At 69.4% G+C, this 57,671-nt stretch carries 44 protein-coding genes (2 of these 44 only partly in view); 17 read left to right on the top strand and 27 right to left on the bottom strand.

The genetic code is table 11. The annotated features are described in order from the left end of the window. The 8 genes from JJ691_RS15370 to JJ691_RS15335 all read right to left on the bottom strand — a co-directional run. Positions 1-669: the 5' end (the start) of a B12-binding domain-containing radical SAM protein gene (locus JJ691_RS15370; RefSeq protein WP_211769445.1), read on the bottom strand. The gene continues 1,095 nt to the left of window position 1, outside the view; only the first 669 of its 1,764 coding nucleotides appear in the window; its start codon is at positions 667-669; its stop codon lies beyond the left edge, outside the window. Positions 670-778: 109 nt separating this feature from the next. Next, positions 779-1,723, bottom strand: coding sequence for a glycosyltransferase family A protein (locus JJ691_RS15365; protein WP_256449432.1), 945 nt, complete (start codon positions 1,721-1,723; stop codon positions 779-781). A 29-nt stretch (positions 1,724-1,752) separates the two neighbouring features. After that, a complete protein-coding gene (locus JJ691_RS15360; RefSeq protein WP_211769443.1) occupies positions 1,753-2,760 on the bottom strand; it encodes a thymidylate synthase in 1,008 nt (335 codons plus the stop codon). Positions 2,761-2,919: 159 nt separating this feature from the next. Then, entirely contained in the window at positions 2,920-4,230 is a 1,311-nt protein-coding gene (locus JJ691_RS15355; protein WP_211769442.1) for a class I SAM-dependent methyltransferase, read from the bottom strand. Positions 4,231-4,233: 3 nt separating this feature from the next. Next, positions 4,234-4,806, bottom strand: coding sequence for a hypothetical protein (locus JJ691_RS15350; protein WP_211769441.1), 573 nt, complete (start codon positions 4,804-4,806; stop codon positions 4,234-4,236). Beyond that, positions 4,803-5,696, bottom strand: coding sequence for an FkbM family methyltransferase (locus tag JJ691_RS15345; protein WP_211769440.1), 894 nt, complete (start codon positions 5,694-5,696; stop codon positions 4,803-4,805). The genes JJ691_RS15350 and JJ691_RS15345 overlap by 4 nt, the downstream gene beginning before the upstream one ends. Next, positions 5,686-6,351, bottom strand: a complete 666-nt coding sequence (locus tag JJ691_RS15340; protein ID WP_211769439.1) for a hypothetical protein — start codon at positions 6,349-6,351, stop codon at positions 5,686-5,688. The genes JJ691_RS15345 and JJ691_RS15340 overlap by 11 nt, the downstream gene beginning before the upstream one ends. Before the next feature lie 9 nt (positions 6,352-6,360). Next, on the bottom strand, positions 6,361-7,275 hold the full coding sequence (locus JJ691_RS15335) for a phytanoyl-CoA dioxygenase family protein (protein ID WP_211769438.1): 915 nt from the start codon (positions 7,273-7,275) through the stop codon (positions 6,361-6,363). A 358-nt stretch (positions 7,276-7,633) separates the two neighbouring features. Between JJ691_RS15335 and JJ691_RS15330 the strand changes: the two genes are divergently transcribed. Continuing rightward, positions 7,634-8,644, top strand: a complete 1,011-nt coding sequence (locus tag JJ691_RS15330; RefSeq protein WP_249227944.1) for a ParB/RepB/Spo0J family partition protein — start codon at positions 7,634-7,636, stop codon at positions 8,642-8,644. An 85-nt stretch (positions 8,645-8,729) separates the two neighbouring features. Here the strand turns inward: JJ691_RS15330 and JJ691_RS15325 are convergent, their stop codons facing one another. Beyond that, on the bottom strand, positions 8,730-11,012 hold the full coding sequence (locus tag JJ691_RS15325) for an ATP-binding protein (protein ID WP_211769437.1): 2,283 nt from the start codon (positions 11,010-11,012) through the stop codon (positions 8,730-8,732). 432 nt (positions 11,013-11,444) lie between these two features. Further along, positions 11,445-11,675, bottom strand: coding sequence for a hypothetical protein (locus JJ691_RS15320; protein ID WP_211769436.1), 231 nt, complete (start codon positions 11,673-11,675; stop codon positions 11,445-11,447). 373 nt (positions 11,676-12,048) lie between these two features. On the opposite strand from JJ691_RS15320, the gene JJ691_RS15315 reads away from it, so the two are divergent. Continuing rightward, on the top strand, positions 12,049-12,726 hold the full coding sequence (locus JJ691_RS15315) for an integrase core domain-containing protein (protein WP_249227943.1): 678 nt from the start codon (positions 12,049-12,051) through the stop codon (positions 12,724-12,726). Positions 12,727-13,026: 300 nt separating this feature from the next. On the opposite strand, the gene JJ691_RS15310 is transcribed toward JJ691_RS15315, so the two are convergent. Beyond that, a complete protein-coding gene (locus JJ691_RS15310) occupies positions 13,027-13,584 on the bottom strand; it encodes a TetR/AcrR family transcriptional regulator (protein WP_211769435.1) in 558 nt (185 codons plus the stop codon). Between the two features lie 258 nt (positions 13,585-13,842). Between JJ691_RS15310 and JJ691_RS15305 the strand changes: the two genes are divergently transcribed. The 4 genes from JJ691_RS15305 to JJ691_RS53355 all read left to right on the top strand — a co-directional run bounded on the left by JJ691_RS15305 (position 13,843) and on the right by JJ691_RS53355 (position 16,999). Then, a complete protein-coding gene (locus tag JJ691_RS15305; RefSeq protein ID WP_211769434.1) occupies positions 13,843-15,027 on the top strand; it encodes a cytochrome P450 in 1,185 nt (394 codons plus the stop codon). A gap of 239 nt (positions 15,028-15,266) precedes the next feature. Continuing rightward, complete coding sequence (locus tag JJ691_RS15300; protein WP_211769433.1) at positions 15,267-15,938, top strand: VOC family protein; 672 nt, start codon at positions 15,267-15,269, stop codon at positions 15,936-15,938. A gap of 305 nt (positions 15,939-16,243) precedes the next feature. Further along, positions 16,244-16,528 carry a DUF4342 domain-containing protein gene (locus JJ691_RS15295; RefSeq protein ID WP_211769432.1) on the top strand — a complete coding sequence of 95 codons (285 nt, stop codon included), beginning with the start codon at positions 16,244-16,246 and terminating at the stop codon, positions 16,526-16,528. Positions 16,529-16,669: 141 nt separating this feature from the next. Beyond that, complete coding sequence (locus JJ691_RS53355) at positions 16,670-16,999, top strand: FAD-dependent monooxygenase (protein WP_211769431.1); 330 nt, start codon at positions 16,670-16,672, stop codon at positions 16,997-16,999. Between the two features lie 203 nt (positions 17,000-17,202). On the opposite strand, the gene JJ691_RS15285 is transcribed toward JJ691_RS53355, so the two are convergent. After that, positions 17,203-19,428, bottom strand: coding sequence for a hypothetical protein (locus JJ691_RS15285; RefSeq protein ID WP_211769430.1), 2,226 nt, complete (start codon positions 19,426-19,428; stop codon positions 17,203-17,205). Positions 19,429-19,548: 120 nt separating this feature from the next. Beyond that, on the bottom strand, positions 19,549-20,592 hold the full coding sequence (locus JJ691_RS15280) for a LacI family DNA-binding transcriptional regulator (protein ID WP_211769429.1): 1,044 nt from the start codon (positions 20,590-20,592) through the stop codon (positions 19,549-19,551). Positions 20,593-20,680: 88 nt separating this feature from the next. Between JJ691_RS15280 and JJ691_RS15275 the strand changes: the two genes are divergently transcribed. Continuing rightward, on the top strand, positions 20,681-21,355 hold the full coding sequence (locus JJ691_RS15275) for a DUF1963 domain-containing protein (protein WP_211769428.1): 675 nt from the start codon (positions 20,681-20,683) through the stop codon (positions 21,353-21,355). Here JJ691_RS15275 and JJ691_RS15270 read toward each other — a convergent pair. Together JJ691_RS15270 and JJ691_RS15265 are read right to left on the bottom strand one after the other, a co-directional pair. After that, the gene (locus JJ691_RS15270) at positions 21,291-22,820 is read right to left on the bottom strand and encodes an alpha/beta hydrolase (protein ID WP_249227942.1); all 1,530 of its coding nucleotides are present in this window, start codon (positions 22,818-22,820) and stop codon (positions 21,291-21,293) included. The two genes, JJ691_RS15275 and JJ691_RS15270, sit on opposite strands and share 65 nt — an antisense overlap. 220 nt (positions 22,821-23,040) lie before the next feature. Then, on the bottom strand, positions 23,041-23,214 hold the full coding sequence (locus JJ691_RS15265; RefSeq protein WP_211769427.1) for a hypothetical protein: 174 nt from the start codon (positions 23,212-23,214) through the stop codon (positions 23,041-23,043). 428 nt (positions 23,215-23,642) lie between these two features. On the opposite strand from JJ691_RS15265, the gene JJ691_RS52290 reads away from it, so the two are divergent. Both JJ691_RS52290 and JJ691_RS15260 read left to right on the top strand, forming a co-directional pair. Continuing rightward, positions 23,643-23,810, top strand: coding sequence for a hypothetical protein (locus JJ691_RS52290; protein ID WP_249227941.1), 168 nt, complete (start codon positions 23,643-23,645; stop codon positions 23,808-23,810). 3 nt (positions 23,811-23,813) lie between these two features. Then, positions 23,814-24,722, top strand: coding sequence for a S1 family peptidase (locus tag JJ691_RS15260; protein WP_256449393.1), 909 nt, complete (start codon positions 23,814-23,816; stop codon positions 24,720-24,722). On the opposite strand, the gene JJ691_RS15255 is transcribed toward JJ691_RS15260, so the two are convergent. Further along, complete coding sequence (locus JJ691_RS15255) at positions 24,605-25,522, bottom strand: SDR family oxidoreductase (RefSeq protein ID WP_211769426.1); 918 nt, start codon at positions 25,520-25,522, stop codon at positions 24,605-24,607. The two genes, JJ691_RS15260 and JJ691_RS15255, sit on opposite strands and share 118 nt — an antisense overlap. Positions 25,523-25,618: 96 nt before the next feature. Here JJ691_RS15255 and JJ691_RS15250 point away from each other — a divergent pair, with 96 nt between their 5' ends. Continuing rightward, positions 25,619-26,278 carry a winged helix-turn-helix transcriptional regulator gene (locus tag JJ691_RS15250; RefSeq protein WP_249227939.1) on the top strand — a complete coding sequence of 220 codons (660 nt, stop codon included), beginning with the start codon at positions 25,619-25,621 and terminating at the stop codon, positions 26,276-26,278. 65 nt (positions 26,279-26,343) lie between these two features. Further along, the gene (locus JJ691_RS15245; RefSeq protein WP_211769425.1) at positions 26,344-26,958 is read left to right on the top strand and encodes a GNAT family N-acetyltransferase; all 615 of its coding nucleotides are present in this window, start codon (positions 26,344-26,346) and stop codon (positions 26,956-26,958) included. Positions 26,959-27,227: 269 nt separating this feature from the next. On the opposite strand, the gene JJ691_RS15240 is transcribed toward JJ691_RS15245, so the two are convergent. The 3 genes from JJ691_RS15240 to JJ691_RS15230 form a co-directional block, all read right to left on the bottom strand. Continuing rightward, positions 27,228-27,992 (bottom strand): integrase core domain-containing protein, encoded by a 765-nt coding sequence (locus JJ691_RS15240; RefSeq protein WP_211769424.1) that lies wholly within the window; start codon positions 27,990-27,992, stop codon positions 27,228-27,230. Positions 27,993-28,204: 212 nt separating this feature from the next. Further along, the gene (locus tag JJ691_RS15235) at positions 28,205-28,597 is read right to left on the bottom strand and encodes a hypothetical protein (RefSeq protein WP_211769423.1); all 393 of its coding nucleotides are present in this window, start codon (positions 28,595-28,597) and stop codon (positions 28,205-28,207) included. A 389-nt stretch (positions 28,598-28,986) separates the two neighbouring features. Continuing rightward, entirely contained in the window at positions 28,987-32,331 is a 3,345-nt protein-coding gene (locus JJ691_RS15230) for a GH92 family glycosyl hydrolase (protein ID WP_211769422.1), read from the bottom strand. Between JJ691_RS15230 and JJ691_RS15225 the strand changes: the two genes are divergently transcribed. Beyond that, on the top strand, positions 32,324-32,617 hold the full coding sequence (locus JJ691_RS15225; protein ID WP_211769421.1) for a hypothetical protein: 294 nt from the start codon (positions 32,324-32,326) through the stop codon (positions 32,615-32,617). The two genes, JJ691_RS15230 and JJ691_RS15225, sit on opposite strands and share 8 nt — an antisense overlap. A gap of 870 nt (positions 32,618-33,487) precedes the next feature. Here the strand turns inward: JJ691_RS15225 and JJ691_RS15220 are convergent. From JJ691_RS15220 to dpgA, 7 genes are read right to left on the bottom strand one after another with little or no spacing between them, the layout of a single operon-like run. Next, positions 33,488-34,819 (bottom strand): cation:proton antiporter, encoded by a 1,332-nt coding sequence (locus tag JJ691_RS15220; protein ID WP_211769420.1) that lies wholly within the window; start codon positions 34,817-34,819, stop codon positions 33,488-33,490. 21 nt (positions 34,820-34,840) lie between these two features. Next, positions 34,841-35,683 (bottom strand): enoyl-CoA-hydratase DpgD, encoded by an 843-nt coding sequence (gene dpgD, locus JJ691_RS15215; protein WP_249227938.1) that lies wholly within the window; start codon positions 35,681-35,683, stop codon positions 34,841-34,843. Continuing rightward, positions 35,641-37,092 carry an aldehyde dehydrogenase family protein gene (locus JJ691_RS15210; protein WP_211769419.1) on the bottom strand — a complete coding sequence of 484 codons (1,452 nt, stop codon included), beginning with the start codon at positions 37,090-37,092 and terminating at the stop codon, positions 35,641-35,643. The genes dpgD and JJ691_RS15210 overlap by 43 nt, the downstream gene beginning before the upstream one ends. Then, a complete protein-coding gene (locus tag JJ691_RS15205; protein ID WP_211769418.1) occupies positions 37,089-38,744 on the bottom strand; it encodes a thiamine pyrophosphate-binding protein in 1,656 nt (551 codons plus the stop codon). The genes JJ691_RS15210 and JJ691_RS15205 overlap by 4 nt, the downstream gene beginning before the upstream one ends. Next, a complete protein-coding gene (dpgC, locus tag JJ691_RS15200; RefSeq protein ID WP_249227937.1) occupies positions 38,741-40,090 on the bottom strand; it encodes a (3,5-dihydroxyphenyl)acetyl-CoA 1,2-dioxygenase DpgC in 1,350 nt (449 codons plus the stop codon). Before dpgC ends, JJ691_RS15205 begins: the two co-directional genes overlap by 4 nt. A 1-nt stretch (position 40,091) precedes the next feature. Next, complete coding sequence (gene dpgB / locus JJ691_RS15195) at positions 40,092-40,814, bottom strand: enoyl-CoA-hydratase DpgB (protein WP_249227936.1); 723 nt, start codon at positions 40,812-40,814, stop codon at positions 40,092-40,094. A gap of 31 nt (positions 40,815-40,845) precedes the next feature. After that, positions 40,846-41,889: a 3,5-dihydroxyphenylacetyl-CoA synthase DpgA gene (gene dpgA, locus JJ691_RS15190; protein WP_211769417.1), complete on the bottom strand. Its 1,044-nt coding sequence runs from the start codon at positions 41,887-41,889 to the stop codon at positions 40,846-40,848. Positions 41,890-42,273: 384 nt separating this feature from the next. On the opposite strand from dpgA, the gene JJ691_RS15185 reads away from it, so the two are divergent. The 4 genes from JJ691_RS15185 to JJ691_RS15170 are packed head-to-tail and all read left to right on the top strand — an operon-like array spanning position 42,274 to position 53,918. Continuing rightward, positions 42,274-50,370, top strand: a complete 8,097-nt coding sequence (locus JJ691_RS15185) for a type I polyketide synthase (protein WP_211769416.1) — start codon at positions 42,274-42,276, stop codon at positions 50,368-50,370. Positions 50,371-50,387: 17 nt separating this feature from the next. Continuing rightward, positions 50,388-51,068, top strand: coding sequence for a class I SAM-dependent methyltransferase (locus JJ691_RS15180; RefSeq protein ID WP_211769415.1), 681 nt, complete (start codon positions 50,388-50,390; stop codon positions 51,066-51,068). Positions 51,069-51,092: 24 nt separating this feature from the next. After that, positions 51,093-52,442, top strand: coding sequence for an MFS transporter (locus tag JJ691_RS15175; RefSeq protein WP_211769414.1), 1,350 nt, complete (start codon positions 51,093-51,095; stop codon positions 52,440-52,442). A gap of 51 nt (positions 52,443-52,493) precedes the next feature. Then, complete coding sequence (locus tag JJ691_RS15170) at positions 52,494-53,918, top strand: tryptophan 7-halogenase (protein ID WP_211771489.1); 1,425 nt, start codon at positions 52,494-52,496, stop codon at positions 53,916-53,918. A 70-nt stretch (positions 53,919-53,988) separates the two neighbouring features. Here JJ691_RS15170 and JJ691_RS15165 read toward each other — a convergent pair whose 3' ends face one another. Next, on the bottom strand, positions 53,989-56,769 hold the full coding sequence (locus JJ691_RS15165) for a helix-turn-helix transcriptional regulator (protein ID WP_211769413.1): 2,781 nt from the start codon (positions 56,767-56,769) through the stop codon (positions 53,989-53,991). 673 nt (positions 56,770-57,442) lie between these two features. Here JJ691_RS15165 and JJ691_RS15160 point away from each other — a divergent pair. Next, positions 57,443-57,671 carry the 5' portion of a BTAD domain-containing putative transcriptional regulator gene (locus JJ691_RS15160; RefSeq protein WP_211769412.1) on the top strand. It continues 1,133 nt past the right edge of the window, so the window shows 229 of its 1,362 coding nt (coding positions 1-229); it begins with the start codon at positions 57,443-57,445; its stop codon lies beyond the right edge, outside the window.

Genomic DNA, 57,671 nt, shown 5'->3' with positions numbered 1-57,671 from the left:
GGCCAGGTCCCGCAGGCGCTCGGCGACGTCGTCGTGCCGCGCCCACCCGGTGTCCCGATCAAGGGACAGTGCGACGGCGGTCATGAGGACGTCGAGCAGGTGGTCGCCGTCGCCAGCTACGACGGCGTCGACCTCGTCCCCGATCCGGCCGGTGTCGCGCAGCCGCAAGGTCGCGCTCGGATGGGTGTCCAGCGCACCGGCGCCCGCGGCCCACCTCATCGTCTCGTCGGCGTGGCGGCCACCGAGGACCGTGTAGCAGTCGGGCAGGACGGTCTTGGCGGTTCTGGCGATGTCCAGGGCGTAGCGGTGGGCCGCCGACACCGCGCTGATCAGCAGCACTCGCGGCCTGCGCTGGGTGAGCACCGTGGTCAACGCCCTCCTGGTCACCGGGTTCCACACGCGAGGGTCGAACACGCGCATGTCGGTGACGTCGTGATCGCCGTGCCTGATCCCGTCGTCGGAGACGGCGCCACGGTACGCGTCGTCGGGATACTCGCCCCAGTCCGGGTACACGTCGCGCACCGGATCCCGGTCCTCCCAACGGGAGTTCCTGGCCCGGACGGACTCGTCGATGGTGACCGCCAACGCGCCGTACAGGCACATCGGGTCACCCGGGTAGGAGACCACTCCCTCGCCCGTGTTGCTCACCGGCGCAAGCAGGGCCAGCACGGGAAAACCGCGGTGTGGGGCAGTGCCGTTCGCACACTCGCGCAGACGCTGCCTGCGTGTCCGCGCAAGACGCTGAAGGTGCTGTCGGCGCAGCGGGTCCAGTACCGCGTCACCAGTGAAACTGAGGTCGGTTGCGTGACTGATGGGTGACCTCCCTCGACTCGATCCGGACCGCGGTGGCGAGTGCGGCGGCCGCGAAGTCGAATTCGCAGCAGCGACGCGTGACCGGCGGCCCGAACGCCGATGCCAATGCCGATTCGTAGTAGTCCGGCGGTAGCTGGCCGCCACGCGCCAGGGTGTCCATCCAGGAGGAAAGCCGTGCCCGCCAGCGCAGGCGCCGCTCGGCGATGGCGGCCGGGAACCGCCCGTGCCGCTGGCACAGCAGCCGGTGCCCGTCGACGAAGGGACGAAGGGCGTCCGCGTCCAGGGCGCTGCGGACGGTGCTGCTGGTAGCCGCGGCAACGTTCTTGACGTATCCGACCGTCACGACGTCGGTGCACATCGGCACCACGCCGCGATCGAGCAGGCAGAGCCACGCCTCCCAGTCCTCCTGGACCGGGAGGCGTTCGTCGAAACCAGGAAGGAGGCCGCGCCGGACCAACACCGAGCTGGGTGGGATCACGTTGGTGACCGGCAGCTTGTCGGTGACGTCCGACCAGCCGAAGCCGACGCCGAGCGCCTCGGCGTCGCGGTCAGACCGCACGACCACCACGGTGGTGCCGGACCACACGAAGTCCCCACCAAGCGCGTGCAGTCGCTCGAAATGGTGTGGGCACAGCAGATCGTCGTCATCGACGAACCCGAGGAAGGCGCCGGAGGAGACCGACATCCCGAGGTTGCGTGCGGCACTCAAGCCGGCGCCCGGCGTGGACACCACGCGCCAGGTGTGCGGCGCGTCGGCGATACCGGCTTGGTCGCGCCACTCCCGGAACAGCTCGGCGCCACGACCATCGCCGCTGTCGTCGACCACCACGGTCTGGATCGGAACCGTTTGTGCCGCAAGGCAGTCGAGCACCGTGACAAGTGAGGCACGCCCGACCGTCGGAACGATCACGGACGTCGTGGGACGAGCGTGCGTGCCGTTCAACGCTTGGCGTCCGCGATGCTGGCCAGTTCCGGGCTCGCGAACGGGCTCACCACGGTGGTGCCGTCGGCGCACCGCCGATACGCGAACGTCGCCAGGACCGCGCGCGCGACGTCGACGAACTCGGATTCCGACGAGGTGGCCGCGACCTTGTCGATGGCGGCGATGTCACCGGCCACGGCGCTTTCCCGCAGGTTCCGCTCGGTCTCGACCAACTCGTTGACGGCGGCGTCGACGGCATCAAGATCGGACGGCCATGCCGGAAGCCGGACCGGCGAGACGCCGTCGGCGATCACCCTGTCCGCCAGTTCGTGCTCGTTCTCATAGATGTGGAACGTGCCCGACTGGTGGAGGTGCGGGCCGCAGGGCACGCCCAACTGGGACGCGGTCACCTGGTGCAGCTGCATGAACAGGAACATGTCGTAGGGGAGCACCGTCAGGGCCTGCTGTGCGCGCATGACAGTCAGCCAGGTGAGCCTGTTGTCCCGCAGGAAGAGTTGGACGCCCGCGGCGCAGGGATACTCGCGCGACTCGACGAAGTTGTCCGCACTGCTGATGATCGAGGCGTAGGAACGGCGGTGTGCCGGATCGCGGCGGATGCGGCCGACGATGGCCCGGAGCTGGTCGCCTTCGGCACGGTCGCCGTAGAGGCGGTGCCCGAACGCGCCGCTGAGCGTGCGGTGGTCGTCGGAGAACTCGTGGGCGCCGCCGCGGTAGTAGGCGAGGGTGTCGACGTCGTCACGGCCGTCCAGTGACCAGGCGAGCAGGCCATAGCAGTACGGCACGTGGACCGGCAGGTGCGGCGAGTACGCCAGGCAGGACAGCGGGTCACTGACACTCAGCGACACCGCGATCAGTTCGGTCCACGGGCGGTCCGCACGCCCGAAATTCGATGCTTTCGAGTAGGGATTGCATACCGATGGAACCGATTGCCCGTGTGTGCGCAGGCTTTCGAGTCCCCAGGTATAGGCTTCCGCGAACGAGGAGTAATGCGCGGCCGTTGGCAATGGTGCCCCCTCTCGGCTGCTTGGACCGGCGTATGCACCATGGCGCGCGACTGCGCTTTTTGGGCATATCTGATTGAAGACGTCCGGTCCAAGGAATAGTGGGAACGCGTTGCGTGAAAACGCAGTCTAGCGGTGTTTTGGCGATCCGACCAGCGCTCGTCAATACCGTTCGCGTGCCACCGGTTGGCGGACATAGCGGTCCGGTAGGCCGATCTGGGCGAAACGTCGGATCAGATCGACACGCGGTTGGCCGGCTGCCGCTTCGGCAAAGCACTGGTGGGACAATTCCAGGTCGGCCGCGTGGTATTCGGTCGAGCGGCGGTGCTCGGCCGCGTACCAGTCGTTGGGGAACTCGAACCGAAGCCGCACGTGTGCGTCGCGGTGCTCGACCTGGTAGACCGGATTCAGACCGAGCCGCCCAGCCAGATGGGGCGGAGTCGGAAAGGGAACGGGGGCGGTGAACACGGTCGGGTCGTCGCTCACGACGAGCGACTGCCATCTCTGCGACGTGAGCTCCCGTTCCGGGCGCGGTCTCTCCAGTTGGGGGCCGTGGCCGGTGAGATACCCGTCGACGAGTTCGTCCTCGCCGAGCACGCGGTAGTCGGCCACGCCCAGGAAATCCCGCGCGGCCCGGGTCGCCCGAACACCCATCCGGTCCAGGAAGACCGTGCCCGACACCGTGCACCGACGCAGTTCCGACAGCGCGGAGCGCTTGTCCTCGAACAGGTGGAACGCGTCGGTGCACAGCGTGGTGCCGAACACGCCGTCCCGGAAGGGCAGCGGTTGGGACCCGTCGGCGCAGACGTAGTGGCCGGCGGGAGCGATCGCCCGACGGGCGACCCACACCTGGAAGAAGTTCAGGTCGACCCCGACGACTTCGCATGGCCGTGGCCGGCTCGTGAGGTGGTGTATGACGTGTCCGAGCCCGCAGGCAAGGTCGAGAACCGGCAGATCGGTGGGGGGAAAGGCGCTGGTCAACGACAACGAGGCCAGGTAGCGGGGTTGGCTGAAGCGGTACAGGAAATAGGGATACAGCTGCCGGTTGGCGTCCTGGGACCGGACGTAGACGAGGTGGAGCCAGTCCTGGGCGGTCAGTTCGGCCGGAGGACGCGACACCAGCGCCCGCACCTCCCGTCGCCACCGTGCCGCCGGTGCGCCCGGCCCATGGGTGGCCGCGCCCAGCAGGTCCACGAGCGCACCGAGTGGGTCCGGTCCGAGGACCTTGGTCACGAGGTCGTCGACCACCGGGCCGGTCGGCGTGTCCCGTCCGGGCATGTGCTCGCGCACGCCGAGCACGCCGGTGCGTATGACCGGAATGCCGTCGACCACTGGGTAGCGATGCCTGCTGCACCGCAGCACTCCGAACACGCCGTCCGGCAGCGGTTGCCGGTCCGACGCGGTGAACCGCAACGTCTCCAGGCATTGCGGGCACCGCAGCGTGGAGGACAGCACACCGGCAAGCGCGGGCACAGGTCAGCCGCTCGTCTCGCGCGCGGCCAGGCGCTCGACCGTGTCCTCGACCAGGGCGGCCAGTTCGCCGTGCCGGTGGTGGATCAGCACCGTCTCCGGGCCACGGTGCAGGTCGATGAGGGCACGGATCTTGCGGCGCTGGTCCTGGTGGTACCGGGCGGCGAGCCACAGCATGGACTTGCGCCCGAACACGCTGCTGACGCTTTCGTAGTTCTCGCCGCAGAACCGCGTGCGGCGGAACAGCCTGCTCAGCGTGCGCCGGGCGAGGCGGGGATAGGACAGCCAGACCGGCGGATCGAGCCACACCACGCAGTCGACGACGGGCATGAACCGCTCGACCGCGGTCGGGTACTGGCCGTCCACCACCCACGACGACGAGTCGAGCGCCTCGGCCACCACGGCCGCGAAGTCCTCGTCGGAACGCATCTTCCAGTCCGGCAGCCAGAACAGGGCGTCCAGTTCCACGTGCTCGACGCCCAGCCGCCCGGCCAGCAACCGGCCGAAGGTCGATTTGCCGGAACCGGAGACACCCACCACCCACACACGGCTGCGCGCCCCGCTGTCACTGTCGTTCACGGTTCTCCAGGAAGATCGGGGGACGTGGCCGTCCCGGACGCCGACGAAGTCGGAGGGAGCCCGCGGCGCACGGCATGGGTGTCCCACCAGCCCGCCTCGCCGAACAACCTGAACAGCGCCCGGCCCAGCAGGCCGCTGGGACCGGACCGGACCACCGCCTCGTCACCGAACAGCCGGTAACGCAGAAAGATTGTCCGGTACACGAGCAGGACCTGGCGAGCGGTCAACCACCGGTCCGGCAGATCGTGGCCGAACAGGCCGCTCGATCCCGACCAGGGGAACTCGTGGTCGACGGGCAGGCCTTCGCGGGTCACCGCAGGTTGCCGCTGGCGGCAGACGGTGTGTTGGGGCACCGCCTGGAACCGGGTGTACCCCATGGCGCTCAGTGTCTCGATCTCCCAGGTCAGTGCCTGCCAACTGGTCTTGTCCGACTCCAGTGACACGAAGTCCGGCCGATACGGCGAGGCGACCAGGGAGGCGAGCGCGTCGTGGTCGGCACCCTCGATGTCGATCTTGAGGTAGTGCGGGCAGCCGTACGCGTCCATCAGCTGTGGCACGGACACTCCGCGCACCCTGCTCGTGCGCGTGGTGTGGGCGCCCAGCCGCTCGTTGCGCGCCACCCACTGCGGCACGGTCGTGCCCCACTGGTCGTTGGTGCTCTCGTAGAACTCCGCCTCGGGCAAGAGGGATATCGCGGCGTGCTCCACGACCAACCTGCCGGCCGCGATCTCGCCGGCGAACCGGCGAGTGGCCGCCTCGCATAGCTCCCGGCTCGCGTCCACGGCGACCACCCGGAAGCCTTTGGCGAGGTAGTAGGCGGTGTCCACACCACGGTGCAGCCCCAGATCGAAGATCAGTCCCGGATCGGGGGCGGTGCCGTCACGCGTCATCGGGCAGCCTCGTGGCGATCACGGCGCCGTACCGGTGTTCGTGCCAGTCCTCCCAGCCGAGGTGCGACTCGCCGATCAGCCCCAGGTCGGTGTTGAGTTCGACGCGCCACAGCGCGGCGTCGAACAACTCGGCCAGTTCCTCGGGCTCGGGGCAGACGCCGAGGGCGCGCTCCTCGGCGTTCGTGGCGATCAGGTAGTCGGCGAAGAACAGGCCGCCGGGCGCCACGTAGGACTGTTGCCTGCCAACCAGTTCCGCCAGCGGGTACGCCCGGTTCTGCGGCATGCACCACAGGCCGCTGCTGATCACCAGGTCGCATGGCGTCTCGGGCCGCCAGAGCATGTAGTCCTCGCCGACGACACGGCACCGGTCCTCGGTGGCGGTCTCCCGCAGGCGCGGCCGCAGCCCGGTGATCGGCTGCGGACCGGTCCGCAGTTCGACCACGCCGCCGTCGATGAACACCGGGTCCAGTTCGATGGCGATGACCTGCCAGCCACGCGTGGTCAGCGGGGTGACGAACTTTCCGTCCGACGCGCCGATGACGCACGCGGTCGGTGCGTCGGGGCCCGACTCGTAGCGCGGCAGGTAGCGGTCCAGGTGCGGGAAGTGCGAGTAGAACGGGCTCCAGTAGCTGGTGGGGTCGACATCGAGGCTCATGTCCGCCACCTACGCCTGTCCTGGAGCCAGCGGCCAGATGCGCGGGCAGAAGTCCGGGTCGGCGTAGTCGGGGGAGCCCTCGGCCGTCCGCCGCACGAGCCAGTCGTGCTTGTACGGCTCCTGGCGGCCGGGGGACAGCGTGAACGGCCGGTACGCGTTCGCGCCGTCCTGTAGGTGCAGGGAGATCGATCTGCGCGGTTCCGCGGCGCGGTTGGGGCCGCTTCCGTGGTAGAGCAGGCAGTGGTGGAACGTCATGTGCCCCTTGGGAATGTGCACCGGCACGCGTTCGGGGACAACGCCGTTGGCCGCCGCGTCGAGTTCGAGCAGACCCTCGCGAGCCAGGTCGGACGGCTCGGTCCGGGGCCGGACGGCGCCGTGCCGGTGTGCCCACCGGTGACTGCCGTCGATCATGGTCAGGGTGCCGAAGCGTTCGTCGCAGTCGTGCAGGGGGATGAAGGCGGTGAGCATGTTGTCCGACGAGCACGTCGACCAGTAGTACTTGTCGAAGTGCCACGAGACGATGTTGGTCGGCTCGTCCGGCATCGCGGGCTTGAACAGTAGCGTCGCCTGGAATATCCGGATGGTGTCGGTGCGCGCGAGCGCGGCGGCCACCGCGCCGACGACGGGTTTCGACAGCAGCCGCAGGAAGAGGTCGCTGGTGTAGTGGATGTAGTCGTTGTTGCGCTGCACATCGCCGTCCGCCGGCCGCCAGGCCGCCAGTCGCGCCGGACGGACAGGCAGTTCCCGGTCCCGGTGACCGGCGTAGTAGGCATCGGCGGCGGCCGCGAGTTCGTCCACCTCGTTATCGGTGAACAGCCTTTCGGACAGGTACCAACCCCGTCGTCGGTAGTGATCCATGTCCCGGCCGGTGGGCAGGAGAACGGTTTCCTCATCGGTCAACGGTGCCCACGTGCGCGTTGTCATGAATCACCTCGGCAGGTCGCGTCGAATGCTTTTCCGTGTGACCAGAATGCCAAGCTAGCCCGGGTAAAGTGTGACGGTCAAGACGTGCGCCGCCCTTCGGAAAGTCGACGGCGTCGATTGATTCCGGTGAGCCGGCACGTGTTTTCGCGGTTCAACGGTTCGGTGCCGGTTCGCCGGCTGCCGAGTGGTCCGGGTTTGGTCCGCGTTTGGTCTGCGACCTACCGGTGACGGGCGTCGATGGACATGATAGGTGAAGGGTGACCACGGTCACGTAGCTGTCGGGTATCCCTTGACAAGGAAAAATGCTGTTCGCCGGACGGATGCGTGGACGGTGGACCGGGCGGTTGGGGGATTTCAGTTGGATCATCAGGATAACGCGCTCGAATCAGGGGATCTCGATTTCGGGCCGGTGGCGCTTTCCGTCGTGGAAAGGTGCTCGACCGCGGTGGTGCCCATCGCGTCGCTGCGGCCGCCCGACTCGCCACGTCTGGCGGGGGAGAACGACGAGCACGTGCGCCTGCTCGCGGATTCCCCTGACATCCTGCCGCCCATCATCGTATGCCGTCGCACGATGCGTGTCATCGACGGCGCACATCGGGTGCGCGCCGCCGTCATGCGCGGGGACGCGGAGATCGAGGTGCGCTACTTCGACGGTGGCGATGCGGACGCCTTCCTGCTCGCCGTCCAGGCGAACACCACCCACGGGATGCCACTGTCGCGGGCCGACCGGACAGCAGCCACGGCGCGCATCCTCCAGACACACCCGCACCTGTCCGACCGGGTGATCGCCTCGACCACAGGTCTGTCGCCGAAGACGGTCAGCGCGATACGCCGGCGCGCAACTGCGCACAATCCTCAGTTGCGGACCAGGACGGGGCGCGACGGCCGGGTTCGTCCGCTCGACACCTCGGAGGGGCGCAGGCGAGCGGCGGATCTGATCAGCGCTCATCCCGAGGTGTCGCTGCGTCAGGTCGCGGCCATGGCGGGGATCTCGGAGGGGACCGCACGAGACGTGCGCGATCGACTGGCACGAGGACAGGCACCGGTGCCCGAGCAGCGCGGCCGGAGGCACGGCGACCCGGAGGCACGCGCGGACCGACGCCATGGCGGCGACGCGGCCAGGCTTCAGCCCGCGAACCGAGAGTCCCTTATGCGCATGCTGAAGCAGGACCCGTCGCTGCGGTTCAACGAGGCTGGCCGTGCCCTGATCCGACTTCTCGACAACTACGCCATATCCGAGGACGAGCAGAAGAAGCTCATCGACAACGTGCCCGCGCACTGTGTCGACCGCGTGGCCGCGCTTGCCCGCGAATGCGCGTCGGTCTGGGCGGAGTTCGCCGAGAACCTCTCGCGGAACAAGCAGTCGTGACGCAGGCTTCCGGTACTGCTGGCGGGTCACGCCGGTCCCCATGATGCGGGTGTTGTCGAAGTTCGCTCCTTGGGGAGGCTCATGCTCAGTCGTCCGAGGCCGTGCCGTCGAGTTCGGCCAACAAGCGGCGCACGTCGTCGGCGTGTGGCGCGCCGAGTTCGAGGTACCGATCCAGCGATTGGCGCAGGTAAGGCTTAGCCTCTGCCGTGTTGGTGCGGCTGACGAGCATCCCGAGACTGCGCAGCACCTGCGCCTGCTGCAGCCGGTCGTTCAGGACGCCGAACATCCTGCTGGCCTCCCCGATCTGCTCCACCGCGTCCGTCGCTTGGCCCAGGCCAGCCAGCGCAATGCCCAGGCCGTGCCGGGCCATCGCCTCGGCCCATCGATCGCCGGTGGCCAGGAAGACCACCAGTGCCTGCTCGTGGCAGTCCTTGGCCTCAGCGAACCGCCCCAGACCCGACAACGCGACACCCAACCCGTCGTTCCTCATCGCGAGCGACCGGTCGTATCCGGATCCGGTCGCCAACCACTTGGCCGCGCGAAGGACATCCTCGGCTTCGGCGAACCGGCGCAGTTCGTTCAGCGCGTGGCCGAGATGGCACAGGCCGCCACCCTGCAGCCAGTGATCACCGAGCCGCTCACCGATCTCCACCGCCTGCCGGTGGTGCCTCACCGCTTCGGCGAACCGGCCCAGTCCCCACAGCGCAACGCCAAGCTTGTCGTAGGCGTTGGCCTGCTCGGCCAGGTCGCCGGCCGCGCTGGCCAGCTCGGCGGCCCGCTGGTGGCAGCGAGCTGCCTCGCCGAACTCGCACAGCCCGGAATACGCCAGCCCGAGGCAGTTCCAGGCCATCGCCGCCGAGCCCAAATCCGGTGCCGTGAGCTGAGCCAGCTCGCTGAGATCGCGGAAAATCTCCCAATGTGCCCGCAGATCCAGGTACCACGCGAAGTCCGCGAGCAGCGCACCGACCCGGTGATCATTGGCCAGCCGGGCGGCGCCGAGCACGTTGTCCCGTTCGGCGTCCAGCCAGTCGACTGCGCCATCCCAGTCTCCGTCGAACCGGCCGGCCGAGTTGTGCACGGCCTGTCCAGGCGGTGCCAGCGCCACCGACGCGCAGATCGCCGTGCGCAACAGCCAGTCGACCATGGCGTCCGCCGCAGCATCGCGTTCCGGGTCTGCGTCGACGAGTTCGTTGGCGTACAGACGAAGGAGGTCATGGAATTGATATCGGCCCGGGAACGGGGACGGTTCGATCAAGCTCGCGGCGGCAAGGTCGTCCAGGCGCTGTTCAGCGACCGCCGGCGTGGCACCGGTCAGGGTCGCGGCCAGCTCGGCGCCGAAGTCTGGTCCTGGCACCAGCCCCAGTCGCCGGAACAGCACCTGATGGTCGGTGTCGATGGCCGCGTATGACGTGCCGAACGCCGCCCGCGCGTCGAGGTCACCGGCCTTGAGCCAGGTCAAGCGTTGTCGTTCGTCGGCCAGCCGCGCCGTTAGGTGGTGCAACGTCCATTCCGGCCACCCGGTCAGCCTGTTGCCGACGATCCGCACCGCGAGCGGTAGCTGCCCGCAGGCGGTCACCAGCTCAGCGGCCGCGTGGGGTTCGTCGCTGACCCGACGTCGGCCGATGATCTCCGCGAGCATGGTCACCGCCGCGTCTGTGTCCGGTGCGGTGAGCGTGAGCCGGTGCACGCCCGACAGGCCCGCCAGTCGGGATCGACTGGTGATCACGGTCAGGCAGTCCGACGCTCCGGGCAGCAGCGGCCGGACCTGTGCCTCGGTGGCCGCGTTGTCCAGCACCACCTGCGCGCGCCGACCGGCCAGCAGCGACCGGTAGAGCGCCGCGCGCTCGTCGAGCCCGGCCGGCACCTGGGCCGCCGAGACACCCAGCGCCCGCAGCGCTTTGCCCAGGACCTCGCTCGGGTCCGCTGGATTGTGCACGCCAGACAGGTCGCAGTACAGCTGAACGTCGGGGTAGGCGGCCGTGTTCAGATGCGCGACGTGCACCGCCAGCGCGGTCTTGCCCACGCCCGGTTTGCCGCAGATCACGGTGATCGCCGCAGCCTCGATGGCCGCGATTTCGGCTGCGCGCCCGGTGAAATCCGCGATGTCGGCGGGCAGTTCAGCGACCGGTGCCTGTGCGCTGTCTCGCACCATGGCTTCAGCTCGTTCGGCCAGGGCCTGTTCGCGCAGCTCCCGTAACTGGCCGTCGCGCACTTCGAGGGCTCGTTCGTAGGCGACGACGAGGTCTTCCGGGGGAATCCTCAGTCCTTTCTCGTAGTCCAAGAGTCCGCTGTGGCCAGCCATACCGAGCAGGCTTGCCATGCGGCGTAGCGAAAATCCTTTCGACAGGCGCAATCGGTACAGCGTCATGCCCAGTTCTCCGGCAGCGCGCCCGCTTGACCTTGCAGGCATACCGTCCCCAGTCGTCGTGCCTGCCTCCAGTGTGGCAGTCGGCATCCGTGTCACCAGCCGCCATTTGGTCAGGGGCTGCCGCCGGTCTATGGACGATCTCTGCACGCCGTCTGGACGCCCTGCGCGGCACGATGAAGTCATGCCATCCCCGCAAGCATTTGCCCACGAGCAGCACTACCGGGGCGATGTGGTCGGTGGCGCGCAGCCGCCACAACGGCATCGCGTCCCGGATCGCCGCCCACAACGCGTCGGTATCGCCCGCGTGCGCGGTTCGTGCCCGGTGGACCGCCTCGTCGAACACCGGGTCGCCGTAGATCATCTCCGGCACAGGCTTCAGGAACTGCGGTCGATGTTCGACGACCATCCGCATGGTCTCCGGTCGTTCGCCGATCATCGCGACCTCGAGCACGGACAGCTGGTGTGCCGGTTGGTGCGGGCGTCGTCGTCGAACAGGTACGGCACGAACTGCTGCGTGAACAATGGGTCCGCGAGGAAGCCGTCGTGCAGGAAGGACGGGTGCAGCAGCTGCCTGGCCTCGTACTCCTGACCGAGGACCAGCAGGATCTGGGTGCGCAGCACGGTGGCCCGGTTCCGCCCGAAGTCGTCGGCCCGCCTCAGCACCGCGGCGGCCTCGTCGACGGAGCCAGCGAGGCCTGTCCTGGTCGAGAATCCGGTCAGTAGCCTTGGCCTGCTGAAATGCCGCACTCGATGATCGGTGGGCCGTGGTCGCTCGACTGTTGTACCAGGTCTTGGCCCAGGGATTGTCCTGGCTGGCGCTACTGGCCCGGTCCCCGGCATCCAAGGACGTGGAGATACTGGTGCTGCGCCACGAGGTCGCGGTGCTGCGCCGCACCAACCCACGCCCACGGCTCAACTGGGCCGACCGGGCGGTACTCACGGCCCTGTCCCGACTCCTGCCGAAATCCCTGCGCGTCTGCCGCATCGTCGTTCCCGCCACGTTGCTGCGCTGGCATCGCCGCCTGGTAGCCAGACGGTGGCGCCAGCCGAAGTCGCCGGCTCCACCATCCGCTGGACCCTGCGCAACCGCCGGATCCCGTCACCGTCCAGTCGCGGTGACACGTGGCGCACGTTCCTGCGCGCCCAGGCCGACGGTCTACTCGCGATCGACTTCTTCCACGTCGACACCGTGACCTTGAAACGCCTGCACGTGGCTTTCGTGATCGAGCACCGCACCCGTGGGGTCCACCTGCTCGGCGTCACCGACCACCCGACCGGAGCCTGGGTAACCCAACTGGCCCGCAACCTGGCCGCGGATCTTGACGGCGCCGGACACCGGTTCATCCACCTGATCCGCGACCGAGATGCCAGGTTCACCGCCGCGTTCGATGCGGTGTTCGCCTCGATCGGCGTCGACGTGGTGCTCACCGCGCCGCAGGTACCGTGGATGAACGCGGTCGCCGAGCGATGGATCTCCTCCGTCCGCCGCGAGTGCGCCGACCGGATTCTCATCACCTGCCGTCGCCACCTCCACAATGTGCTCGATGTCTACGTCGAGCATTACAACGCCGGCCGCAGTCACCAAGCTCGGGGCGTTGGGTTACGCGCGCCTGACGACGACCCGAAGGCGATCCCATCGCCCACCACACCGGACCGGATCACACGCAGGCGGCGCCTCGGAGGACTGCTCAACGAGTACCAACCCGCCGCCTAAAACCCCAGCTCACACCCGGTGGCACCGTTTTCGACCAGGACAGGCAAACGATCGGCAGGTTCGGTGTAGGTTGTAGTGCCGCTCGTACTCGCCAAGCGCGTGCCGGAGGTGGGTTTCGTTCCAGATCAAGGTGCGGTCGAGCAGTTCGGCGCGCAGCGTCTTCACCCAGCGTCGACGATCGCGTTCATGCGATGCCGTCGCCACGCAGGCGGGCTGCGATTTCCATGTGACTACCGCGCCGGAGTTGGTCAATGTGGCGAACCTGCGCAAGGCGGGATTCCGCGCCGTGCGGCGCGGACTTCAGGTGTCGCGCGTGTGTAGTCCGGCGAGTGCCACGTCAAGGATCGGCTGTCGATATTCCGGGCTACCGGGGATCTTCGCGATGGCCATCACGAGATCGAGGATCTGGTCGAGGTCGAGGTCGCCGGCAATCTGGTGTGCGTCCTGGGCGGCGGACAGCAGCGGCTGGCTGGCTGCGAGCATCCGCTCCCGGCTCTGGAAGACGGGGTCGGCGGTGTCGGTGTGCTCGAGCAGCCCGAGGACGATCGGCCGCTTGGTGGTGACGTACTGAAAGAACCGGCGCAGCCAGGTCGTGAGCCGCTCCTCCGGGCTGTCGCCCTCGACTGTCGCGGCGGCGGCGCAGACCTCGTCGACCTCATCGACCAGTAGTGCCTCCAGCAGTTCGTGGCGGGTCGCGAAGTTGCGGTACAGGGTGGCCGAGCCGACCCCGGATTGCCGGGCGATCTCGGCCATCGACGTCTCGGGTCCGGTGGCGGCGAACGCGGCGCGGGCAGCGTCGAGGATCCGCTGGCGGTTGCGGGCCGCGTCGGCCCTCTTCGAGGGCGGATGGTCAGTCATACGAACGTCCTTGCGTAAGTGGGCACCCTCTCCGTATATTGATGTGGGCACCCTCTCCGTTTCGCCTGGGGACTCTACCGAACCTGTCTGAGGATCCGCCACGACCACAGCGCACAACTCGGTCAGCGGCCCGCAGTAGACGGCCGACCGCTTCGGCCGCAGGCGATCTCCGAATCCCAGGGGAACGAGCAACGCGCCGCCCGTCACGACCGATGACCTGATCCGCTGGAATTCGATCTTGAGCGACGGAGGCTCCCAATGACCGCTCCCACCCTGCGGACCACCCGCCGCTGCCCGTACGCACCCCCGGAGCAGCACACCCGAATCCGGGACACCGAACCCGGGATCTCTCAGGTCACCCTGCCCAGCGGCCAGGTCGCCTGGGCCCTGAGTCGACTTGAGCACATCCGAGCCATGCTCACGGACCCGCGGTTCAGCTCCGACCGCCGGAATCCGAACTTCCCCCGGTTCACCCGCGAGCGACCCGGCCGTCAACCTCTTCTCCAAACGATGATCCAGTTGGACCCACCCGAGCACGGCCCCGCCCGCAAGGCCGTGGTCGGCGAGTTCACCGTGCGCCGCATGGCCGGCCTGCGCCCGCGCATCCAGGAGATCGTCGACGAGCAGATCGACGCGATGCTGGCCGGGCCGCGCCCCGCCGACCTCGTACAGGCCCTCTCCCTGCCGGTGCCGTCCCTGGTCATCTGCGAGCAACTCGGCGTGCCCTACCACGACCACGACTTCTTCCAGACCCGCAGTGCGACCCTGCTCAGCCGCGCCCTCACCGCCGAGGACAGGCAGCAGGCGTTCACGGGACTGCGCGACTACCTCAGGGATCTGATCGCCAAGAAGGCCGCCGAGCCGACCGACGACCTGCTGGGTCGTCAGCTCGTCCAGGGCAACGCCCCCGAGGACGTCCTGTCGCTGGCCTTCCTGCTGCTGCTCGCCGGGCACGAGACCACCGCCAACATGATCTCGCTCGGCGTGGTGACGCTGCTGGAGCGCCCGGAGGAACTGGCGGCGCTGCGCGAGGACCCGGCGCGCACCCTGCCCGCGATCGAGGAGTTGCTGCGGGTCCACACCATCGCCGAGTTCGCCAACGCCCGCGTCGCCGTCGAGGACGTGGAGATCAGTGGCGTGACCATCCGGGCCGGCGACCCCGTCCTGGCGCTGAGTAACGCGGCCAACCACGACCCCTCGGCCTTCGACGCCCCGGACCAGATCAGGCTCGACCGGGGCTCCCGCAACCACGTCGCCTTCGGTTTCGGCATCCATCAGTGCCTCGGGCAGAACCTGGCCCGGCTGGAGCTGCAAATTGTCTTCGACACGCTCTTCAACCGAATTCCGACACTGCGGCTGGCCACGCCCGCCGACGAACTGCCCTACAAGGACGACGCCCTCATCTACGGCATCCACGAGGTACCCGTGACGTGGGAGGAGTAGGCATGACCACAACCGTGGCCGATCTCGACCGGTGCGTCGGAGCCGGGCCAGTGCGTCCTGACCGACTCCGACGCGTTCGATCAGACCGACGAGGACGGCAGTGGAGCAGGACGCCACCGGAGGGATGACGGTGCAGGAAACGCGTCGATGGGACGCCTTTTGCTAGTGGCCGGGCATGAGACGGCCAACATGATCGTCTACGGGGTGCGTGAACTCCCCGCGGCCCGGAAAGGATCGATATGTTTCATCTTGATCACCTCTGCCTCGGCGTCCGCGACTTGAACGACGGCGTCCGCCGGGTGCGGGAGGAGACCGGACTCGCCCACTACGACGGTGGTGCCTTCGCCGCCAGCATCGCGAACACGATCTTCCCGCTCGGCGGGGACGCCTACCTGGAGGTCGAGGCGGTGATGCCCACCGCGGACAAGCGGGACGAGGGGGTCGCCTGGTTCGACCGGGCCGTCGCGGACGGCGACCGGTGGATGTTCTGGAGCCTGCGCGCCGACACCCTCGAAGAGATGACCGAGGTCGCGCAGCGGCTCGGCGGCGAAGTGGCGCGCCGCCCGGGACGTACCCAGCCCGACGGCACCCAGCGCATCATCACCACCGCGCCCGGCCCCGGCCGCGCGCTCGACACGTGCTGGCGCCGAGGGCTGCCGAACTGGTTCTACCGCGATGACCCGGCCACCAATCCGGATCGTGGGGCGACCGAGCACGGTGAGCGCGGGGTGGCCGTGACCCGGCTGGAGATCGGCGCTGACGCCGGGGAACTGCGGGAGCACATCGGTGCCGAGACCTTCGACCGGCTGCCGCTGGCGATCGTGCCCGGCCGCCCAGGCGTGCGCGCGGTCACGGTACGCACCGAGTCCGGGCGCGAGGTGACACTGCGCAGGGACCCGGCCGACCTGTAGAGCCGTCGGGGACGGTCTCACAAGGGCTCCTGGCGTTTCCAAGCACGTCGATCTCGGTCTCGCCAAGCCCGGCCGCGACCGCCGCCAGTCCATAAGGGACTGAGTGTTCAGCACATTCGAACCCGATTCGGTTCACGGTCGACAATCGTAGGTAGCCGACTCCGTGCGTCCACCGGACCGGGGGGCGGCGGTGAGAGGGTTCTGCGAGGGAATCAGGCGCGGGTCAGGGGAAACCCTGATGGCAGCGTGCCCGGCCGCGGGCACGCTGGTGGTGTCAAAGGGACGTCCGCAGTTCGAGGAGAGTCATGAGCGAATCCAAGCCCGAGTACACCCGTACCGCCGTCGACTCGGTGGTCGACGCCGTTCGCGGGCTGGTCAGCGAAGGCATCAACCGTCGCGTCGTCGTACGTGACAGCAAGGACGACGTGGTGTTGGAGGTGCCGGTGGCTCTTGGGCTGGTCGCGGCCCTGGCCGCTCCGGTGGCCACCGCGATCGGTGGCGGTGTCGCGCTGGTCGGCAAGTGCGACATCAAGCTCGAGGACCGCCGGCGGCCCGGTAGCCAGCCCGCGACGACGGTCGACGGCGAGTAGGTGTAGTAGCAGACGGGGTTTGTCCAGCCACTGGCGCAGGGGGCTCGCTGGACCTGCGAGTGGCTTCTCCGGCCGCTCCCGCGGTCGACCTCGGGAGCGGCCGGCGAAAGCCGGCCATGTGATCGTGGGCGAAGGCACGCTATGGCGGTCGGTCAGAGCCTGGCTAGGGTGGTGGGCCAGTGTGGGTGGTGCACGCTCGTCCTGGAGAAGCAGGACACCATCTACCCACTCCCGCGGGCCTGCCACCTTGACCACGAAGCGATGTACATCTTCCAGGCGATGGGCGTCGCCGACGAGGTGGCCGAGGTGACGGTCCCGGTACGTGAGTATCGACTGTTCGGTCGGGACGGTCGTCTGCTCGCGAGCCTCCCTCACCAGTGGAACATCCTGTGGGGCTCGGTAAGTCATCGGTGCAGGTGGCAGCCGATTACGCAGCATTTCGTTGGCAGCTGGGATGCTGCCCCCGCATGATCGTGTCGCTGCTGTACCGAGCAACTCGCGTGCTGCTGTCCGCGTCGGTGGTGCTGCTGCGCCGGGACACCGCCGAGGACGCCGAACTGCTGGTGCTGCGGCATGAGAACGCGGTGCTGCGCCGGCAGGTCAAGGGGCGGATCCGCTACGAGCCCGTAGACCGTTTCTGGTTGTCAGCGCTGTCATCGCTGCTGCCGCGCCGGTCAGGTGGAGTAGCAGTTCCAGCTGTATGGATCGGACGCAGATGTGTACCGGGAGAAGGCGGCCTCGTTGAAGCGGTACTGCCAGGCGCAGGCGTCGTCCACGTCGAGCGACACATGGGTGCCGGTGGGAGTGACGCAACGCCAGTCGTTGGTGGTCGTGCCGTCGAGGCTGACGCCGCCGGTGTCGCCAATGGACCGGCAGTACGAGGTGAGGTCGAGACCGCCGAGTTGGCGATAGGTGGGCGCGGTCGTCAGGGTGACAGTGGTGGAGGTGGCGCCCGGACGCAGGGTCACCGTGCCTGTGCCGCTGTCGACGGCGCCGGCGGTCGCGGAGGCGATGTTGCCGGCGAATGCGGGCACGGTGAACACCACGCCGCCGGCTGGCGCCGTCCCCGAGAGCGTGAGGGTGATGTCCTTGCCGTTGCTGGTGATGGTGGCGCCCATGCGGTTGCCGTTGGCGATGGGGTAGTTGGCGGCGCTGACCGTCTGCCCGGCGCGCAGCCACTCGTCGGGAACCCCGCGGCCGACGACGACCTGACCGTCCGACTTCTCGGCGACCACTGAGTCGACGAGGACCTTGCTGGCGTTGGCCTGGCCCCACATGTGCGGGCTGGACCCGGTGCCGTCGGTGGCGTGGCCGCCGGGCGTCCACGCGGTGGCGCCGGCCGAGGGAATGCCTTCCCACCAGGAGAACGGGGCGCTCTGCGTGTTGTTGATCATGAACTCGTAGTCGTAGACGCCCTCGCTGCGGTGCCGGGCGCCGGCCAGCCCGGCCTCGCCGTAGCCGGCGTTGTAACCGGTGCTGTAGCCGGTGTAGCCGCCGTAGGTGTGGCTGGGCAGGCCCACCAGGTGGGCGAACCCGTAGTCGTAGGTGGCGTCGAGGAGATCGGCCATCGGACCCGTCTGGTCGGCGCCGAACAGGTAGCCGTCCCAGTTCCACCGGCCGAACAACAGGAAGGAGGCCCAGTTGGCGTCGTTGGCATTGCCACAGCGGTCGGCGGTGTTCGGAACGTCAATCGCACAAGGGATGTAGCCGAGGTGGTTGGTGGAGATGGTCTTCTGCAGCTCGGTGTTCACCGCGGAGAACAGGGTGTCGTATTCGTTGCCGGCCCAGATCGCCTCGGTGGTGTTGCCCAGCTTGTCGGCGATGTACCGGTACGCGAGCAGGCCGAGCAGGGCGGACTGGTCGTCGACGGTCCAGTTGCCCTGAGTGTCGACGGCGTTGGAGGACATCATGGTGCCGCCGGGACCGGTGGCGTCGGCGGCGATGGCGTGGGCGTTGCCCTGGATCTGCGCGAAGTTGGCCTGGACGAACGCCTTGTCACCGCTCTTCTCCAGGTAGACCGCCCAGGGCCAGCTGAACTTGTAGATGGCGTCGGGATACTGGTTGGTGATGAGCGTCTTGAGGTAGGCGTGCGCGTTGGCCAGGTCGCCCTGGGTCAACAGGCTGGTGAGGATGCCGATCAGGTCGTGGTCGAACAGCCGGTCGTAGTTGTTCTCGCCGACGTTGAGGTTGTTGCCGTCCTTGACGATGTTGGTGTAGATGTAACCGGCCTTGACCGCGTTGGCCAGCCGTGGATCCGGCAGGTTCAACGTGACCACGCCGGCGAGCTTGGCGTCCCAGTACGAGGTCATGTGGCCGTAGTGGGCGTCGAATCCGCCCGCGGCGGTCAACGCGCTGTCGGCGGGCCAGGGATAGCTGTTGCCGAACCGGTCCGTGGCGATGACGTAGTCGTGCACGACGGTCTGCCCGGCGGGGACGGTGGCGGGGGCCGAGTTGAGCGCCAGCAGGCCGCCGGACGGCGCCGGGTCCTCGGTGTGCGCGACGGTGTCGTGGTTGGTCACGCTGACGCGCGAGTACACCGCCTCGTAGTTGTTGCCGGCCAGGGTGACCAGGTCGGCGAAGTTCGTGATCCGGACCGTGCTGTTGTCCCGTTCGAACTGGGTGACCAGAGCGGGGTAGTAGCCGCCCGCGTTGTGCCACTGCACTGCGCCGGGGTTGTTGTAGATGCCGAACCCGGCGGTCACGTCCTTGCCGGCCCGGACGTGGAAACTGCCGTCGCTGTAGGCGAAGGGAGCGTCCTGGTCGCCGTCCCAGCCGATGACGCCGACAGCGGCCGGCAGGGAAGCGGCCAGGGCCGCCGGGGGATGCGGGGGCGCGCCGGTGAGCGCGATGCCGAGTGACAGGGCCGCGGCGACAGCGCCGAGCCTCCGAACGGTTGGCATGGGGTTTCCTCTCCATGCAGAGGGCGATGGGCAGGGCTCGCTTTTTACACGTTCAAATTCGGCAGGGTCGAGGTAACCGGAACCACCGGATGCGTGTCAACCCCATGAGCGGCGGCGCGCCTACCGGGACGGCGGACCCGCGCTGGATGACCGGATGACCAGCTGGGGTGGCAGCAGCGTGTTCCGCGGGGGAGCGGAGCCGGGAGCGAGGAGGGCGGCGATGACGTGCCGTCCGACGTCTTCGATGGGTTGGCGGATGCTGCTCAGTTCGAGGACCGCGGCGGTGGGCGTGTCGTCGAATCCGACGATGGCGAGGTCGCGGCCGACTTCCAGGCCGCGGCGCAGCGCGGCGCGGGCCACCCCGGCGGCCAGCGTGTCCGTCCCGGCGACGATCGCGGTGGGCGGTTCCGGCCGGCCCAGCAGGGCGGCGGTCATCTCGATGGCTGCTTGGACGGAGTCCGGGCCGCGCAGGTCCAACCCATGACAGAAGTCGGCCAGCCCGTGTCGTTCGACGCTGCTGCGCCAACCGCGGGCCCGGCGGTCGCCGACGGCGCTGCCGTCCGGCCAGCCCACGAAGCCGATCCGTCGGTGCCCCCGGCTGACCAGGTGGTCCACGGCGGCGGATGTGCCGGCCACGTTGTCCACGTCGACCCAGCGGTAGGCGCCAGCGTCGCAATCGTCGTGGCCGAAGGCGACGAAGGGAATTCCCTTCTCGTGCAGTGCTGACGGGCGCGGGTCGTCGACAGTGATGTCGTAGAGCACGAAGGCGTCGGCGGCCCCGCTGCGGAACAGGCGAATCGCGCTGTCGGTTTCCGCCGCGCGGTCGGCGGCCGTGTACAGCAGCAAGTGGTGATCGGCGGTGCGGCCGGCCTCGGCCAGCGAGTGCAGGAAGCGGTCGTGGATACCGGCGAGCGTGCCCGAACTCTGCGGTTCGATCCGGTATCCGATCATCCGCGAGGAACTGCTCTGCAACGCCTGCGCCGACCGGTTCGGGTGGTAGCCGAGCATGACGATGGCCTGCTCGACACGTCGCTGCGTGGCCGGCTTGACCTTGTGCGGCGCATGCAGCACGTTCGAGACGGTCTGTCGGGACACGCCCGCTTCCCGGGCGACGTCGGCAAGAGTCGGGGAGTCCGGCAGCTGTGCCAACTGGCGCCTCACCATGTCTCCACCTCCTCCCTCGCCCCGACATTGTGCCGCACACGAAGGCGGTGCCCAGCCACGACTGCTACGCGATCTCCTTCTCGTCCTCATGGTCGGAGAAGCCGTGCCATCCTCGGGCGGCCCCTGGCCCGATCCTGGCATCACGCCCGAGCGTGGACTATCACGGGCACTTCCGTCGTGGGCGATCGAGCTGGGCATCCCCGGCGACGAGGTCGGCAGGTTCGCCGAGCTGCTGCGATTCGCGATCTGGACGGGCGGGCAGTCCGATGGCGTTCCGGTCGGGCGGTGCGGCGGGTTGCCCCGGCTGCCGGTGGGCATGGGGTGGCCGTCCTGCTCCTCCGGGCCGCTGCCGTTGATCGCCTCCTTTGACTGCGCGGCGCTTCCCAGGGGCGACGGCCTGGCTCTGCCGGCGGACGGTTCGCTGCTGTTCTTCCTGCACCACGCGTGGGCCTGCGACGCCCGTTCTGTCGCCGAGGAGCAGGAGTTCGCGCGGGTGGTGTATGTGCCGGCCGGCATCGACACTGTGGTGCCGGAACCGCCCGACCACGACGAGCCCATGTTTGCCGTCTACCTCGGCGGGCACTCCCTGTACATCGGTGAGCTGTATGCCGAGCATGTGTACACCACCCCGGAGATCACCATGGCGTCGCGCTGTCCTTCACTGCTTTCACCGAGTGAGGACCGGCACGCAAAAAGCGTTACTGCGCAGCGCAGTGCGGGTCGCCGTCGGGCAACACTCCGCTTGTCAGGAACGTGTCCATGATTGAGATGGCGCACGTGTTGGGGTTGGGGTGAATCAGGACGCCGTGTCCGCCGGCGTCGACGGTGACCAGACTGGCGTCGTGACCGAGTGCGTGGCGCATCCCCTGAGCGGTCCGCAGCGGGGTCGCCGGGTCGCGGTCGTTCTGCAGGATGAGCACGTTGCGAGTGCCGGTTTCGGTGACGGTGGCTTCCGGTTCGACCGGTGCGAAGGGCCAGAACGCGCAGGCGGTGATGTTGGCGGGAGCACCCGCGGTCAAGGGGAAACTGGTGCGGTCGAGCGCGGTGTTGCGTGCGTACAGCGCGGGGTCGTGCGGCCATGCCTGGTCGGCGCAGCTGATCGCGTATCCGACGCTGTACAGGTTGTCTACCGGTACGCCGGACACGGTTCCCTTGGCGATGAAATCGTTGGACAGCGCGGCGATGAAGGTTTCGTCGTCATGGGTGGCGGTGCCGTGCGCGAAATGGACGGCGGCTCGCCACAGTTCGGCCAGCGGCGGCACCGGCGTGGCGTCGGTGATCGTCATGCTGGCGTCGCTGTAGGAGAGCTCGAAGGTGAACATGCGCACCAGGTTGCCGTCCAGCGTCGCCTTGGTGTCCGGCAGTGTGACCGGGTGCTTGTCCAGTGCGGTTGTGGCGGCCAGATAATTGGTGCGGACCTGCGTGTCGGAGCTGCCCAGTTCGACCATCTGTGGGTGGGTCGCGGCGAATCGGGCCAAGTCGGGCCAGCGATCCTCCGCGGCGGAGCTGAACGTGCGGAAGTCGTCGTAGCCACGCAGGTTCGGGTCGACCGAACTGTCGATCACCATGTGGTCGACTGTCTTGGGGAACAGCGCCCGGTAGACGGAGCCGAGGTAGGTGCCCCAGGAGACGCCGTAATAGGACACGGTCCGCTCTCCCAGCGCTTCGCGGAGTCGGTCCATGTCCCGAGCGATGTTCTTCGTGGTGAGATACGGCAACAGATCGCCCGACGCCGCCGCGCACCGCTGGGCTGACTGCCGCGCGTAGTCGATGTTGCGGGTGATCGAACCGTCCGCGGCGGGGAACGACAGTATTTCCAACTGCAGGTTGCGGATCAGCGCGTCGGAGTCCTGGCCGCAGGTCATGGGCGTGCTGTGGGCGACACCGCGCGGATCGAAGCCGACCAAGTCGTAACGCTCGCGGACGCTTGCCGGCAGGGAATTCTCCAGAATCGAGGGCACGTCCAGGCTCGGGCCGGGGCCGCCGCCGTTGAGCATCAGCACTCCAGCGCGCTTGGCCGCGTTCGTGGCGCGGATCCGGGAAACGGCGACGTCGATGGTGCGCCCCTGTGGATGCTGGTAGTCCAACGGCACCCGCAGGGTTCCGCATTCCTGCTTTGGATCCCGGGTGACGCCGTCGAGTGGCGCAGGGCAGTGGCCCCACGCCACGCCCTGCTCCAGCGCGGCCGCGGTCGTCGCCGTGGCCGTGTGCGGCAACGATCCGATCACCGTGACTCCCGCCACCACAGCGACTGCCACAGTGACGACAGTCAGACGGCGTACCCGTCGGCGTAGGTACGGCGAGGAGGTGCTTCCAGAATTTCGCAGTTTCACGTCTATTTCCTTCCAGTCTTCTTGTCCTTGGATCGGCGGATCACCGGAATGTGTCGGTGTCCCTCGACTGCCGAGTGACGCTCCCATTTGGTGGACGTGGTCGGTCGGTGTGACCTCATCTGCCACGGTGGTGCCGGTAGTGGTGCGTGACCAGCGCGCCGCCGAAGGTCAGGGTGAGCAGGCCGAAGCCGATGCCGATGAGCGGGTTGAGGGTGGAGGTGGACGTCACGACGTTGGCAACGGCGCTGACGGCGAGGAGGAACCAGAGGATCGGACGGGTCTTTGTCATGCCCCAAACCCTAGGAATTCGGGGCGGGGCGGACGATCCAGCGCGTGGGAGACCTCGAGGTGCAGCAGGCTGTACTTCTGGCCTTGCGGCGTGGAGGTGGCCGGTGGGGGTGGTTTGTCGTCCCGGCGTGATAGTCGCCCGCTCCCGTGCCGCGCTGGATGGACTCGAACACCTCGTAGACGGCCTGGGCACCGCCTTGCGGCGTACGGTGAGGCGTTTGATCCGGTCGGCTTGAAGGTGCTGGGGCTGGGTTCGCAGGGATGCCGCAGCGGCCAGCAATCGGTGGGGGCTCTGCGGGTTGCGGGGCGGCTCCCGGTTCAGCGCGTGCCCAATCGTCGTCACGAGACTGTCACACGATTATCGCGCTGCGTGGACACCGACCAAGCACGGTGAGACACATGCGAAGTCGTTCTCTGTTGCTTGGCACCATGGTCGCGCTGACCGCGGCCCTTGTGGGCGGTGCCCCGGCGCTCGCCGTCGTGGGCGGTACCGAATCGACTCATGCCTATTCGTTCATGGGCTCGCTCCAGCTGCGGTATCCCGCGCCGCCGCGTCCGGATCACCATGGCTGCGGGATCGAGGTCCTCGCGCCGTAGTGGGTGTTGACCGCCAGCCACTGCGCCCGCACTCCCACCCTGGCGAAAGTGGGCGTCCCACAAGGCTGGAAGGTCCGGATCGGGTCGCTGGACACGACCTCTGGCGGCGAGGTCGCCGACGTCGACCATTTCTACCGGCTCTCCAGCTTCGCCGAGGGCGTCTTCGGCAAGGACCTCGCGCTGCTGCACCTGGCGAACCCGGTGCGAGCCAAGCCGATCCGGATCGCCTCGACGACGCCAGCGGACAACACCCCCGCCCGCATCCTGGGATGGGGTATGACCTGTGCCGATCGCCAGAACCCTGCGTGCAACCCCACGAAACTGCGGGAAGCCGACACCGTGGTGCAGCCGATCTCGACGTGTCCGCAAGGGATCCCCGGACAGGAACGGTGCGTCGGCGCCGCAGACGGCAGCGTCGCCGCCTCGAACATGGACTCCGGTGGGCCGGCGTTGGTCCGCGACGGCGACGAGTGGGTGCTTGCTGGCACGGTGAGCGGCCCCAGCGGCGACAACAAGCCGGTCTTGTACACCGACGTCACCAAACATGTCGACTGGATCAACAGCATCATCAGCGGCACCAACGTGCCGCCCGACGATCCGGTCCCCAACATGGCGGGATCGGCTGTCGTGGGCAGCTGCATGGCCTCGGTTGTGCGTCCGCCCACTGCCCGAGACGGTGACTCGGCGCTGCTGCTGACCAACGGGCACTGCGTGGACGGCCCGCGGCCCGCGCCGGGGCGGGCGTTGGTGGACCAGCCCGCCGACCGCGAGGTGACCATCACCGACTCACGGGGCTACCTGAACTTGCCCCGTTTAGACGGACAGGTGGCCAGGACCGGAGCGAGAAAAGCTTCCGCGTGCCGGCGGGCGAACCGCGCGAAGGTAGTCGGTTCCACACCGAAACGGCGGTGAGTGGCGAGCCGGACGTCCGAGTCGCGACGTCGGCTGCGTTCGGCGAACAGTTCGTCCAGCAGATCGACCGTCTCCGGCGGCAGCCCGGACGCCTCGAGTCGCTGCCGCTTCTCCGCCGGGGAGACATCGACGTAGCGGAACGGGACGCCCGTCGCCGCCGAGATGTGCTCGACGGCCTCGGTCATCGTGACGGCGTCGGGACCGGTTATCTCGTACGCCTTGCCCTCATGCCCCTCGCCGGTCATGAGTGCGACGGACACCTTCGCGATGTCCTCGATGTCGACCGGCGCCAGCCGGCTGTGGCCGATCGGCAGCACGAGCGCCCGCTCGCGCGGATCGACGCCGGTCAGCGTCCCCGGCAGGTAGAACTGCATGAACTGGCTGGGGCGCAGATGGGTCCACGCGAGCCCGCTGCGTTCGAGGTGGCGCTCGATCTCCTCGTGCTGGCGCGTGCCTCGGAAGGCGTTCGCGTCGAATCCGATCCCGGACTCCTTGCCGGAGAACTTCACGACGTGCGCCACCCCGGCGGCTTTCGCCGCGTCGACGAACGTGCACTGCGTCTGCACCATCCGCTCGCGGGGCGAGGAGATCATCAGCACTCGGTGCACGTCCCGCAGGGCCGGCCCCAGCGTGTCGGGACGGAGCATGTCGCCGACGACGGTTTCCACTGCGGGCATGGCAGCGAACGCCCGAGCCTTCGCCGCGCTGCGCACGAGCACGCGCACGCGGATCCCGCGGCGTGCGAACTCCCGCACCACCGCGGTCCCGCTGAGGCCGGTGCCACCGGTCACGAGAAGCATCACCACTCCGTTCGTTCGAGCGAGCAAGTGCATGCACTGTAGAAGTGAAAGCTCCTAAAGAACAAGTAACCACTTGCTTCGGGTTAAGATCGGCCAGTGACCGTTCCGACCGACGTGCCGCCCGCCCGCACCTACGGCGACGGATGCGCCATCGCGCACGCGCTCGACCTGATCGGCGAACGCTGGGCCCTACTCGTGATCCGCGAGCTTCTGCTGGGCCCCAAGCGGTACAGCGACGTTCAGGCCGGCGTGCCCAACGCCCGGCCCAACGTGCTTTCCCAGCGCCTGCGGGACCTGGAACGGAGCGGGCTCGTCCAACGCCGCAAGCTAGGCCCGCCGGCGCGGGCCTGGGTGTACGAGCTGACCGAACGCGGCCGTGAGCTCGAACCCGTCCTGCTGACCCTCGGCGACTGGGGCCGACGCTCTCCGCTCAAGCCCGCCGACGCGCCGATTGGCACCGACTCGCTGCTACTGGCCCTCAAAACCCACTTCGCGCCGGCTCGCTGGCGTGGAGCCCCGGCTGCCTACCGGGTCGAACTCGGTGATGACGTGTTCGCCGTTCACGCCGACGACGGCGGACTCACGATCACCCGCGGCGAGCCGGCCGCCGCGGACGTGACGATCCGTGCCGACATCGCGACGTTTCGCGCGGTGTTCGTCATGGGACGGCCGGTCGCTGGACTCGATGCGGAGAACAACTTTGAGTTCGCCGGTGACCTGGACGCCTTCCGACGCCTGGTCACCGCCACCACCTGACGACAAGGGTGGACGGGCGGTAACGGGAGCCTGAGACGTTCTGTCCACGGACAACACAACCGGCGATGGCGTCGGTTCGCAGCACGTCGAACGTTCGCTATGCCGAAGACCGGATGTTCGGAAAACACGTTGCTGCTCGGTCGGGGCGGCTGGACGATGCGGTGATGCGGTTGTCAGGCTCGCCCCAACTCGTGGCGCCGACGGTGACAGTTCGTGATTCGTGGCTTGCCGGCGAGCGGGCCGACCGCGAGCACGACGGCGGGTCGACCGAGTTGCTCGATCGCGCCGCCGCCGACTTCGCCCAGGTCGTTGCCGAGCGGCAAGGAGTTCTGCTGTGGTGGGGAGTGCCCACCACCATCCTGTGGTACGTCTGCGGCCGGCATTATCTGGGCGAGTTCGTGGTTCGGCAGGACCTCACGCCGGAGTTGGCCGTCTCGGGTGGCCACATCGGCTACAGCATCGCGACCCCGTGGCGGGGGCAAGGGCACGGCACGCGGATCTTGACGGCCGGACTGGCGGAATGCCGACGGCTCGGTCTGCGCCGGGTCCTGGTGACCTGTGGCGTCGACAACGAGCCCTCGCGCCGGGTCATCCTGGCCAACGGCGGCGTCCCGGATGGTCGAGCCAACGACGAGGACCGATTCTGGATAGCGATATCCCCGCAGGGCGGGCGCCCATAGCCCGCCCGCGGGCTTCTGACCCCGGCAAGGGTGCCGCGCAACATCCTTTTCTGCCGTGAAGCAGGCGTTCGCCGTTCCGGAGGTCAGCGGTCGATGGGGACACTCGCTGTTCGGTGGGTGTCGCGATGGTGTGGCTAGAGGTGGCAGCGTGGGGTGACTGTCTGATGGCAGGTGTAGCCCGTCCGGCCTAGACCAACGTCGGATGGGCGCGGATCACGTGGCTACAGCCGCGAACCATTGATGATTGCTATTTGCCGCGAAACTGCTGGTCAGCGGCGCGCAGTTCTGATGGGTGCCCCCGGCGGGGCTCGAACCTGCGCGTTTCTGGCGTCGCCGGTGAAGTCGATCACACAGGCCTGGGTGAACTGGGTCTTCGGCTGGCCCGGTGACGCTGCAAGAGGCTCAGTCGGGTGTGGGCCGGTGGCGACGGGTTGATAGGGCGGCCATCGGGCACGTAGGGGTGGGAGCAGACGGCAACGGTCGCGAACGGTCGTCGGCCGCGCCCTGTTGTAGTGATTCTGGTACTCGGCGAGGACCCGTCGGGCGTGGGCCTCGTTCATGACCAGAACGTGGTCGAGGACCTCCCGCCGGATGGTGCCGATCACCCGCTCGCAGTGGGCATTCATGCGCGGCGCCTGCGGCGCACTGAGCAGCACCTCCATCTCGTCGGCTTCAACGACAGCGTCGAAGGAGGACGTGTACTTGCTGTCGCGGTCGCGGAGGAGGAAGCGGAGGGACTCGACGCGGCGGCCCAGCCCGGTCGGGTGCGCGGTGACACTGGTGATGTGGAGCTTGCTGGTGTAATGCTCGAGGAAGGCCAGTGCGTACAGCCGTCTGCTGGTGATCGTGTCCACATGGAAGAAGTCCGCGGCGATGATCCCCTCGGCCTGAGCGGTCAGGAACTCGCGCCAGGTTGGGAAGGTGCGGCGCGGTGCTGGGTCGATGCCGGCGGCGTGCAGGATCGTCCAGACCGTGGACGGTGCGATCCGATGCTGTGCGTGCCGAAAAGTACGTCCGTGCAGGTTATCGGGCATCGGACATTGGCACGCGACTGTGCAGCTTGCGGGCCACCTTGGGGGTCGGTGTCCTGTCGCGATCACTCTGCACGGCGTCGGCCTTTTACTGCGGCTGGACCACCGGCGGCGTTTGGACACGTTCTGGGCAAGATCGTGGATACACTCCAGGCCCTGTAAGATGGGCGAGTCGGGGAGTTGAGTTCGAAGCGAAAACGGGAGCGGCGACCCCTTTACTTCGCGACAAGTCTTGTCTCCCAGTCGTGTCCGAACGATGCGCTGACCCGCGAGAATAGAGAATCTGCTGCTTGCGGTTGGACTGTTGACGTCACGTAACAGTGGTTCAACGCCGTTGCGGCAGGTACGCCGCTCCTGTTTCGCTCCTGCTCCTGCAGCAGCATGCGTGCCTGCGGGTTGTCGGCCGGCGCGATCATGTGGCGCACGCATCCTTGCGCATCGGCATGCTGCTTGACCTGCGTGGACGAGATTTTCGGCACCCACAGGATCAGCACGACGCCGAGGACGTCGACAGCGACGGTGAGCTGCACGTGCCGCCGACGACCAACAACGCTGACGTGGTGACTGGGCCGGTGGTGCCGGCTGGGGTGATCACCGGTGGCGTCCACCACCACCTGTCGGCGCCGCGGCCGCCGGTACCCGCGCCGCGCCAACTGCTTTCGGCTCCGGCGGGGTTCGTCGGGCGTGGCGCCCAGTTGACCGCGCTCGACCGCGCTCTCACCACCCCCGAGGACTCCTCGTCCGGGGACGGCGGGCAGGGCGGAGGCGCGACGGCGGTGATCTCCGCGATCGGCGGTACCGGTGGGATCGGCAAGACCTGGCTCGCGTTCGCCTGGGCCAACCGCAACCTGGGCCGCTTCCCCAACGGGCAACTTGTGGTCGGCGCTTCGACAACGTCCGATCTACCAGGAGTTGCTCGTCATCCCATCCGACCGCCACGGCCTGGAGGCGCTGGAGGACAGCGTCGTCCTGCTCACCGCCGCCAAGCCGTGAACCGTCACGACTGAGGCACGAGCAACCGGATCGAGGCCGCGCTGGCGTAGAGGTCGACCGGTCCCGTGTCCGCGGTCCGGATCTGGAGGTGAGTGTCCGTCGTGGACGGCACCTCGCCTTGCAGGGTCAGGGTCTGCGGGGTCGAGGTGAGCGTGACGGTCATGCTGGCCAGGTCCTGCTGCCCGCTCCAGAAGTTTAGGTAGACGTCACCCTTGCCCTGCAAGGTGATCGACGCCTGGTAGCTCTGGCCGCCCGGCAACTGCGGCGACGGATCGGTCCAGATCCAGGTGTTGGCATCGGCGTTCGTCTGGGTCCAGTGCACCGCGCTCGCCCCCTCCGGCGTGGTCGCCGTGGCGACCGTCCCCGGCACCGACCCGACCCCGTTCTCCACCGGGCCCTGCCACGACAGCTGTCCGGTCGGCGTGTTACCCAGCAGGTTGTCGCCGGTCGGCACGAGGATCACCGGCTTGCGGCCGGGCGGGAACGCCAACGGGCCGGCCGGATAGGACGGTGGGACGTCCGCGGCGGAGGTGCCCCACGACGGGTCGGGTGTCGCGCCGAGGGAGAAGGCCAGCGTGGTCTGGTGGCTCAGGGCCGACGTCGACAGCCAGGCGGCCGTGGACTTCCGGCCGTTGACGGCGAGTCCGCGCACGAAGGCCGACGTGGACGCGCCCGGTGCGGAGATCGTCACGTGGTGACCGCCGGCGAGATCCATCTCGACGTGCGGGAAGATCGGCGCGCCGAGCGCCAGCGCGGGTGCGCCCGGGGTCACCGGGTACATGCCCAGACTGGACCAGATGAACCAGGAGCTCATCGAGCCGAGGTCGTCGTTGCCGGGCTCGCCGCCGGGGGTGGCCGCGTAGACCGTGTCCAGCAGGTGGTGCACGATCGCCTGCGTCTTGGCCGGCGCGCCCGTGTAGTCGTACAGCCACGGCGTGGCGAAGGCGGGTTCGTTGCCCGCCCACTCGTACGGGGCGTCCGGACCGGCCTGCAGGTACTGGAAGAACGTGTCCAGCCTGCTGTTGGCCGCCGCGGGGCCGCCGAGCGCGCTGACCAGGCCGGCGATGTTCTGCGGAATCATCCAGGTGTACTGGGCCGCGTTGCCCTCCTGGAAGCCGGACTGCCCGAAGCTGCCCATGCCGGTCGTCGTCGGGTCGCCGGCCGGGAACTGCCCGTCGGCGTCCCTCGGCTCGACGTAGCCGGCGTCGACGTTGAAGACGTTGGTCCAGTTCTGCGACCGCGCGAGGAACTTCCAGTAGGTCGCGGTGTCGCCGAGGTCCTTGGCGACCTGCGCGATGGCGAAGTCGGCGCTGGCGTACTCGAGGGTCTCCGACGCGCCGTTGGGCACCGGCGACAGCGAACTCTGCGCGGTGTTCGGCACGTAGCCGAGCTGCTGGTAGGAGTCCAGCTGCGGGCGCTCGGCGTAGAAGCCCTGGCCGAGCTGGCTCTGCGTCGGAATCACCGTGGCGCCCTTGACCATCGCGGCCAGCGCCGCCCGCAGGTCGAAACCCCGCGCGCCGAACGTGTAAGCCTCGGCCAGGATCGGGTCGGCCGCGTCGCCGTTCATCACGTCGGTGTAGTCGTTGGCGAAGCCCCACTTGGGCAGCCAGCCGCCCTGGGACTGGTCGTTGAGCAGCGAGGTCATCATGTCGCTGGTCTGGTCCGGAGCGAGCATCGCCAGCAGCGGGACCTCGCTGCGGTAGATGTCCCATCCGGAGAAGTTGGCGTACTGCGCGTGACCAGGCGGTGTCCGGTGCACCTTGTCGTCGAAGCCGAGGTAGTCACCGTTGGCGTCGGAGAAGATGCTCGGTTCCAGCAGCGCGTGGTAGAGCGCGGTGTAGAACTCGACCTGCTGCGCGTGCGTGCCGCCGCCGATCCGGATCCGGGACAGCAGCTGGTTCCACTGCTCCCGGGTCTGCCGCGCAGTCGCCGAGACCTCCCAGCCGTGGCTTTCCCGCGCCAGATTCGTCCAGGCGTCGGCCGTGCTCACGTAGGACAGGGCCACCTTCATGCCGACCTGCTGGCGGTCGCGGGCGTCGAACGTGACCCACGCGCCGGACTGGAGGCCGCTCGTGCCGGCCACCTGGGTGCGGGACTGCCCGCCCTTGGCCTCGGTGCCCTTCGGAGCCACCTGCGTCGCCGGCGCCTGCTTGCCGTTGGTCGTCGCCGGCACGCGCTGCTGGCCCGAGCCCTGGACCGCCGTCTTCGCGCTGCCCGGCGTGGTCACCACGCCCTGCTTGCGAATCGAGACCGCCGAGGCGACGAGGTTGACCGCGCCGTCGGCGGGAGTGCGCACCTGGAACTGGGGGGAGCGGATCGAGCCGGTCGGGATCGTCGTGTCGACCGTGACGGTGACCGGGGTGGAGGTTAGGGTGACCGCCTTGCCCGCCACGTCCTGCTGTCCGTTGTAGAAGTTCAGGTAGACCTGTCCGGAGCCCTGGAGCGTCACACTCGCCTCGTACGAGTCGCCCTGGGTCAGCGCCGGCGGGGTCGTCTCAATCCAGGTGTTCGCCGTCGCGGTCGACTGCTGCCACGAGATCGCGCTCTGGCCGTCCGCCGTGGTGGTGGGTGCGATCGTCGGTGTGCTGCCGCCGGCGTTGATGTAGTGGTAGCCCCAGTCCAGCTGGCCGGTCGGGGTGGTGAACACGTTGTCGCCGACCGGTGCCGTGTGCCAGGTGCCGTAGGAGGAGAAGGGACGGTCGAAGGTCGCCACGAAGTGCACCGGATAGGTGCCGGGGGAGCCGCAGAACTGGCCCGCTGTCTCGGTGCCGGTGATCTGGTTGTCGCCGATGACCTCGATGTCCGCCGCCATGTTGCCGGACTGCGCGTCACCCATCTTGAACAGCAGGTTGGCCGCGTCGGCGCCCGGGTAGGTGAACTGCGCGAGGCCCGTGCGCTGCGTCGCCGCCACGCTCGTCTTGATCGCGTTGGAGGTGCCCGGGTTCAGCTGCACGTCGTACGAGCCGGGGGAGGCGTGCTCGTGGGCGTGGTCGAAGGGTTCCGTTGTGGCAGCGGGGTTCGCGCCGATCGCACCCACCGTCGGCAGGATCGGGAAGTCGCCGAACGCTGAGCAGCCCGGGCCGGACATGTGGGTGAGGCTCAGGCCCAGCGTCGAGTTGTCGTCGTAGTTGTAGCCGCCGCCGTCGGGTCGCGACGGGGTGTCCGGGCTGAAGCTCAGCATGCCGAACGGAGCAGACGCGCCCGGCGAGGTGTCCACCTGGCCGACCGTCGCCCCGCCCGAGCCGGTGCCGATCATCGGGTCCACCAGCGCGGCCGGATCGCCCACCAGCGCATCGCTCACTGGCGCGGCCCCGGCCGCACCGGTCGCCGTCACGAGCAGCGTGAGCACCGAGGTGACCACGAGCGTTCTGGTGCGATTGTTGGAAAAATGCCCCGGCCGCCGCATTCCGGAACCACCCTCCGCCGCCGTTGACAACGTTGTCATCCCGATGCCCGGCTCGAAGCTACTTCACGTGTCCGCCAGCGGACAACGGTTCACCCGGCTTCTGTCCGGTGGACAACCGGCGGTGCTGGGGACCGGCGTCGCCGCCGCGCTGATGACCAGACGCGGCGGCGCGCTGCGTCAGCGGCTTCGCTTCGGTCCACTGTGGACGCCGGTCGCTGGCGGTCGCTGATCGCCTGTTGCGTTCGGTTGGCAGGCCCGCTCTGTGGCCAAGGTCCTCGCTCGTGGAGAAGCTTGGCCGGTTCGTGGTACAGCTGTGTGTGCCGAGCAAGCCTGCGGTGTTGTTTGGCTGGTCGGCCGGCGAGAAAGGGCATAGGGGCCGGCGCTGTACGTGCCGAAAAGCACGTCCGTGCAGGCCACAGACACCGGTGCGTGGCTGTGAGCCGGACATGCCGAGAACTGCGTCCGGGCAGGTCAAAGACTATCGGGTCTGCGTCATGAGTCAGGCTTGGCCGTCACTCGTGCTGGTCCGGTTCGCACCTCTGTAATATGGGGGGAGTTGGGGCGCTGAGTTCGAGGTGAAATTCGGAGGGGCGACCCCTTTACCTCGCGGCAAGCCTTAACCCCTAGTTGTGCCCGAATGATGCGCTGACCTGCGGAAACAGAGAAACTGCTGCATGGCGTGGGTCTGTTGCTGTCGGGTAACAGCGGATCGACGCCGGTGCGGCAGGTACGCCACTCCTGTTTCGCTCCTGCTCCTGCGGCGGTGCGGGTTGCTATCCGTAGGCGGGGTGCGGAAAGCGCTGGCTGCTGTCGCGCTGCTCCCAGTCTCAGACCCGACATGTCCGTGAACAGGCATTGGCCGCGCCGATTCCGAGGCTGGCGGCCACTCGACGTCCAGGAGTGTCCCTGTCTCGTGCGCGACGTCAAGGCTGGTGCGGACCCGGCGTTCTTGCTGGAGCCATCAATGCGTACCGGTACCCGTCCTGAGCTGCAGCGACGACTTTCGAGCCCCACACCCGTCTCGAACGCCGATCACCTCGTCGACCAGGCCGTAGGCCACCGCCCCGACGACGGTCTCACGATGCCGCGATGAGATGTATCAGGGGCGGTTGTCGCCGGTCTGGCCGAGGAAGACGGCGTGTTCCCGGTGCCGTAGCTCCTCCTCGGCAGTCTGTTCGACCCGACGCATGGCGAAGCCGAGGATCGGAGCGGTCATCAGCGAGGTGACGATCGCGACCAGAATCACGATCGTGTAGGTCGCGGTCGTCAGCACGCCCAGTTGCAGACCGACCGTCGCGACGACGATCTGGATCACGCCGCGCGCGTTCATTCCGGCGCCGATGGCAAGCGACTCCCAGCCGTTCAACCGGCTGGCCAGCGCGCCGAGGCCGGCACCGGTGAACTTGCCGACGACCGCGACGGCCAGCACCGCGGCCGCCGTCACCAGCACCAGAGGCTGGCCCAGCACGCTGAGGTCGATGCGCAGCCCCACCGTGGCGAAGAACAGCGGCGCGAACACCGCCATCACCACCACCCGCAGCGGAGCCAATTTGGCCAGGTCGACGGCGCCGCTGGAACCGATCAGCACACCACCGAGAAACGCGCCGAACGCGGCCTCGAAGCCGAGCGCCTGGGTGGCGGCCGCGCACAGCGTCACGATGATCACGGCCCCGACGACGGACGGCCCGGCGTCGCGGCACCGGCCGAGCCGGCACAGCACCATCCGCACCAGTGGCCGTCCGACGGTGATCGCCACGACCACGACAACCGCCAGCCACAGCACGGAAAAGCCGATCGCACCGGCCCTGACGCCGCCGGTCGCCATCGCCGCCACCACGGACAGCATGAGCCAGCCGAACACGTCGTCGACGGTGCCGGCCGCGAGCGTCAACTGGCCGATGTTGCGGTGCAACAGGTGCATGTCCGCCAGCGTTTTGGCGATCACCGGAATCGCGCTCACACACAGTGCGACGCCGAGGAACATGGCGAACACCAGGCGGTCGCCGGTCTTGGCCAGCAGCTCGGCCGGCAGCAGCAGGCCGGCGCCCAGGCCGAGGCCGAACGGGATCAACAGCCCCGCGCCGCCCACCCGTAACGCGGCCGTGCGCTGGCGCCACACCATGCGCAGGTCGACCTCGATGCCGGTGACCCCCACCAGCCCAACCAGGCCGAACTGGCCGACCGCGTCCAGGAGGTGGAACTGGTCCGGGTTCGTGGGTAGCAGCCAGGCGGACACGCCGGGTGCCACGTGCCCGAGCAGCGTCGGACCGAGCAGCACGCCGACGCACAGCTCGCCGACCACCGCGGGCAGCCGCAGCGCGGTGGCCAGGCGGCCCAGCAGCAGGGCCAGCACCAGGAGCAGGCCCAGTTGGATGAGAAAGATCAGCAGCTGATGGGCGCCAATCGGCGCCACGGCGGCGGCGGTCGTCATGATGTCCCCCGGCATCGACGGTCAGGCACCGATCCAGTTCGGCGGCCTTTTGTCCACGAACGCACGCGGCCCCTCGACCGCGTCCTGGCTGCGCATCCGCCGGTCCTCCCAGCGGTAGCGGGTGGTGAACGCCTGTTCCAGCGGCAGATCGACGGACGTGAGCGCCGCCTCCTTGACCGCCCGCACCGCGAGCGGCGCGCAGGCCAGGATGTCGCGCGCCCAACCGTCCACACAGGAATCCAGCCGGTTCGCCGGAACGACGTCGTTGACCAGTCCCAGCTCGGCCGCGCGCGACGCGGACAGGGTACGTCCGGTCAGCAGATGTCCCATCGCGGCCTTCCAGGGCAGTTGCCTGGCCAGCCGGAACACCCCGCCGGCGCCCGCGATCAGGCCGAGTCGGGGTTCGGGCAGCGCGAACGTGGCGTGCTCGGCGGCGACCACGATGTCGCAGGCGAGGACCAGTTCGAAACCACCGCCGAGCGCATAGCCGTTCACCCGGGCGATCACCGGCTTGGCCAGGGAGAACCGCTCCGTGAGCCGCGGCCAGCCCGGTTGACCGAAGCTGCCGAACGTCGATGGCGGGGCGCCGTCGCGGGTGCGCGCCGCCAGTTCCTTGAGGTCCTGGCCGACCGAGAAGGCACGGTCGCCCGCGCCGGTCAGGACACCGAGCCAGATGTCCGGATCCGCCTCGAAATCGTCCAGCACCTCGGCGAGTTCCGCGTGTGTGCGCAGGTCGAGCGCGTTGAGCACGTCGGGACGGTCGAGCGTGATGCGCGCGACGTGGTCCTTCTTGGCATACCGGATCCTGGGCCGGGAGTCGGTCAGACCGGGAAGGGCTTCGAGGTGTCCCGCATCGTCAGCCACTGCCACTGGGTGAACGCCTCCGAGTTCTGCTCCGCGCCGTGACTGCTGCCGTTGCCGGACGCTTTGCGTCCGCCGAACGGAGCGAAGGCGGTGTCGTTGACGGTCTGGTCGTTGATATGGATCAACGCGGCGTCGAGCTGCTCGGCCAGTGCGAGGCCCCGGGCGACCGAGCCGGTCTGGATGGCGGCGGCCAGCCCGTACTCGGTCTGGTTGGCCAGCGCCACCGCCTCCTGCTCGGTCCGCGCCACGGTGACCGGCGCCACCGGGCCGAAGATCTCCTCGGTGAAGGCGGGCATGGCGGGAGTGACCCCGGTGAGCACAGTCGGCTCGTGGAACCGGCCGCGCCGGCCGCCGCCGGTGGCCACCGACGCGCCGAGGGCCACCGAGTCGCGGATGATCGACTCCACCCGGTCGGCCTGGCGGTCGTCGATCATCGGGCCCAGGTCGACCCGGTCGGTCCACGGATCGCCGACGCGCAGCGTCTGCGCCCGCTTGACCAGCCGGTCGACGTACTCGTCCGCGACGTCGGCCAGCACGATGTGCCGGCTCGCCGCCATGCAGATCTGCCCCTGGTGGAAGAACGCGCCGAACGCGCCGGCCGAACTGGCCGCGTCGACGTCCGCGTCGTCGAGTACCAGCAGCGGACTGTTGCCGCCGAGTTCCAGCGAGACCCGCTTGAGACCGCGCCCGGCGACCTCGCCGATCAGCCGGCCGACTCGGCTGGAACCGGTAAACGCGATCATGGCGATGTCGGGGTCGGCGACCAGGGCCGCGCCCGTGTCCTGCCCACCGGCGAGCACCTGCAGCACTCCGGTGGGCAGACCGGCTTCCTCGAAGATCCGCGCGGGCAGGTAGCCGCCGGACACCGGGGTGCGGAGGTCCGGCTTCCACACCACGGCATTGCCCAGCGCGAGCGCGGGCGCGACGGCTCGCAGGCCGAGCAGCATCGGCACGTTCCACGGGCTGATCACACCGACAACCCCGAGCGGCACCCGCCGCGCGAGGCTGCGCTGGCCGGGTTCGGCGGGCAACAGGTGACCGTGCGGGCGGGTGGGCAGCGATGCCGCCACCCGCAGTTCGGCCAGCACCGCGCCGATCTCGTACTCCGCCTTCGAAGCGGTCGCGCCGCCCTCGCGGATCAACCATTCCTTGACCTGGGCATTGTGAGTCTCGAGCAGGCCAGCCGCCCGGTAGCAGACCTGGGCCCGTTCGGTGGCCGGCGCCGCGGCCCACTCCCGCTGGGCCGCGCGCGCGGTCGCGGCGGCGGCGCGGATGTCGGCTGGGTCGGCGACGCCCACGGTGGTCAGCACCGCGCCGGTGGCCGGTTCCGGAACGTCGACGACGCCGCCATGCGAAACGGTCCAGCCGTCGCGGAAAATCCGGCCGGGTGGCACGTCGAGCTTGTTCACAGCGGCTCCTCGTCGTTGTGGCCGGTGATCGGGACGTCCACCAGCAGCGGCCGTTCGGACCGCACCGCCTTGGCGATCGTCTCGGTCAGCTGGCCGGTGTCGGTGACCCGGACCGACTCGATGCCGAAGAACGCGGCGGCGGCGGTGAAGTCCAGCTGAGGTGGGCTCAGGTCGAGGACCGGACGCAGACCGGTCCGGCCGTGCCAGGTGTCGAGGGTTTCCTTGAGGGTGCGGTACTCGCCGTTGTTCATCACCACGAACGTCACCGGCACCTGGTACCGGGCCGCGCTCCACAGCCCTTGCAGACCGAACAGGGTGCACCCATCGCCGAGCACGGCCACCACCGGCCGGCTCGGATCACCGAGGCGGGTGCCGATCGCCGCGCCGATGCCCGAACCGAGGCCGCCGCCCACGGTGTGCACGAGGGACCGCGGCTGGTCCTGCCGGAGCACCTGGCGCAGCAGCACTCCGGCCGTGATGGCCTCCTCCACCACCACGGCTTCGTCCGGCAGGGCCGCCGTCACGGCGTGCACTGCGGCCAGCGGGTGCAGCGGGACCGACCCGTACTTCAGCCGAGCCCGGGCGTCGATGTCGGCCCGGGCGGCGTTGTGCCGGCGAGCCGCCGCCCGGGTCCTGACCGGCGCCTCGCTCACCCGGCCGGCCAACCGGTCGGCCAGCGCACGCAGCGTGGGCCGGATGCCGCCGACCAGGCCGGCGTCGGCCGGGAAGTTTCGGCCGATCTCCTCGGCGTCGGAATCCAGCTGAACCACGGCGATGCCGGCCGGTAGGGCCGGACCCGGGCTGTAGTGGTGTGGGCTGAACGCGTGGCAGCCGGCGATGAGCACCGCGTCGTGGGCGTCGAGCGCGGCGCGGATGGCCGCGTTGATCGGCGGCAGCATCCCGGCGTGCAGCGGATGGCGCTGCGGGAAGTCGATGCCGTCGTGCATCGGCTGGTGGTAGACGACCGCGCCCAGCGCCTCGGCGACCGCGACCAGGTCGGCGACGGCACCAGCCCGGCCCACCCCGTCGCCGGCCACGATCACCGGGTTGCGGGCTTCGGCGAGCAGTCGCACGGCGGACGCCAGGTCCTCCGGCGCCCCCGGCGGAGACACCGAGGACGGGCCGACCGAGTCGATCGGGATCTCGTCGGCCAGCAGATCCATCGGTACGGACAGGAACACCGGACCTGCCGGCGGCCGCCGGGCCGCCGCGAACGCGCGCCGCAGCAGAATCGGCAGGTCGGCGGCGCGGCGCACGTCGAAGGTCTGTTTCACCGCGGCGCCGGCCAGACCGATCAGATCGCCGGACAGCAGCGGGTCCTGCACGAGATGCCGGCTGTCCTGCTGGCCGGCCGTGACCACCAGCGGTGTGCGCGACCGGCTCGCGTTCAGCAATCCGATCAGTCCGTTCGCCAACCCGGCCGCGATGTGCAGGCTCACGAATGCCGGCCGACCGGTGGCTCGGGCGTAGCCGTCGGCCATCGCCACCGCCGACGCCTCGTGCAGGGCCAGCACGAACTCGAAGCGCGGGTCGCCGACCAGACCGTGCAGGAACGGCAGCTCGGAGGTGCCAGGGTTGCCGAAGACCGTGTGCACGTCCTCGTCGTGCAGGATGTCCAGCATCGTGGCCAGCGGCGGCCGGCGGCCGGTCATTGGGCACCTGCCGAGAATCTGTCCACTTTGGACAAAACATCGGGCGCGTACGCGCGCAGCGCTTGCTGTAGCGCGAACTCCGACAGGTACGAACGAAACTCGTCCACCGACTCGTCGGCCAGGTTCAGCATCCTGCGGTTCGCGGCCACCGCGGGGCTGGCCATGGCGGCAGTCTCGGCCGCGATCCGCCCGTCCATGGCGGTGGCGTCCACGACCACGTCGAACAGCAGACCCGCAACCGGTTCGGTGGCCCAGATCTTCCGCCCGGACAACACGATCTGGCGGGCGATCCGGCTGCCGGTCAGCCGGCCCAGCCGCAGGTTGGCAGCGCCGGGCACGATTCCCTCTTGGGCCGCCGGCAGGCTGAAGTATGCGCCGCTCTCCGCGATCACCCGGTCGAACAACAGCAGCAGCTGGGCGCCGCCGCCGATGGCGAACGTGTCGACCGCTGCCACCCACGGCTTCTGCACGGTGGTCTGTGGCCAGTAGCGGTCCTCGTCGGTGCGCAGCCCGCACCGGATCTTGTTCAGGTAACCGAGCTCGCGGCCGAGCAAGAAGTCGGTGAACGAGATCTGGCCGGCGTGCAGGTGCTTGAGATTGATGCCGGCGCTGAAGACGCGTCGCCCGGCGTAGCGGGGATGCTGCATGACCCCACCGCGCACCACGCCGACCAGGGTCTTGTCATCGAGCAGGGCAAGGTCGACGGCGGTCTCCATGTCGGCGACGTGTCGGTTGTCCTCCGCGTTAAGGCAGTGTTCGTTGTGGATCGTCAGCTGGGCCACCGGCCCCTGGCGCCGGAGGTGGACGGCGTCGAGCCGGATGTCGCCGGTGCGGCGGAACTCGTCGGCGAGACCGAGCGCCCGCTCGGTGGGCCGGAGCATCGACTCGACCAGATGCGGTCCGGTGGCGGCGGTGCGGAGCAGTCGGCGGAACAGGATCGCCTGGTCGATCTCGCGACCTTCCTTGTCCGCCTGGATCCGCGCCTGCTCCTCGGCTAGCTGGTCGCGGGTCGGCGTCAGGCCTGGGAACGCCTCGGCTGCGGCGAACGAGAGGTTCGCCAGCCGGGGCCCGGACCGTAGTGTGTCGCGTACCTCGTGGAACACCTCGGTCACGTGTGCGCTCAGGTAGCGGTCCCGGAACCGCCGGCAGGACTGGTGGATCAGCTTGGCGATGTCCTGCTGCTCGGCCGTGCGCTCCGGCCTGTCGGGCAGCATGGCCAGCAGTGCCTCGCCCTGGGCGGTGTATGTTCGCAGCGCCACCCGGTCCGTTTGCGAGGAGTGCGCCAGCCGTGGCTCGGCTGCCAGCCATCGGTCGACCTCGGCGCGGTGCGTCATCAGCCCTGGCATGTCACGCGTCCGCCGTGATCCGGCCGCCCGCGGCCGGACCGGCCGGCCGCTCGGCGCCCAGGCGCAGCGTGCGGTCGCAGGCCGCCAGGTGCGCGCCAAGCGAGTCCTCGAAGCTGGAGTTCGCGGCATCCAACAGCAGCCGCCGGCGGATCGCGAGTTCCGCCCCGGTCAGTCCGCCAGCCAGGTCGGCCGCCGCACTCACCGCGGCGGCCAGGTCGTCGGTGACGTCGTCGAGCAGTCCGATCTCCCAGGCCCGGGCGGCGGTCACCTGCACGCCGAACAACACCATCTGTCGGGATCGCGCGACGCCGATCTGGTTGGCCAGCCGGTGCACCGCCATGCCCGGCCAGAGTTCGCGTTCCCCGCCGGCGATGCTCAGCCGCAGGTCGGGCGCGCCGATCCGGTAGTCGGCGGCGAGCAGCACGTTCAACGTCGGCCCCCAACAGGTGCGCTCGGCGACCGCTATGGTCACCGCGTTCAGCCGCTCCAGCCGCCGCAGCGCGCGTTCCCACTTGCTGACCAGATCGATGCCCACCTCGCCGGGCCACGACCGGTCGGAGGTGATCGCGTGCCGGCCGATGACGTGCAGCACGAGCACCAGATCCCGGTCGGCGTCCTCGGCTCGGTCGCACAGGTCGTTGACGGCCCGGACCAGAGATCCGGACAGGGGCTGGGCGCTGTCGATACGCAGATAGCCGTCAACCAGTTCGTCAAGCGGTTTCATCACGTTGTCAAGACCCTTCTCGTCGGCTCGTTCACTGTGCGGCGATAGCCGTTTCGATCGTCGATCCGGGACCCATTGTCATGAGCACGATGTATTCCCCGTCGCGCAGCACGCCCTCGGACAGCAATCGTTGGTACGAGAACAGGAACGAACCGCTCGACAGGTTGCCGAAATCGCGCAGCACGCTGGCGGTGTGCCGGACGTCGTGCCGGGTGAGCCCCAGATTGACCTGGAGTGAGTCGATGACCTTCTTGCCGCCGGAGTGCACAATCCAGTGCGCGATGTCGCTGCGCCGCAGTCCGGTTCCGTCGAGCAGCCGGTTGACCGCGACTTCGGCATTAGCGCCGACCACATAAGGTACATCGCGGTCCAGGTGGAAACTGAATTTGCCCGCCGTGTCGTCCCAGTCGTAGCGCATCGCGCCGATGGCGTCGGGAATGAGCGTCGTCTCGAACCTCAGCAGCGCCGGTCCGGTCCCGCCCTCGTCGCTGTCGGCGGCCGTGGCGTCGCCCCGCAGCGCGATCGCCGCGGCTCCGTCGCCGAACAGGCTGTTGACCACCGAGGTGCGCATGGTGCCGTCGAACACGTACGCGGCCGAGCAGACCTCGACGCAGACCATCAGCGCCAACTTGCCGGGATGCGTGGCCGACCAGTCGGCCACCGGGGCCAGCGCGTTGAGGCCTGCGTTGCAGCCCATGCCGACCACGTCCAGCCGCCGGGTGTGCCGGCTCAGCCCGAGTTCCTTCACCAGCAGCGCGGACAGGCCGGGGGTGAGGAATCCGGTGCTGGTCACGCAGCACAGGCAAGCCACGTCGGAGAGCCGGGCGCCGGTCGAGGCAAGACACGACCGCACCGCCCTCGCGCCGAGCTCGACGCCCTGCGCGGTGTGCTTGCGCAGCAGTTCGCCCTGGGTCTCCACGCGCGGCCGCCCGTCCGGTCCCAGCGGCGGCAATGTCAGATGACGCCGGTCGATCGCGCTGTTCAGGAATACGGACCTTACCCGCTCGTCCGTGATCTGGAAAATGTCGAGCAGCTCCCGCTGTGAATACGAGGTGGATGGCACGGCCGTACCCATTCCGGCGATTCTTGGTCGGGTGACCGCCGGTGTGGTCGACGCGGCGGGAAGGTTAACGCGTTCGGATAGTGTGAGCCGTGTCATCAGTTCCCCCTGATTGCTGCCGGATGGTCGCCGACGGGGGAACGTCATTGTTCGCCCGATGCATTTAACTGTCCGCTCATCACACCTTAGCGCATCCGTGTGGCCGGTACGGTGGCTGTTCCCCCTGCATTCCCAAGTGTTGGTGGTCGATGGATCCAGTAGGGGAGGGCATAGGGGGTGGACAGGGGGTACGGGCGGACCGGTGCGGAGTGAGACTGAGTTGGCGGTCGTGGAATTCCGCGCCGGTTGCTGGCGCGGCCGGATCGCCGTTCTTCACCATTCGACGAGGGGTGGAAGCCCATGCTGCGAACCGAGCTGATCCGGCCGCTGCCCGAGTTGTTGCGGGAGCACGCCGGTCGCTTCGGGGACAGGACCGCCTTTCGGGACGCGCGGCGGCAGGTGAGCTTTGCCGCGCTCGAACGGCGCACGTGGCGCTTGGCCGGGCATCTGGCGGCGCGTGGCCTGGCTGCCGGCGACCGGGTGGCGATCCGGCTCGGCAACCGGGTGGAGACCGTGGAGAGCTACCTGGGTGTGGTGCGCGCCGGCGGCGTCGGGGTGCCCCTCGATCCGCACAGCACGGACGGGGAACTGGCGGCCCTTTTGGATGACAGCGGCGCCACCGTACTGATCACCGAGGCCACGCGACTGGACCAGGTACGCCGGTTGGCGGCGAGCCGGCCGACCATGCTGGTCGTCGTCGTAGACCGTCCAGAGCGGACTGTCGATGGCGAGCTGGCCTTCGAGGCGCTGGCCGAGCACGATCCGGACACCGGCCCGCGGGACGATCTCCATCTCGACGACATCGCCTGGATGCTGTACACCTCGGGCACCACCGGCCGCCCCAAAGGCGTGCTCTCCACGCAGCGAAACTGCCTGTGGACGGTCGCCGCCGGCTACAGCCCGGTGCTGGGTCTGTCCGAGACCGACGTGCTGCTCTGGCCGCTGCCGCTGTTCCACAGCCTGAGCCACATCCTGGCGGTGGTGGGCGCCACCGCGGTCGGCGCCACCGTGCGGTTGATGGACAGCTTCGCCGTCGCCGACGCCGTCGCCGAACTGCGCGCCGAGCGGTACACGTTCCTGGCTGGTGTGCCCACGATGTACCACCGCCTGCTGCGGGCCGCGCGGGACTTCCGAGGCGCAACGGCCGGCCTGCGGGTCTGCTTGGTCACTGGCGCCGGCGGCGCGGAGTCGATCGCCGACGAGTTCGCCACGGCGTTCGGGCTGCCGCTGATCAACAGCTACGGCAGCACGGAGACCTGCGGCGCGATCACCATCAGCGGTCCCACCGACACGGTGCCCGCCGGCTCCTGCGGCCGGCCGGTGCCCGGGCTGGACCTCCGCATCGTGGACCGACACACCGGACAGGACCTGCCGGCTGACCAGGACGGTGAGATCTGGGTGCGCAGCCCCAGCGTCATGGCCGGCTATCACCGACGGCCCGAGGCGACCGCCGACGCGCTCGCCGGCGGCTGGCTGCGCACCGGTGATCTCGGTCGGTCGGACGCGCAGGGCTATCTGACCATCACCGGACGGGTCAAGGAACTGATCATCCGGGGTGGCGAGAACGTGCACCCGGCTGAGATCGAAAGCGTGCTGTCCCGGCTACCGGACGTGGCCGACGTGGCGGTGACCGGCCGGCCGCATGAGGTGCTCGGCGAGGTGCCGGTCGCGTTCGTGGTGCCGGGTCCGGGCGGGCTGTCCACGCCGAGGCTGCTGGCCGCCTGCCGGGACCGGCTGTCGCACTTCAAGGTGCCGGAGGAGATCTACCAGGTCGACAACATTCAGCGCACCGGGTCAGGGAAGGTCGTCCGACGTGGGCTCTTGGACCTGCCGGCCCGTTTGATCGCGTCCAGCCGAAGCCACTACGAGCACCTGTTCCGCCTCGACTGGGTGCCGGCACCCGGGGGCGTCGATGGAGGTGAGAACGGCGGTGGGGTCCAGTGCGCCGTCATCGGGGCGCCGGCCGCCGGCTTGTTCGCCAGCCCGTCTTGGTCGGACGCCGAGGTGGCCGAGTATCGCGATCTGCCGGCCCTGCGGGACGCCGCGGCCACCGGCGCGGCTGTCCCCGCACTCGTGTTGTGCGCCGCGCCGACGGAGCCCGGTGCCGCCGGAGAATTCGCGGCCGAGCTCGGGGACTGCCTGGCCGATGCCCGGTTCGCCGATACCCGGTTGGTGGTGCTCGTTCGAGGTGCCATCTCGACCGGACCGGCCGAGCCGCCGGCAGACCTCGGCCAGGCGGAGTGCTGGCGACTGACATCGGCGTGGCCGGAGTTCGGCCACCAGTTGGCACTGTGCGATGTGGACGGAATCCCCGTGCCGCTGTCCGCCGCGCGGGTTCTGCTGTCCGATGCCCAGCCGTGGTACGCCCTTCGGACCGGGACGGTGTTGGTGCCGCGGCTGACACAAGTGCCCGTGCCAGCCAGGGGCGCGCTGGTGTCCCTCAAGCCGAATCGCGCCGTACTGATCACCGGCGCGGCAAGCCATCACGGCGTGGAGATCGCGCGCCACCTGATGCGCGCATGGGGCCTGCGGCAGCTCGTGCTGGCGGACCCGGCGCCGGACGCCGGTCCCCGACTGGCCGCTCTCGGCGTAGAACTGCGCGGCTTCGGCGCGGAGGTGACGGTCCGGAATGGTGCGCTCGGCGCCCTCGGACCGGACTTGAGCGCGGTGGATGCGGTGGTGCATGTGGAATCCGGCACGTCGCCCGGTGCCGGCGACGCGGCCGCTCTTGCGGAGTTGGTCGCCGCGGTGGATCCGGCGATGTTCGTGGTGTGTTCCGGTGTTCCGGGGCCGGCGGTCGTGCCCGATCCGGTCCTCGACGCCGTGGTGCTGCGACGCCGGGCGACCGGTGCGCCTGCCGTGCACCTGGCCTGGCCGGCCGATCCATCCCTGATGCGGACGTCGGACCGGATGGCGATGTTCGACGCGGCGCTCGGGGCCGGGGTGACGCGAGTAGTCGCGGCACGCGCGACCACCCTATCGAGGTCGCCGCTCGCAATCGGACTGTCCGAACCGGACCCGGTGGTGACCACGCCGCACAAGGAAGCGGTGGCCGCGCTGCGCCGCGACATCGCCACCGTGGCAGCGGATCGGCAGCACGATCTCGTCCTGCAACTGGTCCGCACCGAGGCGGCGGCCGTGCTGGGCCGATCCGCTCCGGGCGAGATCGATCCGGAGACGGCGGTCAAGGACCTCGGCTTCGACTCGGTCGCCGCGGTCAGCCTGCGCGACCGGCTGGTCGCGGCCACCGGGGTGGCGTTGCCGGCCACTGTGGCGTTCGACTTTCCCACACCTTCGGCACTTGCCCGTCGTCTCCTCGCCGACCTGCGGGAGCCGGCCCCGGCGGAGACCGATCGCGGCAGCGGGGGCAGCGACACCGGCAACGCCGACGACCCCGTCGCGATCATCGCTATGGCCTGCCGGTATCCCGGTGGCGCCGGCACGCCCGACGAGCTGTGGCGGTTGGTGGCCGAGGGGACCGACGCGATCGGCTCGTTCCCGATCGACCGGGGCTGGCCACTGGACACTCTGTTCGGCGACGATCCGCGCCGCCCGGGGACCTCGCACACACGGCACGGTGGATTCCTGCACGACGCGGGCGAATTCGACGCAGCGTTCTTCGGCATCAGCCCGCGCGAGGCGCTGGCCACCGATCCACAGCAGCGGCTGCTGCTGGAGATGTCGTGGGAGTTGTGCGAGCAGGCCGGCATCGAACCGGGCTCGCTACGGGGCGGTCCGACCGGCGTGTACGTGGGTGCCATGTTCCACGACTACGCCACGGGCGCCACCGCGCCGGAGGCCGAAGGCTATCTCGGTATCGGCACCGCGGGCAGCGTGCTGTCCGGCCGAATCGCGTACACGTTCGGCTTCACCGGACCCGCCATCAGCGTGGACACCGCGTGTTCGTCCTCGCTGGTCGCCCTGCACCTGGCGGCCGCCGCCCTGCACCGCGGCGAGTGTGCGCTGGCGCTGGCCGGTGGCGTCGCGGTGATGGCGACCCCGGCGACGTTCATCGAGTTCAGCCGTCAGGGCGGACTGGCGCCGGACGGCCGCTGCAAGTCCTTCGCCGCCGGCGCGGACGGCACGGGGTGGGCGGAAGGCGCCGGGTTGCTGCTGATGGAGCGGTTGTCCGACGCCCGCCGTAACGGCCATCCGGTACTGGCGCTGCTGCGCGGCAGCGCCGTGAACCAGGACGGCGCGTCCAACGGTTTGACCGCGCCCAGCGGCGCGGCGCAGCAGCGGGTGATCCGGCAGGCGCTCGCGGACGCCGGCCTCGCCGCCGACCAGGTGGACGCGGTGGAGGGACACGGCACCGGAACCCGGCTCGGCGATCCGATCGAAGTCAACGCCCTGCTGGCGACCTACGGCCGGGACCGGTCCGCCGCCGCGCCGCTGCTGCTCGGTTCGCTGAAGTCCAACATCGGCCACGCCCAGTCCGCGGCGGGCGTCGGCGGCGTGATCAAGATGATCCAGGCCATGCGGCACGGCGTGGTGCCCAAGACCCTGCACGTGACGGCGCCGTCCACCGAAGTGGACTGGACGAGCGGGGCGATCCGGCTGTGCACCGAGGCGACGCCATGGCCGGACCGGGGCCGGCCGCGCCGGGCCGGGGTGTCCTCGTTCGGCGTGAGCGGCACGAACGCGCACGTGATCATCGAAGCGCCGCCGCCGGAACCCGCCGCCGACCGGCCGGCCGGTCGGCCGTCGGCCGTGCCCTGGGTGCTGTCGGCGAAGAGCGGGGCCGCGCTGCGGGAGAACGCGCACCGACTGCTGTCCATAGTGGACGATACTGGGCTCGATCCGGTCGATGTGGCGCACAGCCTGGCGACCAGGACCCGGTTCACCCACCGGGCGGTGCTCGTCGGTGCGGACAACGCCGAGCTCGTCGAGCGGCTGCGGGCGCTGACCGAGTGCGCCGGCTCGCCACCGACGCCGGCCGGCGGCGGCAAGCTGGCCCTGCTGTTCACCGGACAGGGCAGCCAGCGTGCCGGCATGGGCCGGGAGCTGTACGACTCGTTCCCGGTCTACACTGCCGCGTTCGACGAGGCGTGCGCCGAACTGGACGCACAGCTGGCCGGACACGTGACGCATGCCGTGCGCGACGTGGTGTTCGGCGAGCTCGACGGCGACCTGCTCGACCAGACGAGCTACGCCCAGCCGGCCTTGTTCGCCGCCCAGGTGGCGCTGTTCCGGCTGCTGCGGTCCTTCGGGGTCCGCCCCGACCTCCTCGCCGGGCACTCCATCGGCGAAGTGACCGCCGCCCACCTCGCCGGCGTGCTCACCCTCGCGGACGCCGCCGCGCTGGTGGCTGCCCGGGGACGGCTGATGCAGGCGCTGCCGCCGGGCGGCGCGATGGTCGCGGTCGAGGCCGACGAACGGACGGTGGCGCGGCTGCTGCGGGGACACGAGCACGCGGTGGCCATCGCGGCGGTCAACGGGCCGCACGCCACGGTGCTGTCTGGGGACGAGCCGACCGTGCTCGCCATCGCCGGAGAACTGGCCGGGCGGGGACGCCGGACCAGCCGACTGCGGGTCAGCCACGCGTTCCACTCCCCGCACATGGACGGGATGCTGGAGGACTTCCGGTCGGTCGCCGATCAACTCGACTTCGCCGCGCCCGGTCTGCCCGTGGTGTCCGCGGTCACCGGCGCGCCCGACACCGACATCGCGAACGCCAAGTACTGGGTGGAACACGTCCGACGGCCGGTGCGCTTCGCCGACGTGGTGCACACCCTCGCCGACGCCCGGGTCAGCGCCTGCATCGAGGTCGGACCGGACGGCGTGCTGTCGGCCATGGTGCACGAGGCGAGCCCGCCGGACCGAGCCATCGCGGCCGTGCCGGTGCTGCGTCGCGACCGGCCGGAGGTCGGCACGCTGCTGTCCGCGCTCGGCCAGGCCGACGCCCACGGCGCCGAGGTGGACTGGGCGGCGGTGCTGGCGCCCTGGCGGCCGAAGTCGGTGCAGCTGCCCGGCTACGCCTTCCAACGCGAGCGGTACTGGCTGGCGGCGGCCACCTCGGGATCGAGTCTGGCATCGGCCGGTCTGGTCGACATGGCCCATCCGCTGCTCGGGGCCGCGATCGAGGTGCCGGACGGGTTTGTCTACACCGGACGGATCGCGCTGTCGGCGCAGCCCTGGCTGGCCGATCACCGGATCGCCGGCGCGACGCTGTTCCCGGTCACCGGCTACCTCGAACTGGTCGCCAGAGTGGGGGCGGAGCTCAGTCTCGACCTGGTCGACGAACTGGCCACGACGGCGCCGCTCGCGCTGCCGACCGAGGGGGGCGTGCGACTCCGGGTGGTCGTCGGGGCCATGGATGACGACGACCGGCGGGCGGTGGTGATCGACTCCCGGCCGGCGGACGCCACCGGCGACTGGACCCGGCACGCCACCGCGACCCTCGCGCCGGGCGCCGAGCCGGCCGGGCCACCGGAGCCGACGGTCGACCCGTGGCCGCCGGCGGACGCGATCGGGGTGGACGTGCGGGGGATGGCCGCACCCCTCTCCGACGGTACCCGCTTCGGCCCGACGTTCCAGGTGCTGCGGGCGTTGTGGCGGCGTGGCGACGATGCGTTCGCCGAACTCGCCCTGCCGCTCGATCGACGTGCCGACGCCGACCGGTTCGGCTTGCACCCGGCGTTGCTCGCCGGTGCACTGCGGGCGATCGGTGGCGCCGGGTTGCTCACCGCCGAGTCCGAATTCCGCCTTGTGCCGGCGAGTTGGCACGGGGTGCGGCTGCCCCGCACCGGATCGGCGGAACTTCGGGTGCACCTGGTGCGGACCGGACCGGACAGCGTGCGGATGACCTTTGTGGACTCGACCGGTGCGCCGCTGGGCGCCGTGCGCCGCGTGCGGCTGCGGCCGGTGCCCGCCCCGGCCGCTGCTGGCACGGAAAACGGCGGCGCGTCGGCTGCGTCGGCTCCGCCGGATCGGTCACTGGCCGAGTTGGTGCGGGCCGAGGCCGCGGTGGTGCTCGGGCACGGTGGGGCGGACGGTGGGCTGGCTGCGGTCGGGTCGGGCGACTCGTTTCGCGACCTCGGCTTCACCTCGCTGACCGCGGTGGAACTGTGCGACCGCCTCACTGAGCGCACCGGATTGCGGCTGTCGGTGTCCGCGATCTTCGACCACGCCACGCCGGCCGCACTCGCCCTCCACCTGCTCGCCAGAACCGGCCAGACCAGCGGCGAGGACACTGGTGGCACGCCCACGATCGATCTGGCCGCCGAGGTCCGGCTGCCCGACGACGTGCGGCCGCCCGGCTGGGCGCGGCGTATCGGCGAGCCGCCGCGTGCGGTGCTGCTCACCGGCGCGACCGGCTTTCTCGGCGCGTACCTGCTCCGGGATCTGGTGCGCACCACCGGCGCACGGATCCACTGCCTGGTGCGGGCAGCCTCCGCTACGGCGGGACGCGACCGGCTGCGACGCAATCTCGCCGACTACGGCCTGGCGTCGGGAACGGACATGGACCGCGTCACGGTGGTGCCCGGCGACCTTGGCCGGCCCCGGCTCGGACTGTCCGAATCAGACTTCGACGCGCTTGCCCGCACCGTGGACGCGGTCTACCACGCCGGCTCGGCGGTCAACTGGGTCTATCCGTATGCCGACCTGCGGCCGGCGAACGTGCTGGGCACCCAGGAGATCCTGCGGTTGGCCGCGCGGCATCGGCCGGCGCCGGTGCACTACGTGTCCAGCACCGGCGTGTTTCCGCACCGGCAGGAGGTGGGTGCGCCGATCGGCACCGACGAGCCGCTCGGCGATGGCGGCGAACTGGCCACCGGATACCAGCAGAGCAAGTGGGTGGCCGAGGGGATCGTACGGCTGGCCGGCGAACGCGGCCTGCCGGTGACCGTGTACCGGCCGGACGTGGTCTGCGGCGACACCGTCACGGGCGCCTGCCAGACCGAGGACTTCGTGTGGCTGAGCCTCAAAGGCTGCCTCCAGGTCGGCGCCGTGCCGAGGGACGCGGCGGCGTGGTTCAGCCTGGTACCGGTCGACTACGTCAGCGCGGCCGTGGTGTCGCTGTCCACCAACGCGTCCAACGCCGGCCGCACGTTCCATCTGTACAACCCGCACACCGTCGAACTGGCCACCATGTTGTCCAACCTCCAGGACCTCGGCTACGAACTGGCCGAACTGCCCCGGGATGCCTGGGCCCGACGGGTGCGCGCGCAGCGGCACAACGCCGCGCTGCCGCTGCTGGACACGTTCCTGGACGTCACCTCCGGCCGGCGGGTGCGCCCGGTGTTCGACACGCGGGACACCGAACTGGCCCTGGCCGGCACCGGAATCGACTGCCCGGAGATCAGCGATGCGATCTTCCGGACGTTGGTCGGATTCTTCGTCGACACAGGTTATTTCCCAGATCCGATGGCCGGAAACGACTCGAGCAGCAGGTAAGCACCGGGAGGGGACTGATGGCCGAGAACACCGCGATCAGGTACGAGGACGTGCTCGCCGGCGCGGCGAACTACAAACGAAGCGTGCTCAACCGGTATGACCGGGTGCTGTACGTCAACTGCAGATTCTTCTGGCGTTGTGACCGAGGCGAACTGCTGCGCCGGTACCAGGCCGCGGTCGGCGCGCGCCACCTGGAGATCGGCGTCGGATCCGGATACTGCCCGGCGCACACGCTGTTCCCGACACCGGAGCCGGAGATCACCCTGGTCGACCTGAACCCGCAGACGCTCGACTTCGCGTCCCGGCGGCTCGCGCACCTGCGACCCCGACGCGTCCTCGCGAACGCGCTCGACCCGATCGAGGAGGCCGGTGTGCCGACGCGGCACTTCGACTCGGTCGCGATCAACCTGTTGCTGCACTGCATTCCCGGCGACATCAAGGCCAAGGCGGCGGTGCTCGGGAACGCGGCGGCCGCGGTGAAACCGGGCGGCAAGGTGGTCGGCTCCACCGTGCTGGCCCAGGGGGTGCCGGTCACGCCGGCCGGCCGGTTCCTGATGCGCCAGCTCAACGCCAAGGGCATCTTCCACAACACCGAGGACCGGCGGGACGACCTGGAGAGCGTGCTGGGCAAGTACTTCGCGGACTACCAGCTGGTCGTGCGCGGCTGCATGGCGATGTTCACCGCGACCGTGCAGTGACCGATTTTTGGGGGAGGAGAAGTCATGCCGCCCGAATCCGCGCTGGAACAGCGGTCCGCCGGCCTGACCGCGCTGCTGGACGCGCTGCCGCTGAACCGCCGGCACTGGCGCGTCTTCGGCGTCTGCGCGGCCGGGTTCTTCTTCGACTCGATGGACCTGCAGATCATGTCGCTGGTCGCGCCGACGCTGATGCGGCGGTGGGACATGTCCCCGCAGTTGCTCGGGCTGGTCACCTCGGCCGCCATGCTCGGCACCTTCGTCGGTGCGGCGGGGCTGGGCACGCTGGCCGACCGGTTGGGCCGGCGCACCGGTTTCCAGTTCGCCGTCGCGGTCTTCGCGGTGAGCAGCGCGCTGTGTGCGCTGGCTCGCAGTCCCGGCGAGCTGATCGGTCTGCGGTTCTGCGCCGGCCTCGGTCTCGGGGGTCTCATCCCGATCACGACCACGCTCATGTCGGAGTACATGCCGGCCCGCACCCGGGGCCGCATGGTGGCGCTCTGGGCGGTGTCGTTCCCGGTCGGCGGCCTCGCCGCGACCGGGCTGGTGTCGGTGGTCCTCCCGCACCTCGGCTGGCAGCCGGTGTTCGCCATCGGCGCCGTGCCCGTGTTGCTGGTTTTCGCGGTGCGCGGGCTGGTGCCCGAGACACCACGGTTCCTGTTGGCCAGAGGACGGATCGCGGATGCCGAGCGGTCGGTCCGGTGGATCGCACTGGCCGACGCGGACGCGGTCCTGTCGTTCGACGCCCCGGCCACCGCGGTCCGGCCGGCGCGGCAGCGGGTGCGGCTGGCCACGCTGTTCACCCGGTCGCACCGGCGGTCCACGGTGGTGGCCTGGCTGATGACGTTCGGCTGGAACTTCGGCTACTTCGGCATGGTGCTCTGGCTGCCGACGCTGCTGATGCTGTCGGGGCTCTCGCTGAGCGAGGTGTTCTGGTACACCCTCGGCTTCCAGCTGTGCGCGATCTGCGGTCGGGGCGCGCTGTTGCTCGTGGTCGACCGGCTCGGCCGCAAGCCGGTCATCGTGATCGCCGGCCTGGCCGCCGCCGCCCTGATGCTGTTGCTGGGTCGGTCGGAGGCGCTGCCCTGGCTGTTCCTGGTCGGCTATCTCGTGTCGTTCTGCGAGGACGGCGGCATGAGCGGCGTGGTGCCCTACACGCCCGAGCTGTATCCAACCTCCGTGCGCGGCAGCGGTGTCGGCTGGGCGATTGCGGTCGGCCGGATCGCCGGTCTGATCGCGCCGACGCTGGTCGGCGCGCTGGTGGCTGCCAGTGACCGGTACGCGATCTTCGTCGTGTTCGCCGCGTGCTATGCCGGCGCGAGCCTGGTGGTCGCGATCCTCGGCGTCGAGACCCACGGCCGGCTGCCGTCCGAGAAGTAACTCACGTGATGACGTCCGCAATTCCGTAACAGGGGAGCTCTGATGGCAGAGATTGACAGCGAACAATTCGACGTCGTGGTGATCGGCGGCGGGCCCGGCGGATCGACCGTGGCCTCCTTCGTCGCGATGCAGGGACGCCGGGTGCTGTTGCTGGAGAAGGAGAAGTTCCCGCGCTACCAGATCGGCGAGTCCCTGCTGCCGGCGACCGTGCTCGGCGTGTGCGGTCTGCTCGGCGTCACCGACGAACTGGCCAGGGCGGGCTTCGTGCAGAAGCGCGGCGGCACGCTGCTGTGGGGCGCCAATCCCGAGTTGTGGGCGTTCAACTTCACCGACGCGCTGCCCAACGCCGACGAGGAAACCGTCTCCTACCAGGTCGAACGGATGAAGTTCGACAACATCCTGTTGAACAACGCCCGGCGGGTCGGCGTCGAGGTGCGCGAGCAGTGCACGGTCAACGAGGTCATCGCGGACGCCGAGCGGGTCCGCGGGGTCCGCTACGTGGACGCCGACGGCCAGCGGCGGCAGGCAATGGCCACCTTCGTGGTGGACGCGTCCGGAAACCGCAGTTCGACCTACCGGACCGTCGCGGAATCCCGGCAGTACTCGGAGTTCTTCAAGAACGTGGCCATCTTCGGGTACTTCGAGAACGGCAAGCGGCTGCCGCCGCCGAACTCGGGGAACGTGCTGACCGCCGCGTTCAAGAGCGGCTGGTTCTGGTACATCCCGTTGTCCGACACGCTGACCAGCGTCGGTGCCGTGGTCCGGCACGACTTCGCCGACCGGGTGCAGGGCGACCGGGCCAAGGCGCTGCAGGACCTGATCGCGGAGTCGCCGCTGATCAGCGAGTACCTGGAGAACGCGACCCGGGTGACCGAGGGCACCTACGGCGATGTGCGGGTGCGCAAGGACTACTCGTACTGCGCCACGAAGTTCTGGCGGCCGGGCATGGTGCTCGTCGGTGATGCCGCGTGCTTCATCGATCCGGTGCTGTCCACCGGCGTACACCTGGCGACCTACAGCGCGTTGCTGGCGGCGCGGTCCATCAACACCGTGCTGGCCGGGAAGATCGACGAGGAGGCCGCCTTCGCCGAGTTCGAGTCACGCTACCGCTGGGAGTACGGCTCGTTCCACGAGTTCCTGGTGTCGTTCTACGACACGCACGTGGACGAGTCGTCCTACTTCTGGAAGGCGAAGAAGGTGACCAACTACGAATCCTCGGAGTTGGAGGCGTTCGTGCGGCTGGTCGGCGGCGTCGCCGGCGAGCGGGTGCTGTCCGGTGTGACCAACGGCGTAGCGCCTTCGACGGCGACGGCCCCGGACTGGGACGCCGAACAGGCGTTGCGGTTCGATCCGCAGGAGGCCGAGGGCTGGGGCACCACGCGCTGGGTGCCGGGAGGCATCGGAGCCCCGCCCGGTTCCGATGCCTACCGGCTGGAGCCCTCCGCGGACGCGCTGCACTGGGAGGTCCGGGCGTAGCGCTCGGCCGCGGTCCCGAGCCTGGCGGATCCGCTGGGTTCGGGACCTGGCCGGTGGACGAGGAGAACGGTCAGGCGCTGCCGGCGACGTCGGTGTGCAGCACACCAGGCAGTTCCCGCCGGTACTTCACGTTGAGCTTCCGGTACACCTTGGTCAGGTGCTGCTCGACCGTGCTGTCGGTGATGTAGAGCTTGCTGGCGATCTGGCGATTCGTGTAGCCCACTGCCGCGAGCGCGGCGACCCGGTGCTCCGCCTCGGTGAGCACGGTTCCCTTGCCCTGTCGGGGAATCTCCTGCCGGAGGCCGCGCGTCGGCAGCAGGTCGGCCGCCAACGGCATGGCGCCGCACTTGCGTGCGACGTGCCAGGCCCTGCGGACTACCATCCTTGCGCGCTTCTGCTCACCGGCCGCCTCGTACGTGCGGCCGAGACCGCCGAGGCTGCGGGCTAGTTCGAACCGGTCGCCGTTGTTCTCCAGGATGTCCACCGACTCGACGAGCAGGTCGATCCGATTCTTCGGCTTCGGCGTGACCGCGGCCAACAGGCGCAGGGCCGCGCCGCGCACCCGGGGCTGGTCCTCGCCGAGGCCGGCCAGTTGGCCGTCGATCAGCCGGCGGGCCTCGTCTCGCTTGTGCTGGGCCAGCAAGGCCTCGGCGGCGTCCAGCCGCCAGGGCACCAGACCGGACATGTCGATACGCCAGTCGCGCATCAGGTCCCCACAGCCGAGGAAGTCGGCGAGCGCGGCGGCCGGATTGTCGGTCGCCAGGTGGAAGTGGCCACGCGCCCGCAGGTAGTGCAAGCCGAACCGGCTGGCGAACATCCCCTCCGGCACGGGCTCGTCGAGGTACCGGCCGGCTTCTCGATAGCGGCCCCCGCGGGTGGCGGCGAGGATCAGCGAACCGAGCGGCAGACCGATCGCGATGCCCCAACCCCGTCCCGGCATTAGGTCCACCGCGCGCCGGGCGCTGTCCACGGCGCCGGCAAAGTCACCCTGGCGGACGGCGATCTCCGCGCGCAGCGCGCCGAACAGCCCCCGCCAGGTGGGCAGCCCCAGCTCATCGGCCTCGCCGAGCAGCCGATCGCACCAGGATTGCGCCGCCTCAATCCGGTCCGCGTACACCAGGGCGAGCAGCGCCAGCGGCGGTGCCTCGTCCCCGCAGTACTCGTCGTTGCTCAGGCGGGTGGTTCGCAGGATCTGCTCGGCCGCGACGATCGCCGCGTCGCTGCGGCCCCGGCACAGCACGTCGGTGATGGTGGCAGCGGACAGCAGCCGGGGGTCGGTGCGCAGCGCCCGGCTCGGGTGACCAGACGCGGCCGCCGCCGCCCGGCCGGCGAACAGCGGCGGGTAGGTGCAGGCCAGCCACAATTCGATGTCGCGCAGCGCCGGTCCGTGCCGCTCCGGGTCACCGGCGGCGGCGTCGCGCACCCAGTCCAGCACTCCGGCCGCCGCGTCGAACAGGCCGTGCCAGACCAGCTGCCGGACCAGCGGGAAGCCGTCCTCCACGGCGAGTTCACCGGCTGGGCCGGCCTCGGCCAGTGCGACCAGGTGCCGAGCGGCGGTGGCCGGATTGAGCCGCCACTCCAGCCGGCTCTGCCGCGCGCGGAACGCGTTGCGCGTGCGGCTGTCGGCGGTGAACTGGGTGGCCCGTTCCAGGTAGCCGACCGCCAGATCGACCCGGTTCACGCGTACGGCCTGCTCGGCTGCGTCGGCCAGGACGATCGTCGCCCATGGGGCCTCTGGTTGGCCTCCGGCGAGCAGTTGACCGGCCACCGCGTCGACCGGGGCGCCGCCGTCGTGCAGCAGTTGAGCGGCCCGGCTGCGGAGCGTCATCTGGTCGGTCCAGGGCAGTTCGTCGAGCACCGCGGTGCGGGCGGCCGGATGCCGGAACCGGCCGTCTTGCTGGAGCCCCGCCATGCCCAGGGCCCGCAGTGCCCGGGTCCGGGACTCCTGGTTCACCTCGGTCAACCGGCCCAGCAGCGTCGGCGGCGCCGAACCGTCGAACACTGCGAGCTCACGGGCGATCGACAGCACGGCGGGATTGCTGCGGTGCACGCAGTTGAGCACCGCCCGGCCGTACGCCTCGCCGATGACGGTGCGCTGGAATTCCGTGCCGCTGTGCCGGTCGTCCTCCACCAGCGCGTGCAACAGCCGGGGATTGCCGCCGGAGACCGCGTGCCAGGTGGAGGCGAGCCGGTCTGCGGCCGCCGGGCCGCCGCGATCCTGGAGAAACGCGGCGACCGCCGCCTGGGACAGCGGCGCGAGTTGGAGGTGGTGGCACTCGCCGGCCGGCGGCAGGTCGGTATGCAGCGGGGAATAGCCGGGTGGGCGCGGCGTCACCTCGGTGAGCAGCAACAGGATCGGTGCGGACCGCAGCCGCCTGGCCAGGTAGAGCAGGCAGTGCAGGGACAGCGGGTCGGCGTACTGCACATCATCGACGCCGATGATGGTCGGCCGGTCGTTGGCCAGGTCCAACAGGGAGAGGCACAGTTGGTACAGCTCCTGTGCCTGGGCGGCGGGCAGTCCGTGGCCCGGCGACTGGTCGGCCTGCGACGTCGCTGCCTGGGCGCGTCCGGCGAGCTCGGCGACCCGGTCGCGCTGGTCCGGTGTCGCCCGCGAACGGAACAACTGGCCGAGCACACCGAGCGGGAGTGCTTCTTCTGTGTGCGAACAGGTGGCGCAGAGAAACTGGATGCCGGTGCGTTCGGCTCCGTTGGCAAAGGTGTACAACAACTCCGTTTTACCACAGCCTACCGGTCCGTCGATGAGAATCGTTCGTCCGCGACCCTCGGCACAGTTGTGCAGTAAATCGTGTAAGACCGTCAGCTGAGCGTCACGCTCGACGAGATCTGGCACGACATCCCCCTCGTGATCATTGGTTCGCGTCGGTTCCAGTCTGGTGATCCCCCTGGATTGCAAGTCTTGTGCGCAACACACTAGGGACTGGTCACGTTATGGACAAGCGTGTTGCGCCAGTCGCTGCCCATTGATTGCCCACTGGTCGGCAATTGGGTGTTGCATTGGCGCTTCGAATGCTTCCCGGTGTGTCGAGACGTGCTCTGATGCGCGAGCCGTGGCGCACGGTTCACGGCGGTGCCATAGCTGTCGCCCGCTCGGGTGAAGCGGCTGGACGAGCGGTGTGATGTCCGTTGACCTCTTCCGTGCATGACGCCGTACGCTGGAACGCGCGGCTGTCGCGCGTTGACTTCGTGTGCACGCGAAGTTGTACACTTCGATTCGTGGATCTTGCGCCGTTGGCGCGAGGTTCCGGGGCAGTGGCGTGCGGTTGGGTGGACTCGTCATCGCGCCCAAAGCGCGCGTTTGCGCTGCCTGCATCGTGGGGGAAATGGGGGAAATGTAACTTGCCGCCGATTGCTTATATTGGCTGATGTGGTTCCGATCAACGCACTGTTGATGCCAGGTTTTCCTGGGGTCAAGTGCGTTGAAATGCCTGTGTTTCACAATAATTGAACACGGTCGGTGTTGTGTTGATCGGCCGTGTTGGGGAGTCGATGGCCGGGGGGCGACCGTGGAATTCCACATTCTTGGACCGATGATGGTGACCGAAGGTGTCGTGCCGATTCAGCTGGGCGGGTTCGTTCCACGCGCGACCTTGGCCATCCTGGTGTTGCACGCGAATACGGTGGTGCCGGCGAGCCTGCTGTTGGAGTCGTTGTGGCCGCGAGGGGTGCCATCGACCGGCAAGAAGATGTTGCAGAATGCGATCTCGGCCATCCGGCGCGGGTTCGCCTGCGTCC

The organism is Kutzneria sp. CA-103260 (genome assembly GCF_018263855.1).
Taxonomy (GTDB): domain Bacteria; phylum Actinomycetota; class Actinomycetes; order Mycobacteriales; family Pseudonocardiaceae; genus Kutzneria.
This window is presented reverse-complemented; position numbering and strand designations above follow the sequence as displayed.

Bases quoted from the DNA above. Each gene is read 5' to 3' on its own strand.
- JJ691_RS15245 (WP_211769425.1), top strand. From the start codon at position 26,344: ATGGCGTCGGTTCGCAGCACGTCGAACGTTCGCTATGCCGAAGACCGG.
- JJ691_RS15335 (WP_211769438.1), bottom strand. From the start codon at position 7,275: ATGACAACGCGCACGTGGGCACCGTTGACCGATGAGGAAACCGTTCTC.
- JJ691_RS15280 (WP_211769429.1), bottom strand. From the start codon at position 20,592: ATGGTGAGGCGCCAGTTGGCACAGCTGCCGGACTCCCCGACTCTTGCC.
- JJ691_RS15295 (WP_211769432.1), top strand. From the start codon at position 16,244: ATGAGCGAATCCAAGCCCGAGTACACCCGTACCGCCGTCGACTCGGTG.
- JJ691_RS15255 (WP_211769426.1), bottom strand. From the start codon at position 25,522: ATGCTTCTCGTGACCGGTGGCACCGGCCTCAGCGGGACCGCGGTGGTG.
- JJ691_RS15300 (WP_211769433.1), top strand. From the start codon at position 15,267: ATGTTTCATCTTGATCACCTCTGCCTCGGCGTCCGCGACTTGAACGAC.
- JJ691_RS15205 (WP_211769418.1), bottom strand. From the start codon at position 38,744: ATGACCGGCCGCCGGCCGCCGCTGGCCACGATGCTGGACATCCTGCAC.
- JJ691_RS15180 (WP_211769415.1), top strand. From the start codon at position 50,388: ATGGCCGAGAACACCGCGATCAGGTACGAGGACGTGCTCGCCGGCGCG.
- JJ691_RS15345 (WP_211769440.1), bottom strand. From the start codon at position 5,696: ATGACGCGTGACGGCACCGCCCCCGATCCGGGACTGATCTTCGATCTG.
- JJ691_RS52290 (WP_249227941.1), top strand. From the start codon at position 23,643: ATGGTCGCGCTGACCGCGGCCCTTGTGGGCGGTGCCCCGGCGCTCGCC.
- dpgB (WP_249227936.1), bottom strand. From the start codon at position 40,814: ATGAAACCGCTTGACGAACTGGTTGACGGCTATCTGCGTATCGACAGC.
- JJ691_RS15275 (WP_211769428.1), top strand. From the start codon at position 20,681: ATGGTCGGAGAAGCCGTGCCATCCTCGGGCGGCCCCTGGCCCGATCCT.
- JJ691_RS15310 (WP_211769435.1), bottom strand. From the start codon at position 13,584: ATGACTGACCATCCGCCCTCGAAGAGGGCCGACGCGGCCCGCAACCGC.
- dpgA (WP_211769417.1), bottom strand. From the start codon at position 41,889: ATGGGTACGGCCGTGCCATCCACCTCGTATTCACAGCGGGAGCTGCTC.
- JJ691_RS15185 (WP_211769416.1), top strand. From the start codon at position 42,274: ATGCTGCGAACCGAGCTGATCCGGCCGCTGCCCGAGTTGTTGCGGGAG.
- JJ691_RS15240 (WP_211769424.1), bottom strand. From the start codon at position 27,992: ATGCCCGATAACCTGCACGGACGTACTTTTCGGCACGCACAGCATCGG.
- JJ691_RS15220 (WP_211769420.1), bottom strand. From the start codon at position 34,819: ATGACGACCGCCGCCGCCGTGGCGCCGATTGGCGCCCATCAGCTGCTG.
- dpgC (WP_249227937.1), bottom strand. From the start codon at position 40,090: ATGCCAGGGCTGATGACGCACCGCGCCGAGGTCGACCGATGGCTGGCA.
- JJ691_RS15340 (WP_211769439.1), bottom strand. From the start codon at position 6,351: ATGAGCCTCGATGTCGACCCCACCAGCTACTGGAGCCCGTTCTACTCG.
- JJ691_RS15265 (WP_211769427.1), bottom strand. From the start codon at position 23,214: ATGACAAAGACCCGTCCGATCCTCTGGTTCCTCCTCGCCGTCAGCGCC.
- JJ691_RS15285 (WP_211769430.1), bottom strand. From the start codon at position 19,428: ATGCCAACCGTTCGGAGGCTCGGCGCTGTCGCCGCGGCCCTGTCACTC.
- JJ691_RS15175 (WP_211769414.1), top strand. From the start codon at position 51,093: ATGCCGCCCGAATCCGCGCTGGAACAGCGGTCCGCCGGCCTGACCGCG.
- JJ691_RS15305 (WP_211769434.1), top strand. From the start codon at position 13,843: ATGACCGCTCCCACCCTGCGGACCACCCGCCGCTGCCCGTACGCACCC.
- JJ691_RS53355 (WP_211769431.1), top strand. From the start codon at position 16,670: ATGGCGGTCGGTCAGAGCCTGGCTAGGGTGGTGGGCCAGTGTGGGTGG.
- JJ691_RS15325 (WP_211769437.1), bottom strand. From the start codon at position 11,012: ATGACGCTGTACCGATTGCGCCTGTCGAAAGGATTTTCGCTACGCCGC.